This window comes from Dinoroseobacter sp. S76, from assembly GCF_049801095.1.
Lineage (GTDB): Bacteria > Pseudomonadota > Alphaproteobacteria > Rhodobacterales > Rhodobacteraceae > Dinoroseobacter.
The window spans coordinates 230166-284039 of the sequence record NZ_JBNAGH010000005.1; the positions used below are offsets into that span (position 1 = coordinate 230166).

Here is a 53874-nt window from a genome sequence, read left to right on the forward strand (position 1 = left end):
GGCGGCGGGATGGAGGATGTGATCTTTGCCGGGGCCGCCAGCCGTCCGGCCCGGAACTTCGCCGAAGTGGCGCTGATCATGGACAATTCCGACCGCCGCGCGCCTGCGGGGTTCAACGACACGGACCAGCTCGAGATCATCCGCCGGATCACCCGGGATGTGGGCTCGGCCTACAAGACCAATGGCAAGGATGTGCGGGCGCGCGATGTGCAGATGCTCTTTGCCGATGCCTCCACCGGGGCTCATTCTCCGGCACTGGTGCGGCAGGGCCAGATCTCCGAGCTGATCAACGCCAAGCCCAAGGCGCGCCGCCGGATTCTCGAGGAGGCAGCTGGGATCTCCGGCCTTTACCAGCGACGGCATGAGGCCGAGCTGAAGCTCAAGGGCGCGGAGACCAATCTCGACCGGGTCGATGACGTGCTGGAGGCGCTCGCGGCGCAGCTCTCGACCCTCGCGCGGCAAGCCAAGCAGGCCGCGCGGTATCGCGAGATCGGCACGCAACTGCGGCAGGCCGAAGGGCTACTGCTCTATCGGCGCTGGCGCGAGGCGGATGAGGCGCGGCTCATCGCGGTGCAGGCCCTGACCACCCGCACCACCGAGGCGGGTGCAGCCGAGACCGCCGCGCGGCAGGCGGGACAGGCCCGCGTCAAGGCCGATGAAGCCCTGCCGCCTCTGCGCGAGGAGGAGGCAATTGCCGGGGCCGTGGTCCAGCGCCTCCATGTGCAGCGGGACACGCTGGCGGATCAGGAGACGCGCGCCCGGGACGCGATCGACACCCTGACCGGGCGGATCACCACGCTCGAGGCGGATATTGCCCGGGAGGCGGAGCTCAACAAGGATGCGGGCGAGACCATCGACAAGCTCGAATGGGAGCAGGGCCAGATCGCCAAGGCCACCGAGGGTCATGACGAGAAGCTTGCCGAGGCGGCGGAGGCTGCGCGGGCGGCGGGCGAGGTCCTGACCGATCGCGAGACGACGCAGTCGGAGATGACCGAGGATGTGGCGCGTCTTGCGGCCCGGCACCAATCGACCCAGCGCCTCTTGCAGGAGGCGACGCGCACCGAGGCCCGCGCGCAGGAGCAGGCTGCCAAGGCCGACACGGCCCTTTCGGAGGCGCAGGCGGGTCTGACCCAGGCAGAGGCCCGGTTTGCCGAGGCTGGTACGGCGCAGACGGCGGCCCAGTCCGAAACCGAGGCGGCCGAGGCGGCTCTCACCGAGGCCGAGGCGCGTCGTAGTGCTGTGCAGGGCGAGGAAGCCGATGCCCGCGCCGCCCGCTCCGAGGCCGAGGGCGAAGCGACCGCTCTGCGGGCCGAGGTGGGTGCCTTGGAGAAACTCGTGGCGCGCGACCGGGCCGAGGGCGGACAGGTGCTGGATGCGGTGACCGCCGCGCCGGGCTTTGAGGCCGCACTCGGGGCCGCATTGGCCGATGATCTGAAAGCACCTGAGGTCGAGGGCGACCGCTCGGGCTGGCACCTCCTGCCGGGCTATGACAGCGCGGCCACTTTGCCCGATGGCGCGACGCCTCTGGCCGAGCATGTCACGGTCCCGGGCGTTTTGGCGCGCCGCATGGCGCAGGTGGGGCTCGTGGATCGGTCCGAGGGCGCGCGGTTGCAGCCCGCTTTGCGCCCGGGTCAGCGCCTCGTGTCGCGGGAGGGCGATCTCTGGCGCTGGGACGGTCTGGCGGCCCGCGCCGAGGACGCGCCCTCGGCCGCCGCAGCCCGGTTGCAGCAGATCAACCGTCTGTCCGCGCTGAAGTCTGATCTTGAACGGGCGGAGGCGCAGGCGAGCACCGCGCGGGCCAGCCATGAGGCCCTGCAAGCGGATCTGCGCGCTGCTGCCGACGCCGACCGGACGGCCCGCGAAGCGCGCAAAGCGGCCGAGCGCAGCTTGGGCGAGGCGAGCCGTGCCCTGAGCCGGGCCGAGGCCGACAAGAATATCATGGCGGGCAAGCTCGAGACGCTCTCGGGTTCGGTCGCGCGCTACCGCGACGAGGTGCTCGAGGCACGCAAGGCCCTGTCCGAGGCGCAGGCCGCGCAAGCCGGGCTCGGCGATCTGGAAGCCGCGCGCGCGCAGGTCGAGGCGATCCGCGTCACCGTGGACGCAGCGCGGATGACCATGCTCGCCAAACGCTCCGCCCATGACGAGCTGCGCCGTGAAGGTGAGGCGCGCACCCGCCGCAGTCAGGAAATCACCCAGCAGATCAGTGGCTGGCGCCACCGGCTGGAGACCGCCGAGGCCCATAAGGCCGAACTGGAGGGGCGGCTTGAGAACAGCCGTGCGGAGTTGAAAACAGCCACCGCCGCCCCGGGGGAGATCGCCGCCAAGCGCGAGGCGCTGGCCCATGAGATCTCGCGGGCCGAGGCGCGCAAAGCCGCCGCCGCCGATGCCCTGAGCACCGCCGAGGGTGCTGCCCGCAAGGCCGAGCAGGCGGAGCGGGATGCGGAGCGTGCCGCCTCCGAGGCGCGGGAGGCCCGGGCGGCCTCCGAGGCCCGGGCGGAGGCCGCTGCCGAGACCGTGGCCCTGGCTGCCGAACGGATCCAGGAGGCGCTGGAGGTCACGCCGCAACAGCTCCTCGATACGCTCAAGGTCGATGCCGATGGCATGCCCGCTGCCGAGGCCATTGAAGCCGAGGTCAACCGTCTCAAGCGTCAGCGCGACGCCATGGGGGCCGTGAACCTGCGGGCTGAGGAAGACGCCAAAGCCGTCGACGAGGAATACCAGACGCTGATCTCGGAGAAGGGCGATCTGGAAGGCGCGATCGGCAAGCTGCGCACGGGCATCTCCAGCCTGAACAAGGAGGGGCGCGAGCGGCTTCTGACGGCGTTCGAACAGGTGAACGAGAACTTCTCAATGCTCTTCACCCACCTCTTTGGCGGCGGGGAGGCCAAGCTGGTGCTGGTGGAATCCGACGACCCGCTTGAAGCCGGGCTCGAGATCATGTGCCAGCCCCCGGGCAAACGCCTGAGCACGCTCAGCCTGCTCTCGGGCGGGGAGCAGACCCTCACGGCGCTCGCGCTGATCTTTGCGGTCTTCCTCGCCAACCCGGCGCCGATTTGCGTGCTCGACGAGGTCGACGCGCCGCTCGACGACGCAAATGTCACGCGCTTCTGCGACCTGCTGGACGAGATGACCCGGCGCACGGAAACGCGCTTCCTGATCATCACCCACCACGCGGTGACCATGGCGCGGATGGATCGGCTCTTTGGGGTGACCATGGGCGAGCAGGGGGTCAGCCAGCTCGTCTCAGTGGACCTGCGCAAGGCGGAAACGCTGGTCGCATAGCATGTGCGCGTCGGGGTCAGCCCGGGCTTGAACTCTGCCGGTCAGTTTGGCCGGTAGTCTGGACCGGAGCACGGAAGAAGAAAAACACCGCTGTTTGGACGGAGTGCGTAGTCCGGTTTACACTCGAACGCATGGTTCAGTTCCACCGCCGCGCCGGGTTTGTCCGGGAACACACCAGAGATGTCGTAGGCAAAGCTGCTTTGCGGATCATAGGCTCCATGCGGCCATGTCTTGTAGGACGCGATGTAGATCCGGTGATAATAGGCGGCCTTGCTGGGCACGCGCGCCGGTTCCGTAAAGAAGTGCCGCCACGCTCCGGAGACATGGTCAGACAGGCCGTCTCCGAATTCGGAATTCGGGCGGGCGTCATGGGCGTTCACCCAGATCTCTGCCAATTGCGCAGACTGGCTCGGGGTCATGCTCTCGAGGCCGACATAACACGTCCCCGATTGGTAGAGCACGGACACGGCGGGATCTGGTGCTGAAACATCAATGCGCGTTGCTGTTCCTCCGAATCTCGAGGCAACCGGGTATTGGGAGACGGTGAACCCGGCGCGTTGAAAGTTTTTGAGGACGCGCTCTTTGTTGAGGGGCTCAGAACACGCCCTGACCGCCTTTTGCGCAACCGCAAAGCTTTGCGGGTCCGCGGGGACGGAGCTGATGAATGTGGGGTCGACCGGGGGGACCGTGCATCCGACCAAGGTGAGAAAGGCGATCAAGGATCGCGCCGCGTGCCATCGCATCCTGCACTCCAATCAAAACAAACCCGGCAACCAAAGATGGTCTTTGGGTATCACGCCCGTGCGGTTGCAATCGATGTGACGTAAGCGCTTCTGTCCACTTTGGGAGCTGTCAGCCGGGTTGTGGCCGGGGGAGGTCCTTAACGGGCCCGCAGGCTCGCCCAGAAAAACCCGCCCTCGGGTTCGAGGCGGATGACCGTCCATCCTGACAGCGCAGCGAGCTCCTCGATCTCGTGGGGTTCGGGGTGGAACCAGCCGAATTCGGGGCCGATCTCGCCCTCATAGGAGAGGCGGAGTTTCAGCTCACCGCGCCGTCGACCCTCGTCCAGGTTGCGCGCATGATAGGCGAGGTGACGGGGATTGTCGGTCCCCCGCACATTGATGCCGGTCAGCAGGAGCTGGCCGTCCTCTGCGCAGATCTCCCGCAAGCGGTGCAAGAGGGTTGCGCTGCCCTCGAAGGAGCCTCCGATCCCGATATTGTTCCCAAAGAGCGTGATATGTGCCGGCACAAACGGCAGCTCCGGCGATTGGTCCGACAGGGCATCGAAGGCGCCGACTCCGGTCAGCCCCTGCGCCCGGCACACCGCCAAAGCGCCGTCCGAGCTGTCCAGACCGAAGGCCGCGTGGCCATGCGCGCCGAGCCATCTCAGGTGGCGGCCCGCGCCACAGCCGAGATCCAGAGTCGGCCCGTCGATCAGCCGCAGGGCGGGGGCTTCGAACGCGAAGGGCTCCTCCTGAAAATAGAGGGCCGGGCTGTGCTCATCCGTCCAGCCATCGTCCCGCAGCACCTTGAGCGGCGTGTCCGTTTGCCCGTTGTAATACCCCAGAAGGGCCTTGCCGAAGATATCCATGGCCGCAGGCTATCGAGGGGCTGATCCCGGAACAACATCGGGCGCGGCTTGGCCGGGCAAATCGCGGGATGACACCTCCGGAGGCGGTCCTGCGCACGGCCCTGACCGAATTGTGACGGGAGACTTCGCCAAGACCGGGCTACCATCCAGGCACAGCACTCGGAGGCCCCATGCGATACCTGACACTTGGACTGATTTTCCTCGCCCTTCCGGCGACCGCCCAAGAATGGGCTGTGCGCGACGGGGACGAGGCCTTGGCGCAAGCAGCCCTGACCGAGCGGCTCGTAGGCCAGCAAATCCAGTTTTACGACAACGGGATTTCCCGGTTCGAGACCGATGGGCGCTACTCTTATACCTATGATCAGGGCGGCACGGCCTATGGCCAATTCGAGATCGCCGAGGACGGGCTCGTCTGCATCGATTTTATCAACGGGTTCTCTCGCTGCGACCGCTACGTCCAGAATGGCGAGCGCTTCATCCTGCTGACCACGGACGGGCTGCGTTTCCCGATCCGGCCCTAGAGCTTCGACAGAAGCGCCGCAGTCGGCCAGGCATCGGCGGGCAGGCCCAGACGCTGCTGCTCGGCCTGCACGGCGGCGCGGGTGCGGGCCCCGAGGATCCCGTCGATCTTGCCGACGTCATGGCCCCTGGCCTGCAGCCGGGTCTGCAGCTGCTTCATTTGCGCGTCATTGAGGCCGGGCTCCGGGGCGCCCGCGTCAAAGACCGGTGCCCCGGAGAGGCGTGTGGCGAAATAGGCCGCCGTGGTGACATAGACGAAGCTCTGGTTCCATTCGAAGAACACATCGAAATTCGGATAAGCGAGAAAGGCCGGGCCTTTGCGCCCCTGGGGCAGGATCAGCGCGGCCTTGAGCCCACTCTGGATCTCGCCCCAGCGCGGGGTCACCCCCATCCGCGCCCAGTCGCGCCCGGATTTGCGGTGGGTGAGGCCCGTTTCTGCCCAGTTCAGGGTATCGGGGACCGAAACCTCCTGCAGCCAAGGCTCGCCCTTGCGCCAACCCAGCCCGCTCAGCATGTTCGACCCGCTCAGCAGCGCATCGGGGGCCGAGGTCTTGAGGTAGACATGGCCGTCGCCATCGCCGTCGATCCCCTTGGTGAGGATATCCTCGGGCAGCATCTGGACCATGCCGATCTCTCCGGCCCAGGCGCCTGTGGTGCGGGCCGGGTCGAAATCGCCCGCCTCATAGAGCTCCAGCGCGGCGAAGACCTGCGGGCGGAAAAGCTCGGGACGGCGGCAGTCATGGGCGAGGGTGACCAGCGAGTTCAGCGTGTTGAAATCGCCCTGCACCGCGCCGTAATCGGTCTCCAGCGCCCAGAGGGCCAGAAGAACCCCGCGCTGGACGCCGAAGCGCGCTTCGGCCTGATCGAAGACCGCGTCGAAGCGCTCGGCATTGCGGCGGCCATTATCCATGCGGTTCTGGCTGATCACCCGCCGGGCGAACTCGGTGAAGGGCATCTTGAACACGCCCTGGGCCCGGTCCGCGCGCAGGGTCCGGCTGTCCTGGGCGGCGGTGCGAAAGAAGGCGTCGACGGTGGCTTTGCTGTGGCCCTTTGCCTGCGCCTCGGCCTTCAGCCCGGAGACAAAGCTCGAAAAGCTGCCACCGCATTGGGCTGCGGCGGTTCCCGTTAGAGCGAGCGAGATCAGGATCGGCAGGATGGTCTGGCGCATGGGGCTCCCCTCAGGCTGGTCGCGGCGACGGTAGCAGGCTCGTGCCCGACCGCAAGCGCCCAAGGGTTAACGCAGAGCGCGGATCAGACCACGGCGAGGATCGCCACCAGCGCCATGGTCAGGCCCCAGGCTCGCCAGAGCGCGCGGCATGCGGCCTCGATGGTCTCGGGGCCCGGGCTGCGGCTGCCCTCGGGATGGACGAAAGGGAAATCGCGCATCTCGCCCTCATAGCTGCGCGGCCCGGCCAGCGCGGTGCCGAGGGCAACGGCCATGGCCGCTTCGGGCCAGCCGGCATTGGGCGAGCGGTGCAAGGGGGCGTCCCGGGCGATCAGCGGCCAGTCCTGCGGGCGGCCTGCGGCCACGAGGATGACGAGCGCGCTTAGCCGCGCAGGCACCCAGTTCAGCAGGTCGTCAAAGCGCGCGGCGGCCCAGCCGAATTCCGCGTGGCGTGGGGTGCGGTAGCCGATCATGCTGTCGGCGGTGTTGGTGATCTTGTAGAGCATCAGCCCCGGGAGCCCGCCGACCAGGAACCAGAAGGCCGGGGCCAGCACCCCGTCCGAGAAGTTCTCGGCCCCGGATTCGATGGCGGCGCGGGCCACCCCGGGCGCGTCGAGCGTGGCGGTGTCCCGCCCTACGATCATCGCGACGGCGGTGCGGCCCTGGGGCAGGCCCGCCTGCAGGCCCGTGGCGACGGCGCGCACGTGCTCCACGAGGCTGCGATGGGCCAGCAGGATCGCGGCGAGTATCGCCTCGACGATCCAGCCGAGGCTGGCCAGCGCGAGCCCGAGCGCCAGCGCGCCGAGGCCCAGGGTCACCATCACCAGCACGCCCCGGAACCGGCCGTCCTTGCCGGTGTTCAGCCGTGCATCCGCCCCGCCGATGAGCCGCCCCATGAGCACCGCCGGATGCGGCAGTCGCGACCAGAGCCAATCCGGCTCGCCGAACGCCGCATCGAGCAGGAGCGCCACCAGCAGGATCGCGGCATGTTCCGTCATGACAGGGCCTTCTCCAACCGCACCCAACCCTCTGAGCTGCCGGGCAGGCCGAGCCGCAGCCATGTGTCGGAATAGGGGAAGCGGCGGGCGAGGATGTGACAGGCGCCGAGCCGGTCCTGCGCAGCCTCCGCCGAGGGCGTGTCATAGAGCCGAAAGAGCGGCGTGCCCCCCAGAACGCGCCAGCCCGCGCCCATGGTCAGCCGGTCGAGCCGGTTCGCGTCCTGGGATAGGCGAGCGCGGGTCGCATCGGCCCAGCCATGGTCCGAGAGCGCCGTCTCACCAATCCGCAGGGCCGGGCCAGAGACCGCCCAGGGTCCGATCCGCTCGCGCAGCGGGGCCAGTGTGTCGGGATGGCCGATCGCAAAGCCCAGCCGCAGCCCGGCGAGCCCCCAGAACTTGCCAAAGCTCTTGAGCACAAGGGTCCCGGGCCGCACGGCCCGGGCGATCAGGCTCGCCTCGGGCATCACGTCGCAAAAGCTCTCATCGATCACCGTGAGCGCGTCATCCGCGGGGATCTCGTCCCCGCGCCATGCCCGCCCATCGGGATTGTTGGGATGCACGACCACGCGCGCCTGCAGGCCGGTCGTATCAAGCGGATCCTGCGTGACCTCCCAGCCATGGGCGGCGAAGGCGGCCCCATGCTCGTTATAGGTCGGGCCCGGGATGGCGACGCGACCCGGGCTGTGCAGCCCGGGCAGGCTCGCGATCAGGGCCGAGGCGCCGGGGGCGGGCAGGATCTCGGCCCCGTCGGGGACCTGCCAGAAGGTGCGGGCCGCCGCGATCAGGGCCTCAAAGGCGGGCCGGTCGGGCAGGGCGGTCCAGTCGGATGGAGAGAACGCGCCCACAGGATAGGGCACCGGGTTGATCCCGGTCGACAGATCCAGCCAGGCATCCGGCGCGCCGCCCCAGCGGGCGCGCGCCGCTTCGATCCCGCCGCCATGGTCGCGGGGCGGGGGCCGGGTCATGGGGTCTGATCCTCGGCCTCATCCGCGGGCAGGGGCAGGTGGCGGGTCACGAAATGCCCCTTCACCCCTTGCGGCCAGGTCCGGTAGGGCACCTGTCCGGTCTCCGACGCCGCATGGAGCGCGGCATAGTCCACGATGGCCTCTGCCGCTTCGGCTCCCGCCTCGAAATCCCCCAGCGTATAGGCCAGCTTGCCGGCTCCCTGGATCGTCACATTGCATCCAGCCTTGCAGCCCATGAGGCAGGAATGCCGCCGGGTCCGGACCTCAGCGGTGCCTTTCGCTGCAGCCTCGATCAGGTCGGCGAGCACTTCGCCATCCGTGGTTTCGATCCCGCGATCTTCCCAATCGGCGCGTTTGCAAGTGTCGCAGATAGTGATCCAGCTGGTCATGGCTCGTCCTTGGTCCGTGGCGATGGCGCGTTCCCCGTCATGTCCCGCATTTCGCGCCGGGGTTCAATCGGCGATGCGATCTGGGGTGACCCAACCCCGACCTGCAAAGCAAGACGGCAGATTGGTTTCCCCAGTGGTAAACCATGAGTGAAAAACCGCCGATCCATTCAAATTTTGAAGATGGGGTCAAAAAGTATTACCGATCCGGCAGACTTATCGGCTAGCTTGCCCGCAGTGCGAGCCCGGCGGCCCTGCCGTCCAGAATCGCCAAGGGGGTAAAATGCGCGTTTTGATCGTCCATGGCCAGGCGGGTCTTGCCGGTATTTGGGCTTCACATCTCAAGCGCGGCGGCGCCCGTGTCGACTGTGTGTCGGCGCAGGAAGACGCTGTGCGGCATCTGAGCGAACATCCGGTGGATGTGGTTTTGCTCTCGCTGACCCTTGCGGAGGGCAGCGCTTTGGCCATTGCCGATTACGCCAGCTATCGCCGCCCTGATACCCAGGTGATCTTCGTCAACAACTCGCAATTTTTCAGCGACGGGTCGATTTTCAACCACGTTTCAAACGCCCGGGCGATGATGCCCGAAGACACCCCGCCCGAAGACCTGACGGCGATGGTGGAGCACTACGCCACCCACTGATCCTTGCTGAAAAGCAGCCGAACGCGCGGCCTCAGGCAGCGAGCAGACGCTCGCGCCCATGGGGGGCCATCCAGTCGATCTCGGGATTGATCGGGATGATCCGGTGCGGATTGATGCTCTCGTGGCTGTAATGATAGTGGCGCACGATATGGGCGAAATTCACCGTCTCGGCGACGCCCGGCCACTGGTAGAGCTCGCGCGTATAGGCCCAGAGATGGGGGTAATCGATGATCCGGCGGCGATTGCATTTGAAATGCAGGTGATAGACCGGATCGAACCGCACCAGCGTCGTGAAGAGCCGCCAATCGGCCTCGGTGATCTGGTCCCCGGCCAGATAGCGCCGGTGGCTCAGCCGCTCTTCGACCCAATCGAGCGCATCGAACAACGTGGTGACCGCCTCGTCATAGGCCGCTTGGCTCGTGGCGAAGCCGGATTTGTAGACGCCATTATTGATGTCTGAATAGATCCGGTCATTCACCGCATCGATCTCCGATCGCAGGGCCTCGGGATAGAAATCCTGCGTATCGCCGGTCAGCCCGTTGAAGGCTGTGTTGAACATCCGGATGATCTCGGAGCTTTCATTGGAGACGATGGTCTTGCTCGCCTTGTCCCAGAGGATCGGCACCGTCACGCGGCCCGAGACCTGCGGGTCGGCCTTGACATAGAGGTCACGCGCAAAGGGCAGACCATAGAGCTTGTCGCCCGTGGCCCCGTCATTATCGGTCTCGAAGGTCCAGCCATCGGAGAGCATATCAGGATGCACGACCGAGACGTCGATATGCGGCGCGAGCCCTTTGAGTTCGCGGAAAATCAGCGTGCGATGGGCCCAGGGACAGGCGAGTGAGACATAGAGATGATAGCGCCCGCTTTCGGCCGGAAAGCCGCCCTTGCCCGAGGGGCCCGCGCTGCCATCGGCGGTGATCCAGTTGCGAAAGCCTGCCGTGGAGCGGACGAATTTGCCGCCCGTGCTCTTGGTGTCATACCAGACGTCGTGCCATTTGCCGTCGACAAGCTGTCCCATTGCGCCTTCCCTTTGCTTTGCTCGACCAAAACCTAGCGGGCCGGGCACTCTGCGAAAATACGCAGAGCCGCAGAGCCTCTCCCGCATGGGCGCACAGGTCCCCGGCGGGTGCGCGGCGCTTTGGCCCGTGCTGCAGCGCCGAAAGCAATTGCGCGTTTGTGGGGCGACAGCTATGACCCGAGGAGACGACGCCCGTTTCGGGCCAGAATGGTTGCCTTGCCTGCGGCTGACCCAACTCGGGAGCGCGCGACAGGGATCGTCAGGGCGCTTCGCTGATCTGTGGCGGGGCGCGCGGGGCCAGGTCTGGACGGGCATGTTGAAGGACAAGGACCGCGCCAATGACCCGCTTCTGCTTCCGTTTTCTCTTGGCTTGTCTGGCTTTGAGCGCTGGCCCGCTCTGGGCCCATCCCGGGCATTTGTCGGGCCTGGCGGGGCATGACCACTGGGTGGCGGGTGCGGCGATCGGGCTGGCCATCGCGCTGGGGATCTACGGAGCGCTGAAGGGGCGGAAGTCCGAAGGCGCATCCGAGGAGACCGAGAGTGAAGAGGCCGTCGAGGATGATAGCGCCGAGGCCCCCGCATGAGCGCGCCGACCCCGCCCGAAGGCAAGATCGGCGTCATGATCTGCGGCCATGGCTCGCGCAGTCAGGCGGCCGTGGATGAATTCGCCCTGCTGGCCGAGAAGCTGCCGGTTTACCTGCCCGCCGGGTGGGAGATGGAATACGGCTATCTCGAATTTGCCAATCCGGTCATCCGCGACGGGCTCGACAAGCTGCGCGAGAAGGGGTGCGACCGGATCCTGGCTGTTCCGGGCATGCTCTTTGCTGCGATGCACTCCAAGAACGACATCCCCACGGTGCTGAACACCTATGCGGCCAAGCATGGGCTGTCGGTCTCTTATGGCCGCGAGCTCGGCGTGGATCCCAAGATGATCGCCGCCGCCGGGGCCCGCGCCATGGAGGCTGTGGCCGAGGCCAATGCTGCCCATGGCGAGGTCCCGCTGCACGAAACCTGCCTCGTGGTGATCGGGCGCGGCGCGTCGGATCCGGATGCCAATGGCAACGTCGCCAAGATCGCGCGGATGCTGCAGGAAGGCCTGGGCTTTGGCTGGTGCGAGGTCGGCTATTCCGGCGTGACCTTCCCGCTGGTGGAGCCTTGCCTGCAACACGCCGCCAAGCTCGGCTACAAACGCATCCTCGTGCTGCCCTATTTCCTCTTCACCGGGATCCTGATCGACCGGATCTATGGTTTCACAGATCAGGTCGCCGCCGAGCATCCGGAGATCCAGTTCGTCAAAGCGCTTTATCTGCGGGACCACGAGGCCGTGCTGCAGACCTTTGCCGAGCGCGTGCAGGAGCAGATGTCCGACACCCCGCCGCCCAATTGCGGGCAATGCGGGTATCGCGCGCAGATCCTGTCGCTAGAGGATGGCGCGTCCCATGTGATCAGCGCCGAAGAGCGGACCCATCCGGCCTTTGGCGCCGTGCCACCGGCCACTTGCGTGCTCTGCAAGTACCGGACGCAGGTTCTGGGCTTCGAGGCCGAGGTTGGCGCGGTACAGGAAAGCCATCACCACCATGTGGAAGGGCAGGGCGCCTCGGCCCCCGGCTCCAATGTGGCTGACTGCACGCTCTGCGATACGTTCTGCACCGGACTCTGTCGGCTCGAAATGCAGGGCGATCACGGGCATCACCACCATCACCATGGGCATGATCATCACCACGATCACGACCATTCCCATAGCCACGACCATGATCACAGTCACGGACATGATCACGGGCACCACCATCATCACCACGCGCCTTACCCCCATGCGAAACACCCGCACGGGCCTGAAAGCGCGCGCAAGACGGCGAAGCCGACGGGCTGATGACGCGGATCTTCGGTTCTTATCTCGTTGTCGATTGGTCGGCCAATGGCACGCCCAAGACCGGCAAGGACAGTATCTGGCTCGCCCTCGCGCGACCGGGTGAGCCTGCCCTTGTGGAAAACCCGGCGACGCGGGCCGAAGCCGTCGCGCGCCTTGCTGCCCTGATCGAGACCGAACAGGCCGCCGGGCGCCGCGTGCTGGCGGGGTTCGATTTTCCCTTCGGCTATCCGGCGGGTTTTGCCGCGCAACTGGGCGGCACCGGCGATTGGCAGGCGGTCTGGGCGCGGATCGCCGAGGAGGTGGTCGAGGGCGACAGCAACGCCAATAACCGCTTCGACGCGGCGGCGGCGCTGAATGCGCTTTTCCCCGGTGACGGGCCCTTCTGGGGCAATGGTCTGAAGCGGGACATCCCCGGCCTGCCGCGCAAACTGCCCGAGGGCTATGGCGAGGCGCTGCCTGTGCGGCTGCGTCACGCCGAGGGTCAGGCGAGCGCGGCGCAGGAGGTCTGGAAGCTTTCGGGTGTGGGCTCCGTTGGCGGGCAGGCCCTGACCGGGATCGCTGCCCTCGAAGGGCTGCGCCATGCGCTGGGCGCGCGGGTCTGGCCGTTCGAGCCCTGGGCCGACGGGACCGCGCCGGTGCTGGCCGAAGTGTTTCCCTCGCTTGTGGAGGTCCCGCACCTGCCCGGCAAAGTGCGCGACGCGGTACAGGTGGAAAGTCTCGCCCGAGCGCTCTGCGCGCTGGACGGTGCGGGTCGGTTGGCAGGGATGCTGGATGCACCCAAGGCGCAGCCCGACGATGTGATGCGCCACGAGGCGACGATCCTCGGGCTCGGCTATGAGGCCCTGTTGGGCCGTGCGGTCACCGAGGCCGCCGCCGAGATCACGGCCCCACCGAAAGCGTCGCGCCCGCCCATGCGCCCCTATGAGAAAGACCCCGCCGCGATCTACGCCCAGAGCTTTGCCACCGTGCAGGCGGAGGCCAATCTCGCGCGGTTTCCCCAGGGTCTCGACCGCCTGGCGACGCGCCTGATCCATGCCTGCGGGATGGTCGAGGTGGCAGACCGGCTGGTCTTTTCGCCGGAGGCCTTCACGGCGGGGCATGACGCGCTCCGGGCCGGAAAGCCTGTGCTTTGTGATTGCGAGATGGTCGGGGCCGGGATCATTCGGCGCTATCTGCCCGCCGAAAACCCGGTGGTTGTCACCCTGAATGACCCGTCTGTGCCCGGGCGCGCCCAAGACATCGGCAACACACGCTCTGCGGCGGCGGTGGAACTTTGGGCGGACCATCTGGACGGCGCCGTGGTGGCCATCGGCAATGCGCCCACGGCCCTCTTCCATCTGCTGGAACTGATTGATGCCGGCGCCCCGCGCCCCGCAGTCATCCTTGGCTTCCCTGTGGGCTTTGTCGGTGCCGCGGAATCCAAGGCGGAACTGGCGCGCGACCCGCGCGGCTGCGATTTCGTGGCCCTGCGCGGGCGTCGCGGCGGCTCGGCCATGGCCTCGGCCGCGGTGAACGCCCTGGCCGCAGGACTTCCGGAGATCGCTTCATGAGCACGACCCCCTGGCTCCATATTGTTGGCATTGGCGAGGACGGGCTGGCCGGGCTCATGCCCGCGACCCGCGCCGTGGTTGAGGCTGCCGAAGTGATCGTCGGCGGCGAGCGGCATCATCAGCTTTCCGCCTCGGTCACCGCCGAGCGTCTGGCCTGGCCCCATCCCTTTGATGCGCTCGTGGATACGCTGAAATCCCTGGCCGGGCGGCGGGTCGTGGTGCTGGCGACGGGCGACCCCCTGTGGTTCTCGGTCGGCGCGCGGATCGGACGGGCCATCCCGCCCGGCGAGATCACCTATCACCCGCAGCTGTCCGCGTTTCAACTGGCCTCCGCCCGGATGGGCTGGAGCCTCGCGGATGTGGAGACGCTCACCGTGCATGGTCGCCCGGTGGAGCAGATGATCGCCTTCATCCAGCCTGACCAGCGGCTCCTGATCCTGACGACGGGGGCCGAGACCCCGGCTCAGATCGCGAGGTTCCTGTCCGAGCGGGGCTTTGGTCAGTCGAAGATGACTGTGCTCGCGGCCATGGGCGGGCCGGATGAGGCGCGGTTTGACGGTGTCGCCGAGAGCTGGGATCACGAGGTGCCTCCCTTCAACACCTTGGCGGTGGAGTGCATCGCGGCGCCGGATTGCGCGCTTCTGCCCCGGGTGCCGGGGCTGGCGGATGGCCTCTTTGTCCATGATGGGACCATGACCAAGCGCGAGGTGCGGGCAGTGACGCTCGCCAAGCTCATGCCCATGCGCGGGGCGCTTTTGTGGGATATCGGCACGGGCTGCGGGTCGGTGGCGGTCGAGTGGATGCGCGGCGCGCGCTATGCCCGCGCCATCGGGATCGAGCCGCGCGCGGACCGGCGGGCTATGGCGGCGGCCAATGCGCTGGCGCTCGGGGTGCCGAAGCTCGAGGTGATCGAGGGCACCGCGCCCGGCGCGCTGGAGGGGCTGGAGGCCCCGGATGCGATCTTCGTCGGGGGTGGGCTGAGCCCGGAGGTGTTTGAGGCGGCCTGGGGCGCGTTGCGCCCCCTCGGGCGGCTTGTGGCGAACGCCGTGACGCTGGAGAGTGAGCAGGAGCTGATCGGGCTGCACGCGGCCCATGGCGGTGAGCTGACCAAGCTTTCGGTGCACCGGGCCGAGCCCGTCGGGCCGCGCACCGGCTGGCGGCCATTCATGCCTGTGACCCAGTGGAGCCTGATCAAGCGATGAGCGGGACGCTTTATGGAATTGGCCTCGGCCCCGGGGATCCGGAGCTGATGACGCTGAAGGCCGATCGGTTGATCCGGGGCGCGCGTGTGGTGGCCTATCCGGCGTTGGTCGCGGGAGAGAGCTTCGCGCGCGGGATCGCGGCGAGCGCGATCCCGGAGGACGCGCGCGAGATCCGGATCGAGGTCCCGATGACCCCCGAGCGGGCCCCGGCGCAGGCGGCCTATGATCGCGCCTCTGTCGAGATCGCCGAGGCGCTCTCGTCCGGGGAGGATGTGGTCTGTCTCTGCGAAGGGGATCCGTTTTTCTATGGCTCCTTCATGTATCTCCATGCCCGGTTGTCGGAGGAGTTCCCGGTGGAAGTTGTGCCCGGAGTTACCTCCATGACCGCTTGCGCGGCGCTGGCAGCCCGACCTCTGGTGGCGCGGAATGAGCGGCTCACGGTCTTGCCGGGGCCCTTGCCCGAGGCCGAGTTGACGGCGCGTCTGGCGGAGTGTGAGACGGCGGTGATCATGAAGGTCGGCCGACATCTGGGGAAGATCCGGCAGGTGCTGGAGGCGGTCGGGCTGGCGGAGAACGCGGTCTATCTGGAGCGCGCGACCCTGCCCGCCGAGAAGGCCCTGCCGCTGGCCGAGGCGCCGGATCCCGCCCCCTATTTTTCGATGATTCTGGTGACGAAAGGAGCCGATCCATGGCTGTGACGCCGGTTGTTGTGGCGATTTCAGCCGCGGGTGAAGAGATGGCGCATCGGATCGCCGGCGCACAGGGCTGGGTGGTTCATGGCCGTGCCGGGCGCGTGGCCGAAGCGGATGCCCATTTTGACAATGCGCTGACCCATGTGCGCGACCTCTTTGCTGCCGGTGTGCCCGTGGTCGGGGTCTGTGCGGCGGGGATCCTGATCCGCGCGGTTGCACCCCTTTTGGCCGACAAGACCACGGAGCCACCCGTGGTGGCCGTGGCCGAGGATGGTTCGGTTGTGGTGCCGCTTTTGGGTGGGCATCGCGGGGCGAACCGGATTGCGGCGGATCTTTCCGCGCTGCTCGGGAGTGTCTCGGCAGTGACGACGGCGGGGGATGTGGCGCTGGGCGTGGCCCTGGATGCGCCGCCTGCGGGCTACCGTCTGGCCAATCCGGGCGATGCGAAACCGGTCATGGCGGGGCTCCTGTCCGGGGGCGGGGCACGTCTGGTTGGCGAGCCGCTTTTTGATCTGCCTGAGGGCGAGGGCGCCGAGATCGCGGTGACCGAGGCGCGGCTGGCGGGCGGGCCGGCGCGCCTAGTCTACCATCCGCAACGCTTTGCGCTCGGCGTTGGCTGCGCGCGCGACGCGGCCCCCGAAGTGCTGCGCACGCAGGTCTTCGAGATGCTGGCAGAGGCTGGGATTGCGCCCGGGGCAGTGGCTTCGGTGAACACGCTGGATCTCAAGGCAGATGAGCCGGCCATGCATGCGCTGGCAGCAGAGCTGGACGTGCCCTTGCGGGTCTTCACAGCGGCGGAGCTGGAGGCCGAAGCGCCGCGTCTCGCCAATCCGTCCGAGGTGGTCTTTGCTGAGGTTGGGTGTCACGGGGTGGCCGAAGGGGCCGCGCTGGCCGCCGCCGGGGGTGAGGCCGTGCTGGTAGAGACCAAGCGCAAGACCGCGACCACGACCTGTGCCCTGGCGCGTGCGCCGGAGCCGATCACCGAGTTGCGGGGCCGGGCGCGGGGGCGGGTCTCGGTCGTCGGGATTGGGCCGGGCCAATCGGCCTGGCGCACGCCGGAAGTGAGCCGGCTCGTGGCCGAGGCCGAGGAGCTTGTGGGCTATGGCCTCTATATCGATCTGCTGGGGCCGCTCGCGGCGGGCAAGACGCGGTCGGATTTCCCCCTGGGTGGGGAAGAGGATCGCTGCCGCTACGCGCTGGAGCGCGCGGGCGAGGGGCGCAATGTGGCACTGGTCTGCTCGGGGGATGCGGGGATCTATGCCATGGGTGCGCTGGTCTTTGAGCTCTTGGATCGGGGGCCGGAGGCGCAGGGTGTCTCTGATGCGGCGCGGCGGGTTGAGGTCGTCTGCTCGCCGGGGGTGAGCGCATTGCAAGCTGCGGCAGCCCGGGCGGGCGCGCCTTTGGGCCATGATTTCTGTGCGATTTCGCTGTCGGACTTACTGACTCCGCGGGCGGATATCTTGCGGCGCTTGCAGGCGGCGGCGGAGGGCGATTTCGTGATTGCGTTCTACAACCCGGTGTCGAAGACGCGGCGGACCTTGCTGGCCGAGGCGCGCGAGATCCTGTTGCGGCATCGCCCGGCGGATACGCCTGTTCTGCTCGCGAGTTCGCTGGGTCGACCCGAGGAGGAGATCCGCTACCGGCGGCTCGATGCGCTGGAGGTGGATGAGGTGGATATGCTGACGGTTGTGCTTGTGGGCTCGTCGAACTCGCAGCTGGCCCAGCTCGGCGCCGGGCCGCGCATGTACACGCCACGCGGCTATGCGCGCAAGATCGACGGGGATCTCTCGAATGTGGGGTGATCCAATTGAGCAGGCTGCGCCTGCACGCGATTTTTTGTCCGCCTGTGGCGACGGGGGGCGCGTGACTTTGGGGGCTGCGGCGGCTGCGGGCGGTGGGAGGTCTGCGGAGAGGCCGTTTGCGGGCAGGTCTGCCGCAAACAGGCCAGCTCGAGTTTGTGTCCGGTCCGTCGCGCGTCAAGGCCAAGCGGGCTTTGCCCGGCGCTGCGCGCGCCTTGACCCACGCCTGACCTCAAGGAGAGGCTGACATGACAGTGTATTTCATTGGCGCGGGGCCGGGGGATCCGGAGCTTTTGACGCTGAAGGCGCAGCGGGTGATCGGGGCGTGTCCGGTTTGCCTTTATGCGGGCTCGCTTGTACCGGCGGAGGTTGTGGCCTGTGCGCCCGAGGGGGCGCGGGTCTTGGATACGGCCCCGATGACGCTGGAAGACACCCATGCGGAGATCGTCGCGGCCCATGGGCGCGGCGAGGATGTGGCCCGGGTGCATTCCGGGGATCCCTCGCTTTACGGGGCGATTGCGGAGCAGATCCGGCGCCTGCGCGCCGATGGCATTCCCTATGAGATCATCCCGGGGGTTCCGGCCTATGCGGCGGCGGCGGCGGCCCTGGGACAGGAGCTGACCATTCCGGAGATTGCGCAATCCATCGTGCTGACCCGGGTGTCGATGAAGTCGACCTCCATGCCCGAGCACGAGACGCTGGAGAACTTCGCGCGCACCCGGGCCACCCTGGCCATTCATCTGGGCGTGCGGAACCTGCGCGAGATCGAGCGGGTGCTGTCGCCCTATTATGGGGCCGAGTGTCCGGTGGTCGTGGCCTACCGGGTAGGCTGGCCGGACCAGATGTTCCTGCGCGGTACGCTCAGCGATATTCACGCCAAGGTCCGGGCCGAGAAGATCACGCGCACGGCGCTGATTCTCGTGGGGCCTGCCCTGGGCGAGGTCGGGGATTTCAAGGACAGCGCCCTCTACGACCCCGAAATGCCCCATGTCCTGCGCCCCCATGCGCGCAAATCGGCAACAGCTGGCTGAGCCGCGGCCGGGGCCGACGGGCTTAACTTGATCTTCGTGCAGGGCAGCGCATCTTGTCTCCTGAGGGATACGAAAGGCTGCCGCCATGTCGAGTTATCTGCCCAAGGAGGTCCGGGAGGGTCTGGACCAAGCGCGCGAACGCGCCGCCCGCAAGTCGAAGACGCGGCTGCGTGTTCATGTGGGGCCCGAGGCCTATTCCATCCGCAAGTTTGGGGCCGAGGCCTTTACACTCAAGGCCGAAGGCGCGCCGCATCTGCGCGGGCTCGTCGATATCTTCCGCGGCTCCGAGCATCTTTATCAGGCGCTGATCGTGACCGCGGCCCAGGATGGGCCGGAGATGCGCTATGAGTTCAAGCGCATGACCAAAGCGCGGGATCAGGTCCCGCTGGATTACGCGCGGGACCGCACTGCGCCCGCCGCGCTGATCACCAAGCAATAGGCCTTACTGCAGGTCCTTGAACGCATCCGCGAGGCGGGAAACCGCCTCGTCGATCCGCGCGCGGTTGGTGCCGATATTGAACCGCAGGAAGCTTTCTCCGCCTTGGCCCAGCGTATGGCCCGGGGTGGTGGCGATTTTGGCGTCCCCATAGACCCGGGCGCTGAAAGCGTCGCGCTCCATCCCGGTGCCTGCGAAATCCACCCAGGCCAGATAGGTGCCCTGCATGGGCATCGCGCGCAGGCCCGGAATCGCGTCCACGCCTTCGGAGAAGACCCGAGCATTTTCCTCAAGATAGGCGCGGAGCGCATCGGTCCAGGCCGCCCCCTCGGGGGTATAGGCCGCCCGGGTCAGGGCCACGCCCATGAGGTTGGGTTGCATGTCGAGCGCGTTGACGAACTTGAAGAACCGCGCGCGCAGATCCGGGTCTGGCACCGTGATGCAGCCCGTACGCCCGCCCGCGATGTTGAAGGTCTTGGACGCCGAGGTCGCCATTACGAGCCGGTCGGTGATCTCGGGCGCGGCTACGGCCATGGGGATATGGGTGTGGCCGGAAAAGGTCAGATCCGCATGGATCTCGTCGGAGATCAGCAGCAGGTCGTGGCGCTGACAGAAGGCGGCGAGCCCGTTCAGCTCCGCCTGGGTCCAGACCCGACCCGCCGGGTTATGGGGCGAGCAGGCGATGATCATCTTCTCACGCCCGGACATCATCCCGTCATAGGCGTCAAAATCCATCCGATAGATCCCGTCCTCGATCACCAGAGGCAGCTCGCGCACCACGCGGCCCGTCTTGCGGATCTTGGCAGCGAACTCGTGATAGACCGGCGAGAAGATCGCGACCTCATCGCCCGGCTCGGTCAAGGCGTTCAGCGTGATCGCGATCCCGTTGCCGAGCCCATAGGTGGTGAACATCCAGTCCCGCTCGACCGTCCAGCCATGGCGGTCCTGCATCCAGCCGATGATCGCGTCCTGATAGCTCTCAAGTCCGCAGAAATACCCGTAATCCGCCCGCTCCAAGAGGCCCTTCATGGCGTCCTGCAGGAAGGGGCCAGGCGCGAAATCCATATCCGCGATCCACATGGCAAGCCCGTCCTCGGCAGGGACGCCAAAGGCGCGCTCCATCAGGTCCCATTTGGAGCAGTCCGTGCCGCGCCGGTCGATCTGGGTGTCAAAGGTCATGAAGGTCTCCGTGAGTACCGGGCGAAGCTAGCGGGATCCGGCGCAGGCGCAAGCCCTGCGGGGGCGGGACGCCATGTTGCGCTGATCCTAAGGGTCCATTACATCAGCGTTATGACCATTCGCCCGATCCTGATCCACCCCGACCCGCGTCTGAAGAAAACCGTCGATCCGGTGGCCGAGATCACCGACGAGATCCGTGCTCTGGCCGAGGATATGTTGGTGACCATGTATGACGCGCCGGGCATCGGGCTGGCCGGGCCGCAGGTTGCTGCCATGACCCGGATCATCACCATGGATTGCGCGCCCAAGGATGGGGATCCGGACCCGATGGTCCTGATCAATCCCGAGATCACCTGGTCCTCGGAGGAGATGAACACCTACGAAGAGGGGTGCCTCTCGATCCCCGAGATGTACGCGGATGTTGAGCGTCCCGCCGAGGTGGAGGTCCGCTGGACCACCCTTGATGGCGGTGAGGCGAGCGCCAAGATGGACGGGCTTTATGCCACGTGTGTGCAGCACGAGATCGACCATCTCGATGGCAAGCTCTTCATCGACTACCTCAAGCCCCTGAAGCGGCAGCTCATCACCCGCAAGATGGTCAAGCTCAAGCGTGAGCGGGCCCGCGCGAGCAGCTGACGCGCCCCGGCGCGGTGAGGCACTGAAATGATTCGACCTTTCATCCCCTGGCCTGACAAGCGTCTGCGCAGTGCGGCGGAGCCCGTGACCGAGATCACTGATGAGATCCGCGGGATCTGGGACGATATGATCGACACGATGGAGGCGATGCCCGGTGTTGGCCTCGCCGCGCCGCAGATCGGCGTGATGCAGGCGCTGGCTGTGGTCGATGCCTCCGAGGATCGCGGACGTGCAGTGCGGATGGCCAATCCCGAAGTGCTGCATTCCAGTGCCAAACTGCGCAGCCATGAGGAGGCCTCACCGAACCTGCCCGGAGTGTTCGCCAAGATCGAGCGTCCGCGTGCGGTGACCGTCCGGTTTCTCGATGCGACGGGCGCGGTGAAGGAGCAGGATTTCGTCGGCCTCTGGGCCACCAGCGTGCAGCATCAGATCGACCATCTGGCGGGGAGGATGTATTTCGACCGGCTGAGCAAGACCAAGCGCGACATGCTGCTGCGCAAGGCACGAAAGCAGGGCAAATGAGACTGGTTTTCATGGGTACGCCGGTGTTTTCCGTGCCGGTTCTGGATGCTCTGGTCGCGGCTGGTCACGAGGTGGCTGCCGTTTATTGCCAGCCGCCGCGCCCGGCAGGCCGAGGCAAGAAGCCCCGCCCGAGTCCGGTGCAGGCCCGTGCCGAGGCGCTGGGCCTGCCGGTGCGCTACCCAGTGTCCTTGAAAGGGGCCGAGGCGCAGGCGGAATTTGCCGCGCTCGATGCCGAGATCGCCGTGGTCGTCGCCTATGGTTTGATCCTGCCACAAGCGGTGCTCGATGCTCCGGAGCATGGATGCTGGAACATCCACGCCTCGCTCCTGCCCCGCTGGCGCGGGGCGGCGCCGATCCATCGGGCGATCCTCGCCGGGGACAGGGAAACCGGGGTTTGCATCATGCAGATGGAGGCAGGTCTCGACACCGGCCCCGTGCTGCTGCGCGATGCGCTGGAGATTGGGCCTGAAGAGACGACCGGGGCTCTCCATGACCGCCTCTCCGAGATGGGCGCGCGGTTGATTGTCGAGGCTTTGGCACAGCGCACGGAACTCGCGCCCGAGACCCAGCCGGAGGCGGGCGTGACCTATGCGGCAAAGATCGACAAAGCAGAGGCGCGCGTGGATTGGAGCCGCCCGGCGGCAGAGGTCGACCGGCAGATCCGTGGGCTCTCCCCCTTCCCGGGTGCCTGGTGCGAGATCGCGGGGGAACGGGTGAAGCTTCTGGGAGCGCGGCTGGCCGCAGGCGCGGGAACACCGGGTCAGGTTTTGGGTGGCTTCACGGTGGCCTGCGGCAGCGGTGCGGTGGAGATCACCCGCGCGCAACGGGCCGGCAAGAAGGCGGCGGAGGCTGCGGTCATCCTGCGCGGGCTCAGCTTGCCCGATCACCTCTCCTGATCAGCAGTCTCGCTGGTTCTGAGGAACGGGAGCCTCCGGCGGGGATATTTGGAGACTTAAGAAGACAGGCGGGTCGCCTGGCAGATCAACCTTGGTTTGACCTCGCTTTTCCTGGGTATTTCTTAAGTCCGGAAATATCCCCGCCGGAGGCATAGAATCTTTTTTGCTGCGACCTCAGCCTTTGCTTTTGCCGGGCTTGAAGGGCGCCATGCCGGCACGGGCAAGCTCATCCGCGCGCTCGTTCTCCGGGTGACCCGCATGTCCCTTGACCCATTCCCATTGCACGTCGTGGCGGGCTTGGGCGGCATCGAGGCGACGCCAGAGATCTTCGTTCTTCACCGGTTTCTTGGTTGAGGTTTTCCACCCGTTGCGCTTCCAGCCATGGATCCAGCCGGTCACGCCACCTTTTACATAGGCGCTGTCCGTCACCACGGTCAGCCGCGCGGGGCGTTCAAGTGCCTCCAGCGCGTTGATCGCGGCCAGAAGCTCCATCCGGTTGTTCGTCGTGTGGGCCTCTCCTCCTTTGAGGGTGCGTTCCTTTACGACTTCCTCGCCGTCCCGCGCGATCAGCAACGCGCCCCAGCCGCCGGGACCGGGGTTCCCCGAACAGGCCCCATCCGTATAGGCAAACAGATCAGCCATGGGCGGGCCTCCGGGCAGTCAAAATGATGAACGGGTCCGTGCGGCCCGAGAGGCCTTCGCCCCGACCTTCGCGGGTCTTTGAGACCGTAAGGCCCATCTCAGTCAGGAGTGATCGCAAGGCATCCTCGGTGTAATAGGTGTAAAAGCGCCCCAGCGCATCACGCTCTTCCCCGTCGCCCAGCTTGAGGCCGAGATGGAACACACCACCCGGTCTCAGGGCACGGGCGATGGCCGCCAGATGGAGGGGCATCTCGTTGCGCGGCGCGTGGAGCAAGCTGAAGTTGGCCCAGATCCCATCGAAGGCCTCCACGTCGGTCAGATCCTCGAACCGCGCGAGCCGTGCATCGACGCCGAGCGCCTGGGCTTGGGCCACGAATTCCGGCGTCGCGTCATAGGCGATCACCCGGTGTCCCGCGGCCTTCATGAGGGAAGCCGCGCGCCCGGGGCCACAGCCGAGATCGAGCACATCTGCCGCCTCGGGCAGGGCGTCCAGAAACGCCTGCAGGTCACCATCGGCCCCCTTGTCGGCAAACCGGGCTCGGTAGCGCTCGGCCTCGCGTCCATAGGCGGCTAAGGTTTGCGGATCGCTCATAGCAGAACCCCGACCGCGAGGCAGGCCACCACGATGCTGGTCAGGAGCACCCGCAGATGCATCCACCAGGCCGGGGCGAGCCCTTGCCGCCAGAAGAGGTAGTCGAGCCCCAAAAGCCCAACGAAGCCTGCGATCAGGTTGATCTGGGCAGAGACCGGTCCGCCGCCGACCATGAAAAACGCCCAGAGCGCCGGCACCACGCTCAGCCCGTAGCCGGTGGTCGCCACCGTCCCCTCCGCCTTGGTCGCAAAGCCCCAAAGCACGCCGGACATGAAAGCCAGTATGATCGTACCGTAGAAGATCTGCACATAGGGCCCGATGAAGCGCGGGCCGAACTGCGCCATGCCGAAGTTGGCCAGCGCCTCGGAGAGAAGCGTGCCTGCGCCGAAGAGGAACGGGATCAGACCGGCCAGGCCGAGGATCAGGGCGGAACGGGGGATCTGTGTCATGGGGTCTTTGTGCCGCCCGCGCCGGGGCGCTGCAAGGGGCAGCAGGCGGTGCGGCGCAGATTGCGCCTCAGGCGCTCGCGTCGAAGAAGAAGCGCACTGCATGAAAGAAGATCGGCGCCGCGAAGAGCACGGAATCAAGTCGGTCGATGAAGCCGCCATGGCCCGCGAACATCGGCCCCCAATCCTTGACCCCGCGATCGCGCTTGATCGCGTTCATTACCAGAGCGCCGAACATACCGACCGTGGACGCCAAAAGCGCCAGAAGGAAGGCCTGCCACGGGGCGAAAGGCGTGATCCACCAGAGCGCGCCGCCGATCACACTCGCCAGCAGAACCCCGGCCATGGTCCCCTCCCAAGTGCGGGAGCGCGACAGGGAGGGGGCGATCTTGCGCCGCCCGATCAGCTTGGTCCCGGCATATTGCAGCACATCCGCGATTTGGACCACGATCACCAGCCAGGCAACCAGCAGGATCAGCCGCCCGCCATAGCCCGGGATCTCCAGCGTCAGGAGGGCAGGCACATGGCTCATGCAATAGACGCAGATCATCAGTGCCCATTGGGTTTCGGCCACGCGCTCGAGGAAGTTCGTCCGGTCCCCCTCCAGCGCCGAGAGGATCGGCAAGAGCAGGAAGGCATAGACCGGGATGAACATGGAGGACATCCCGTACCAGCCCAGCCCGACCAGAATGTACTGCACCGGCAGGACGACAAAGAAAGATGCGGCAATCGCCCAGTGATCCGCCACCCGCTTGTTGGTCAGGGTCATGAACTCGCGCAGGGCCGAGAAAGAGCAGATCGCAAAAAGCACCACGATCCCTGTGCTGCCGCCCAGCGAGAACAGCGCGACCAGCGCCGTCATTGCCCACCAGGCCATGATCCGCGCGTTCAGGTTCTCGATCGTTGTGTTCACCTCATGGGGCGGGAGGCGCCAGCGCAAGGTCTCGGCGAGGATGGTCGCAAGGATCAGGAGCGTGCCGACGCCCAGGATCTCCCAGGCAAAGGGATGCGGTTCGATCGGGATCTCGGTCATGGGCGCTGCCCCCCGTTCTGCGGGCGCAGGGCGACCATCGCCTCGGAGGCGCGGGCGAGAAAGGCGTCGATGCTCTCGCCCGGCTCGACGCGCACCGGCGCGCCAAAGCTCACGGTGCAGAGCAGCGGCACCGGGATCACATGGCCCTTGGGCATGACGCTGTTGAGGTTCTCGATCCAGACCGGCACGAGATCGAGCTCCGGCCGTGCCTTGGAGACGTTGTAGATCCCCGATTTGAAGCGCAGGACCGGCTTGTCGGTCATGTTGCGTTTGCCTTCGGGAAAGATGATCAGCGAGTCGCCCTGATCCACCGCCTCGAGGATCTTGGCCACCGGGTCTTCGTCCCCGCGATGCTCCGGGCGGCGCTCGATCATCACGGCGCGTACGACCTCATGGCCGACAAAGGCGCGGAGCTTGGATTTCAGCCAATAATCGCTGCCCGCGACCGCGCGAGTCTGCTTGCGCAGGCGCGGGGGCAGCACGGTCCAGATCAGGATCAGGTCCGCATTGCTCGTGTGGTTGGCGAAATAGAGGCGCTGTTTCGGGACCGGTTCGATCCCGTGCCAGATCGCCCGCGGCGCGGTCAGAAGCCGTGCCAGCAGGATCAGGCCCGAGCCCAGCAGCCAGGCGGCAAAGGAGGTGACCAGCCGCTTCATGGGCCGAGGCGGCCGCCCGTCACGCGCGCTCCATCGCGAGGCGCCCGGCCAGCAGGGCAAAGACCGCCGCGAAGGAGCGGTTCAGCCAGGTCATCACCCGCGCCGAGCCGAGCACCCAGTCCCGCGCCTTGGCCGCGAACGCGCCATAGCCGAGAAAGACCACGAAGGTCATCGCCATGAAGACCGCGCCCAAGAGGGCCATCTCCGCCGTGGCGGTGGCTGCGTTCCCGCTCAGGAACGGGGGCAAGAGTGCGAGAAAGAAGATCGACAGCTTGGGGTTCAGGATATTGATCAGCGCGCCGCGCCGGGCGATGCGCCAGCCAGGTTCTGCCGTGGTTTCGGCCCGCACCTGCAGCGCGCCGCCCTCGCGCAAGGCGCCCCAGGCAAGCCAGAGCAGATAGGCGACCCCGGCGAACTTCACCACGTTGAAGAGGAGCGCCGAGGTGTGAAGCACCGCGGCCAGCCCCAGCGTCGCCGCCAGAAGGTGAGGCACAATCCCGAAGGTGCAGCCAAGCGCGGCCCAAGCCGCCGCCCGGCGCCCGCGGCCCAGCCCAAGTGCCAGCGTATAGACCACCCCGGTCCCCGGAGAGAGCACGACCACAAGGGCGGTGAGCAGGAAGGAGGTGGTGATCATGGCGCGCCCTTTCGCAGAAACTTGCAAGCGCCCCAGCGTAAGGCGAAATCAGCGGGCTTGGCCAGTGTCTTGGCGTCTATGCGGATCTGGGGTCCGCCGTTCAGGCGAGTGAGGGGCAGGCCACGCATCCGGGGCGTGTTTCCATGGCGAAGTGCTGGGGAATTGCCGGTGATTCCACAGGTTTACACCGGCGCGACTCGCGACATTTCCAAGCGTTTCAGCCGAGACTTTGTCCCGTGCGGCCTCAGGCCCCGGCGGGCTCGCGGAGGATTCGGGGCACCTTGAACTCGACGTTCTCCTGTGCGGTCTCGACCTGCGCGACCGTCACGTCGAACCGGGCGCGGAAGGCGTCGATCACCTCATTGACCAGCACTTCCGGTGCTGAGGCGCCAGCGGTGATCCCGATGGACCCGATCCCCTCGAGCGCGCGCCAGTCGATATCCTCGGCCCGCTGCACCAGTTGGGCATATTGGCACCCGGCCGCGCGACCGACCTCGACCAGACGCTTGGAGTTCGAGGAATTCGGCGCGCCGATCACAAGCATGGCATCCGCCTTGGGCGCCATGGCCTTCACCGCGCCCTGTCGGTTCGTGGTGGCGTAGCAGATGTCTTCCTTATGGGGCCCGACAATGGCCGGGAAACGCGCTTGCAGGGCCGCCACGATATCAGCGGTGTCATCCACCGAGAGCGTTGTCTGGGTGATGAAGGCCAGCTGATCCGGGTCGCGCGGGGTGAGCGTCGCCACATCCGCCACCGTCTCCACCAGCAGGACCTCGCCTTCAGGAAGTTGGCCCATGGTGCCCACGGTTTCGGGATGGCCGTCATGGCCGATCATCACCATCTGCAGCCCGTTGCCGTGGTGGCGCTCCGCCTCGATATGCACCTTGCTCACCAGCGGACAGGTGGCGTCCACATAGACCATCTCGCGCCGGGCGGCCTCGGCGGGTACGGCCTTGGGCACCCCATGGGCCGAGAAGATCACCGGGCGGTCATCGGGGCAGTCCTCAAGCTCCTTGACGAAGACCGCCCCTTTCGCGCGCAGCCCGTCGACCACGTATTTGTTGTGGACGATCTCGTGGCGCACATAGACCGGCGCGCCCCATTTCTCGAGCGCCATCTCAACGATCTTGATCGCCCGGTCCACGCCAGCGCAGAACCCGCGCGGGGCGGCGAGGTAGAGTGTCAGCTGGGGCAGGGACATGGCGCGGTCCTCGATCTGTCAGAGTTTCTTTACGAATAGGTGTCCAGAACGCGTTTGACCAGTCCCGAGACGCGCGCGTAGGCGCGGCGCGGCATGGGGCTTGACCTTCCAGCGGGGGAAGCGGCTTGGCTCTGTCCCGAGGAGGAAAGCGATGTTTGCACGAACGATGATCGCGGCGGCACTGCTTTGCGGTGCGGCGCAGGCGCAATCCCTGCTGCCCTGGCAGGATCCGGAGGCGGTGGCGCGCGGCGCCGAGATCTATGACGGCTATTGCGCGGCCTGCCACGGGGCCAATCTGGAGGGGCAGGTGCCCGATTGGCGCAGTCCGGGGGAGGATGGTCTCCTGCCCGCGCCGCCCCATGATGCGAGCGGCCATACCTGGCACCATGCGGATTTGCTGCTCTTCCGGATCACCAAATACGGAACCGAGGCGCTGATCGGCGGCGATTATCGCAGCAACATGGCCGGGTTCGGCGATGTGCTCAGCGATGCGGAGATCCTCGCGGTGCTGGGCTATATCAAGAGCACATGGCCCGACCGGGTGCGGGCTGCCCATGACCGGGTGAATGCAGCTGCGCAATAGGCGGGGTCAGGAGAGCAGCTCGCCCCCTCCGGCCACGGCGGCAGCGAGCACAAGATAGCGCGCGGTTTTGGCAAAGCCGACCAGCAGAACGAACAGGATCAGGGGTGTGCGCATCACGCCCGCGGCCACGGTGATCGCATCGCCCAGGGGGGCCCAGCTCAGCAGGAGGCTCCATTTGCCGTATTTCGCGAACCAGGTTTGCGCCTTCTCCAGCTGCTCCTCGGTCACGGGAAACCAGCGCTTGTCGCGAAAGCGCGGGATCTGCCAGCCGAGGGCGTAGTTCAGCACCGAGCCCAGCGTGTTGCCCACCGACGCCACGACCAGCAACGCCCAGAGCGGGACCGCCGCCTGGATCTGGAACGCGGTGAAGACGATCTCCGACTGCAAGGGCAGCAAGGTCGCCGCCCCAAAGGCCACGGCGAACATGGTGACGAGCACGCCCGCCATGGTGTCCCAGATGCCCATGAAAGTCCCCCAGCATGAAAAAGACCCGCCGGAGCGGGTCCATTCCTGAGCGGTGATGGCGCTCTTATTCGGCGGTTTCGCTCACCGTTTCCCGGGGCTCGCGCGGCTCGCGCGGCGGACGCCCGATGATCTCCTTGAGCTCGTCGAGCTCAATGAAGTTGTCGGCCTGACGGCGCAGCTCGTCCGAGATCATCGGCGGATGCGACCGGATGGTCGAGACCACCGAAACCCGCACGCCACGGCGCTGGAGGGCCTCGATCAGCGGACGGAAGTCTCCATCGCCAGAAAAGAGAACGGCATGGTCCATGTGGGGCGCGAGTTCCATTGCGTCCACGGCCAGCTCGATGTCCATGTTCCCTTTCACCTTCCGGCGACCCTGGCTGTCGGTGTACTCCTTGGCCGGCTTAGTCACCATGCTGAACCCATTGTAGTGGAGCCAGTCCACAAGCGGGCGGATCGGTGAGTATTCATCGTTCTCCAAGAGCGCAGTGTAATAGAACGCACGCAGCAGTTTTCCGCGACGCATGAACTCTTGCCTGAGCAACTTGTAATCGATGTCAAACCCCAGCGCTTTGGCTGCGGCGTAGAGGTTGGAGCCATCAATAAACAGCGCCAACCTGTCGTCTTTATAAAACATTACTGGTCCTTCCAAGTAATGCGCTTCATCGAATTCCGTGAGTGCGAATTATTTTAAATTGATGAAACGCGTCATGGAAAGTAAGCCATTTCACGGCCATCGCAACTGGAAAGGCGCTCAAAATTTCGTCTGTAGGCATAATAGCGCTGGGCGCAAATCAACCTCTCGGGGATTTTGCGCCGGAGCTTACTTTACGTCAAGCTTACGAAGCTCTGGAAGAGGCTTCGATCGAGATTGTTGCGCGCAGCCGTTTCTATGCGACGCCTGCATTCCCGGATCCGTCTGAACCAGAGTATGTTAACAGCTGTGTGACAGTGGATACGGACCTGTCTCCCAAAGCGCTTTTAGAGGTTCTGCACGGGATCGAGCGCCGTCTTGGTCGGGCGCGGGTGCAGCGTTGGGGGGCGCGGACGCTGGATCTCGATCTGCTCACACTCGGGATCACGATCTTACCGGATCTTGAAACATATCAGCGTTGGGCGGACCTTCCGGTCGCGGACCAGATCGCCCGAACACCCGATCACCTGATTCTCCCCCATCCCCGCATCGCCGATCGCCCCTTCGTTCTGGTGCCTCTGCGGGACGTGGCCCCCCTCTGGCGGCACCCGGTGACGGGCAAAACCGCCGATGAGATGCTCGCAACCCTCCCAAAAGAGGATATTGCCGCCATCCGGCCCCTCGACTGAGTGCATTTTACTTGTCAAGGGTTTTCCGAGGCCTTACATGCTGGCCACTGCCCCTTTTCGTGAAACGGAGACATCCATGGCCCGCGTGACGGTTGAAGATTGCGTTGACAAGGTTCCCAACCGGTTCGAGCTGGTGATGCTGGCGGCCCACCGCGCCCGCGAGATTTCCGCCGGGGCCGAGCTGACCATTGATCGCGACAACGACAAGAACCCGGTCGTGTCCCTGCGTGAGATCGCCGAAGAGACCCAGTCGGCGGATGCCCTGCGTGAGCGCCTGATCGAGTCGAACCAGACCCAGATCGAAGTGGACGAGCCCGAAGAGGACACCATGGCGATGCTCATGGGTGGCCAGCCGGATAAGCCTGCCGAGGACGACATGTCCGAGGAGAAGCTTCTGCGCGCGCTGATGGAAGCGCAAGGTCAGCCCTGATCCCATGCCTCGGGATCAGCCGGAGTCTATGCTCGAAGCACGCGACCTCGTCGCCCTGATCCAGACCTACAACCCGAAAACGAACGCGGCCTTGATCGAGGCCGCCTATGCCTATGGGCGCGAGATGCACCAGGGCCAGATGCGCCATTCCGGGGAGGAGTATTTTACCCACCCGGTGGCCGTGGCGGCGATCCTCGCCGAGCAGCGGCTCGATGACAGCACGATCATCACCGCACTTCTGCATGACACGATCGAGGACACCCGATCGACCTTTGCCGAGCTCGAACGCCGCTTTGGGCGCGAGATTGCCGAGCTGGTCAACGGGGTGACGAACCTCACCAACCTGCAGCTTACCAGTCGCGAGAACAAGCAGGCCGAGAATTTCCGCAAGCTCTTCATGGCCATGTCCAAGGATCTGCGCGTGATCCTCGTGAAGCTGGGCGACCGGCTCCACAATATGCGCACGATCAAGCACATGCCCCAGGCCAAGCAGGTCAAGAAGGCGCAGGAGACCATGGATATCTATGCGCCCCTCGCCGGGCGGATGGGGATGCAGTGGATGCGCGACGAACTGGAGGATCTGTCCTTCCGCGTGCTCAACCCCGATGGCCGCCAGTCCATCATGCGCCGTTTCATCAAGCTGCAGAACGAGACCGGCGACATGGTGCAGAAGATCACCAGCGACATCCGCACCGAGCTCGACCGCCACGGGATCCAGGCCGAGGTCTATGGCCGCGCGAAGAAACCCTATTCGATCTGGCGCAAGATGGAGACGAAGAAGCTCGGCTTCTCGCGCCTGTCGGATATCTACGGGTTTCGCGTCATCACCCAGAGCGAGGATGACTGCTACGGCGTGCTGGGCGCGATCCACCAGCGGTGGCGCGCGGTGCCGGGGCGGTTCAAGGACTATATCAGTCAGCCCAAGTCCAACGGCTACCGCTCGATCCACACCACGGTCTCGGGTCGGGATGGCAAGCGCGTCGAGGTGCAGATCCGCACCCGCCAGATGCACGAGGTCGCCGAGGCGGGCGTGGCGGCCCATTGGTCCTATCGCGACGGGATTCAGGTGGAGAACCCGTTTGCCGTGGACCCGGCGGAGTGGATCTCGACCCTGAGCGAACGGTTCGAACAGTCCGAGGACCATGGCGAGTTCCTCGAGCATGTGAAGCTCGAGATGTATTCGGATCAGGTCTTCTGCTTCACGCCCAAGGGCGAGGTGGTCAAGCTGCCCAAGGGCGCGACGCCGCTCGACTATGCCTACGGGATCCACACGCGGATCGGCGACAGCTGCGTGGGCGCCAAGGTGGATGGCATTCGCGTGCCCCTCTGGACCCGGCTGAAAAATGGTCAATCGGTGGAGATTATCACCGCCGATGGTCAGCGCCCCCAGGCGACCTGGATCGATATCGTGGTCACGGGCCGCGCCAAGCAGGCGATCCGCCGGTCGCTCCGCGAGGAGGATCGCGCGCGCTTTGTGAAACTCGGGCAGGAGCTGGCCCGCGTGGCATTTGAGCATGTGGGCAAGCGCGTCACCGACAAGGCGCTGAAGACCGCCGCTCATCAGCTGGGCTATGGCGGTCAGCAGGATCTGCTCTCGGCTCTGGGCAGCACGGATATCTCCGCTCGCGAAGTCGTCGAGGTGCTCTATCCCGAACTGCAGGGCAGTACCGGAGACGAGGTCGATGCGGAACGGGCCGTGGTCGGCCTCAACCCCGATCAGAGCTTCGAGCGGTCGCGCTGCTGCCAACCGGTCCCGGGCGAGCGAATCGTCGGGATCGCCTATCGGGGGCGCGGCGTGCGGATCCACGCCATCGACTGCCCCGCGCTCGAGGAGTTCGAGGATGAAATGCGGCGCTGGATTGACCTGCAATGGCATTCCGGGCGCCACGCCGCCGCCCATGCGGTCCGTCTCGATGTCACGATCGGTAACGATCAGGGCGTTCTGGGACGAATCTGCACATTGATTGGTGAACAGAGGGCCAATATTTCAGACTTGCACTTTGTTGACCGGAAACCTGACTTTTACCGCCTACTTCTAGAAGTAGAGGTACGTGACCTGGAGCATTTGCACCGCGTCATGACGGCCGTTCAGGCCGATAGCGACGTGGCCGGGCTCGACCGGCACAGAGATTTAAGCCGCAAGCCCTGATCCCCAGGGGCGGGCGGGCCAGATGGAAAGAGGACCCGCTTGGTATTCAAGCGCCGCGATAAACGTCCGGTCTGGAAGATCGTGGCAGAGGCCCTTTGGCCTCGTGGCGGGTGGACTCGGGCCTTCCATTATATCGCGCGCAGGTTGCAGCGGCTGCCCGATCCTCCCGAAAGGATTGCGCGCGGGATCGCGGCGGGGGTCTTCACGACCTTCACGCCCTTCTACACGGTGCATTTCGTCATCGCCGCACTTCTGGCCAAGACCATGCGCGGCAACATCCTCGCCTCTTTGCTGGCCACCTTCTTTGGCAACCCGCTGACCTATATCCCGATCGGGGTGATCTCGCTCAAGACGGGTCACTTCATTCTCGGCACCGAGTTCGACCCGGAGGATGAGACCTCCTTCGTGGGCAAGTTCACCGAGGCCGGGGCGGATCTGGGCAACAATATCGTCGCGCTCTTCACCGATCGCGATGCGGAGTGGGACCATCTGGAGCGGTTCTTTGACGAGGTGTTCTTCCCCTATCTGGTGGGGGGAATCATCCCGGGGATTATCGCGGCCTCGGTGATGTACTATCTCAGCCTGCCGGTGCTGCGCGCCTATCAGAAACGCCGCAAGGGCCAGCTGAAGAAAAAGATCCAGGCTTTGCGCGTCAAAGCGAAGTCGAGGGCTGACGAAGCCCATTGAGCGCCCTAGGTTCGCGGTCAGGAGGCCCTGACCATGACTGTTTCTGACGCGACCCCGAATGTGCTGCGCCTTGGGGTGAATATCGACCATGTGGCGACCGTGCGGAATGCGCGCGGCGGGGCGACCCCGGACCCGGTGCGGGCCGCCGTACTGGCGCAGGAGGCCGGGGCCGATGGCATCACCGCCCATCTGCGCGAGGATCGCCGCCATATTGCGGATCGCGATATCGAGGCGCTGATGGAGGCGCTGACCGTGCCGCTGAATTTCGAGATGGCCGCGACGGACGAGATGCAGCAGATCGCCCTGCGTCACACGCCCCACGCGGTCTGCATCGTGCCGGAAAAGCGCGAGGAGCGGACGACCGAGGGCGGGCTCGAAGTGGCGCGCGAAGAAAACCGTCTGGCGCATTTCATCGCGCCCCTGGCCGAGGCAGGCTGCCGGGTGTCGATCTTCATCGCCGCCGAGCGGGCGCAGATCGAGGCTGCCCACCGCATTGGTGCGCCGGTGATCGAGCTCCATACCGGGGCCTATTGCGAGGCCCATGCGGAGGGCGATTTTGCCACCCGGGACGCCGAGCTTGCGCGCCTGACCGAGATGGCGGCCTTTGCCCATGACCTCGGGCTCGAGGTCCATGCGGGGCACGGGCTGACCTATGGCTGCGTGTCGCCAATTGCCGCCTTGCCCCAGATCCGCGAGTTGAATATCGGTCACTTCCTGATTGGCGAGGCGATCTTCCGGGGCCTGCCCGATGCCATGGCCGAGATGCGTCGTTTGATGGAGGCGGCCCGCGCAAGCTAGGCGCCCGGGCACGCCAAGCCTTGCAATTCGTGTGGTATTCCCGCAGAGGGAAATGGTGTTTCTGAGACTCAGGATTGTTGTGAGCGGCCCATGATCATCGGAATCGGTACGGATCTTGCGAATATCGAGCGGATCGAACGCACGCTGGAGCGGTTTGGTGACCGGTTCCGCAACCGTGTCTTCACCGAGCAGGAGCAGCGCAAGGCCGATAGCCGGGCGCAGACCGCTGCCACCTATGCCAAGCGCTGGGCCGCGAAAGAGGCCTGCTCCAAGGCGCTGGGAACGGGGCTGCGCATGGGGATCTCCTGGCGGGATATGGCCGTGCAGAACCTGCCCACGGGCCAGCCGACAATGTATGTCACCGGCTGGGCGGCGGAGCGGCTCAAGGATCTGACCCCCGAGGGCCATGAGGCGGTGATCCATGTCTCGCTCACCGATGATCATCCCTGGGCACAGGCTTATGTGGTGATCTCGGCGGTCGCGATTGATCCCGGCGCGCCCTCCGCTTGACTCCCCGCCCCCGCACGCCCATGAAGCGGGCCAAACCCGGGTAGAGGCGTGATATGGCAAGCACTGAAAAGGCCGAAGGCGGCATTATGGAAACGGTCAAGACCGTGGTCTATGCGCTGCTGATTGCGGGGGTCTTCCGCACCCTGTTTTTCCAGCCCTTCTGGATCCCCTCGGGCTCCATGAAGGACACGCTGCTGGTCGGTGATTTCCTCTTCGTGAATAAGATGGCCTATGGCTACAGCCAGGTTTCCTGCCCGTTCTCGATCTGCCCAATCCCGGGGCGGATCCTCGCCTCCGATCCCGAGCGGGGCGATATCGTCGTCTTCCGCCATCCGGTGAACGGGTCGGACTTCATCAAGCGGCTGATCGGCCTGCCCGGCGACCGGGTGCAGTTCCGCGAGGGCGCGCTCTATCTGAATGGCGAGGCGGTCCCGACCGAGCGCAACGGAACCTTTGACGAGGTGTTTGGTCGTCAGGGCCCGATCGGGTCTTACCCGCGCTGTTCGAACCAGCCCGTGGGCGAGGGTGGCATCTGCGAGAAAGAGAAATTCGTCGAGACCCTGCCCGGCGGTGTCAGCCATTCGATCCTGAATATCGATCGCAGCTTTGGTGACAACACGCCCGAGTTCACGGTGCCCGAGGGGCATTTCTTCTTCGTGGGCGACAACCGCGACAACAGTCAGGACAGCCGCTACGCGCAATCCGTGGGTGGCGTTGGCTTTGTGCCCTTTGAGAACCTGATCGGGCGCGCGGATCGCGTGATCTTCAGCTCTGCCGGCTCCCGGATGCTCTATTTCTGGACCTGGCGCGGGGATCGCTTCTTCAAGGCGCTCGATTGAAGCTGTCCAAGGAGCTTGCCGCCTTCAGCGCGCGGATCGGCCATACGTTCGCGCGCCCGGAAGTGCTCGTCCGGGCTGTGACCCATGCCTCGCGCAGTGCGGCGGTGCGGTCCGACAATCAGCGGCTCGAGTTCCTCGGCGACCGGGTGCTGGGGCTGGTGATGGCCGAAGCCCTGCTGGAGGCGGATCCAGACGCGCGGGAGGGCCAGTTGGCGCCGCGGTTCAACGCGCTGGTGCGCAAGGAAACCTGCGCCGAGGTGGCGCGCGAGATCGGGTTGGGCGATGTGCTGCGGCTCGGGCGGTCCGAGATGCTGACCGGGGGGCGCCGCAAGGAGGCCTTGCTCGGCGACGGGATGGAGGCGGTGATCGCCGCGGTCTACCGCGATGCGGGGTTCGAGGCCGCCAAGGCGCTGGTACTGCGGCTCTGGGGCAAGCGGATCCGCTCGGTCGAGGCCGATGCGCGGGATCCCAAAACCGCCCTGCAAGAATGGGCGCAGGCGCGCAAATTGCCGCCGCCGCGCTATGAGGAAATGGGCCGCAGCGGCCCGGATCACGCGCCGGTCTTCACCATCCTGGCCCGGCTTGAGACCGGAGCCGAGGCCAAGGCGAGCGCGGGCAACAAGAGACAGGCGGAGCAGGCCGCAGCCAAGGCCCTGCTGAGCCAGGTAGAGAGCAAGCATGACTGACGAAACGACGACCACCCGCGCCGGGTTCGTGGCGCTGATCGGCGAGCCGAATGCCGGGAAATCGACCCTGACCAATGCCATGGTGGGCGCCAAGGTCTCGATCGTGACCCACAAGGTGCAGACCACCCGGGCGCGGATCCGCGGTGTGGCGATCGAGGGCGCCGCGCAGCTGGTCTTTGTGGACACGCCGGGTCTCTTCCGTCCGCGGCGCCGGCTGGACCGCGCCATGGTGGCCGCGGCCTGGGGCGGGGCGGCGGATGCGGATATCGTCGTGCTTTTGGTCGAGGCCCATCGCGGGATGACCGACGGGGTCAAGGCGATCCTTGAGGCGCTCGCCGAGCGTACCAATCCCGGCCAATCCGTGGCGCTGGCGATCAACAAGATCGACCGGGTGAAGGCGGAGGTGCTGCTGAAGCTGACCGAGGATCTGAACACGGCCTATCCCTTTGTGGAGACCTTCATGATCTCCGCCGAGAAGGGTTATGGCGTGGGCGATCTGCGGACCTGGCTTGCCGAGACGCTGCCCGAGGGGCCGTGGCTCTATCCGGAGGATCAGATCGCCGATGTGCCCATGCGCATGATCGCCGCCGAGATCACCCGGGAGAAGCTTACCCTGCGCCTGCATCAGGAGCTGCCCTATCAGCTGACGGTGGAGACCGAGAGCTGGCAGGAGCGGAAGGACGGTTCCGTGCGGATTGATCAGGTGATCTATGTGGCCCGCGACGGTCACAAGGGGATCGTGCTCGGCAACAAGGGCGAGACGGTGAAGGCCGTGTCCAAGGCAGCGCGGGAAGAGCTGATCGAGTTTCTCGGACGGCCCGCGCATCTTTTCGTGCAGGTGAAGGTCCGTCCGGGCTGGCTCGAGGAGAAAGAGCGCTTCGACGAGATGGGGCTCGACTTCAAGGACGGGAACGCCTGAGCCATGGCGCGTCTGGCCGCCGGTCTCTGGGTGCAGGCCTATATGATGCGCTGCCAGATCGAAGGGATCCCGGTCTATGTGGAGGCACGCGGCGATGGCACGGCGGGGGCTGTGATCATCAAGCTCTGCACGCTGGACGGGCAGGCCTGCGCCTATGAGCGGCGCTATGATCTGATGCGCGACACGCGGTCCTGGGACGTTCTGGTCGAGGGGCCGGAGGCGGAGGTGGACGCCACCCTGGCCCGTGCCCGGGCGCGCGACCCGGATCTGTGGATCGTCGCGGTCGAGGATCGCGCAGGGCGGCATCTGCTGGATGCGCCCGGATTGGAGAGCTAGCCGCTTCTTGTGCCCGTGGGAGCCTTCGGCGAGAGTATTTTTCAGAACAATGAAGGAGGGAGCGCCCGGGTGATCGAGTGGCGCGAAGAGGGCGTGCTCTTGTCCGTGCGGCCCCACGGGGAGACCTCGGTCATTGTCGAGGCCTTCACCGAGGGGCATGGGCGGCATCTGGGCGTTGTGCGCGGGGGGATCTCGCGCAAGCTGGCCCCTGTCTTGCAGCCCGGCGCGCAGCTTGATCTGCATTGGAAGGCGCGGTTGGAGGATCATCTGGGCGCGTTTTCCGTGGAGCCGATCAAGGGGCGCGCGGCGGCGGTGCTGGGGGATCGGCTGGCGCTGTCGGCCATGAGTGCCGCGCTCGCACTGGCCGGGTTCGCTCTGCCTGAACGGGCTGCTTATCCAGTGTTTTACGCCCAAACGGTGGCGCTTTTGGACGCCATGGCGGCCGGGACCGGCTGGTTGCCCGCTTACCTCGATTGGGAAATGGCTTTGTTGGAGCAGATGGGCTTTGGGCTCGACCTGTCGGCCTGCGCTGTGCGCGGGGTGAACGAGGATCTGGCCTATGTCTCCCCGCGCACGGGTCGGGCGGTGTCGCGGCAGGCGGCCGGGGCCTGGGTCGATCGCTTGCTGCCCTTGCCGGAGGTGATGCTGGGCGGACCGGCAGGGCTCGTGGGTGTGCAGGCGGGTTTGCGCACCACCGGGCATTTCCTGGAAGAGAAGCTCGCCCCCGCCCTCGGCAATCGGCCTTTGCCCCCGGCGCGCGCACGTTTCGTGGACCTTTTGGTCAAGTCGGGCTGAGGATTTGGGCCCGCGCGGGGGGCTATGCTAGACTGCCGCAACCCATTTGCAGTCTTGGACGCGCCATGGATTTCGAGGCGATCTGGTCGTTTCTGACCGAGAAGAACAATCGGGAGACGCTGGCCTGGCTGGGCGCTGCGCTGGTCGCGACGGCCACGACGCTGTGGAAGCTGTGGGGGCGGTTGCGTGGCAAGCGAGGGGGCAAGCCCGAGCCGCGCATCGATGCCAGCGCGCCGGGCGGGATCGCCGGGCAGGGCACACAGATCCATGGCGCGGTGACGATCGACAATTCGCGCAAAGGGGGGCTTTGGCCGCTCGTGATCCTCGCGCTTTTTGCGGCCTTTGCCTTGAAGATGGCGGTGGATGCGGGCGGGTCCGCTGGCACGCAGGTGGGGGCCTGTGCCCCGGGTGTCACCCTGTCCGAAGATCCGAAACTGGCGGCACAGACCTTGAACGCCAGAGGGATCCGCGCGGGTCAGGATCGGGATTTCCGCCGGGCAGTGGCCTGTTTCGAAGCGGCGCTGTCCTTTGATGCGCTCAATTGGGGCTATGGGGAGAACCTTGTGATGGCCTTGGCACGGGGGCCTTCGGCAGATCCTGCGGCGGCTCTCGCGGCCTCCGAGCGTTTGGCACAGCGCCAGCTCCTATCCATGCAGCGCTTTCAGCGGGATCCGAACCCGGCGCTTAATGGGCTTTCTTGTCCAGAGCGGATCCGGTTCACGGGCGAGGCGTTTGATCTTGATATCTGGTGGGAGCGGCAGCGGATCTTCTTTCTCGATCAGGCGTGGGGTGACGCGGTCGCGGACCTGACCCGGCCCATCGAAGCCTATCCGCAGGAGAGCTGCAATTGGGCCGTCGGGATCGGCGATCTGCTCTTGGCGCGGGGGATCAGCCAGTGCCTAGCAGGGCGGCACGAGGGGGCGATTGCCGATATGCTGCACCCTCTCGCGATGCAGGATCTGCCGCCGGAGGTGGCGCGTCTCTATCAGGAGCGGATGGCGCGGGCCGGGGCCTATTCCGGCCCGATCGATGGGATTTTCGGGGCGGGCTCGCAGGCGGCGTTCCGCGATTGGGCGGCGGACGGGTGCCCCGGGCTTGCCGAGGATCTCGCCACCCGCCTGTAGGATGCCTCAGGTCTGGCCCTCGGCCTTGAACACCATCTCGCGCCCGAGATCGGAGTTCCGCAGGATCAGGACGGGACCACTGACCTCGGCCTCGGTCATTGCGCCAAGCGCCTCTAACACTGCGCGCTCCGCCTCGAGATCCGGGCAAGCCATGAGCGTCGCCGCCAGAGGGCTGGTGCCGAACCACGGGTAGGGCACGGTCAGCGCGCCGGAAAACCGGTTGCAGGGCGCCTGGCCCGCGATCCGCCCCGGTTCGGGGAATTGCAGACTCATGCGTTCGGCGAAGGCTGCGCCGTCCAATTCGGTCAGGGTCCAGACTGTCTCCGGATCGGTGAAGCCCGAGAGGGTCTCATCCGAGGTGGAACAGGCAGCAAGGAGGGTGGCGAGCGCCGCGGCGGCGAGGGGCAATTTGGTCATAGCCTTCAGATGGGACCGCGCCGCCTGCCGCGCAAGCGGATCCTTGTCCCGAACCTGCGGGACAAAAAAACACCCCGCGCAGCGCCCGGGGTGTTTTTCAACTCTGTTCGAAGGGGTTAGCCCAGAAGGCGACGGGCAATCACCTGGGCCTGGATCTCGGCTGCACCTTCGAAGATGTTCAGGATCCGCGCATCGCAAAGGATGCGGCTGATCGAGTATTCCAGCGCAAAGCCGTTGCCGCCATGGATCTGCAGCCCGTTATCTGCAGCAGCCCAGGCCACGCGCGCGCCGAGAAGTTTAGCCATGCCAGCCTCCACATCGCAGCGCCGGCCCTCATCCTTCTCGAAGGCCGAGAAGTAAGTGAGCTGGCGCGCGACCATCAGTTCCACCGCCATCATCGCGAGCTTGCCGGAGACGCGGGGGAAGTTGATCAGGGACTTGCCGAACTGTTTGCGGTCGATCGCGTATTGCATGGACACGTCCAGCGCCGACTGGGCCACGCCGATGGCGCGGGCGGCGGTCTGGATCCGGGCGCTCTCGAAGGTTTCCATGAGCTGTTTGAAGCCCTTGCCTTCCTCACCGCCGAGCAGGTTCTCGCCCTTCACGTGGAAGTTGTCGAAGCCGAGCTCGTATTCCTTCATGCCACGATAGCCGAGCACTTCGATCTCGCCACCGGTCATGCCCTCGGTCGGGAAGGGGGCCTCATCGGTGCCGGGGGTCTTCTCGGCCAGGAACATGGACAGACCCTTGTGGTTGTCCGTGCTCGGATCGGTCCGCGCCAGCAGGGTCATGATATGGGTCCGGGCGGCGTGGGTGATCCAGGTTTTGTTGCCGGTGATCTTGTAATCGCCGTTTTCGTCCTTGACCGCACGGGTCCGGAGCGAGCCCAGATCCGACCCGGTATTCGGCTCGGTGAAGACGGCCGTGGGCAGGGTTTCTGCCGAAGCCAACTGCGGCAGCCATTTCTGCTTCTGCTCCTCGGTGCCACCGCAAAGGATCAGCTCCGCCGCGATTTCGGAGCGGGTGCCCAGCGAGCCGACACCGATATAGCCGCGGGACAGCTCTTCGGAGACCACGCACATGGAGGCCTTGGAGAGGCCGAACCCGCCATATTCCTCGGGGATGGTCAGGCCGAAGACGCCCATTTCGGCGAGCTCTTCGATGATCTCCATCGGGATCAGCTCGTCCTTGAGGTGCCATTCATGGGCGTTGGGCTCGACCCGGTCCACGGCGAAGCGGCGGAACTGCTCGCGGATCATCTCGAGTTCGTCATCGAGGCCGGAGGCGCCGACGGTGATCTCGGCGGAGCGCTCCTGCATCAGCTCCACAAGGCGCGAGCGGGCGGCCTGGGTGTTGCCGGATTGGGTCAGCGTCATGATCTCGGGGATCATCATGCCGCGCTGGTCTTCCTGGCTGAGGCCGATGTCCTGCAGGCGCAGGATCTCGCCCTGGGACATGGGGATGCCGCCGTAGAGCTGCCAGAGGTATTCGCCAAAGGCGATCTGGTGGATCAGCTGCTCGACCTCACCAAACTTGCCGTCGGTATTCAGCGCCTCGGCCCATTTCTGCATCTGGCGCAGGGACTGGGCGTAGGTCGCGAGCCAGGCCAGCCCATGAGAGGCGGTCTGGTTCTCTTCGACCAGCGCGCCGGAGATCCGACCCTCCACAGACAGGGCGTCCTTCAGCGTCGCAACGGCTTTCTCGACCAGCGCCTCCACCGGGGGTACGGCAGCGGCTGTCAGGGTCAAGAGATCGGGGAGGATCACTTGTTGGGCTTCGCTCAGGGCAAGATCCTGTCCGTCATGGGGCATCGTCATTCTCCAGCAGATTCCGGTTTGCTCCGGGATAAGGACTTCGCAACCGCAGCGCAAGAAAAATTCGCAAACGCGGCAATTTGCGAAGCATTATGACCCTCGCTAGGGCAGCCTAAGGCGCGGACAAGGCGAGAATGCACGAAAAACGTGAGCTTCCCATGTGGCGTATCGGAGCGTCCGCGCGTGCTGCACTGCAACAGGTTGGGCGCGAATCGCGATCCCTTGCGGCGGCGCGGCTGGAGGGCTATGGCGCTGGGGAAGGAGCCTGACATGGACCTGTTTCTCTCGCTGCCCGGCGCTGTGATGATCTTTCTCATGGGGGTCGCCCTTTTTGCCGGGGTGGTCAAAGGGGCTGTGGGCTTTGCCATGCCGCTGATCATGATGTCGGGGCTCTCGGCGGTGCTGCCGGTGCCGGTTGCCCTGGCCGGGCTGATCTTGCCGACGCTGGTCATGAACCTCTGGCAGGCTGTGCGCGGCGGGTTGCCCGCCCTCTGGAGCGCCGCGCAACGCCACTGGCGGCTGCTGGCGCTGGTTCTGGTCTTCATTGTCTTGTCGGGGCAATTGGTGCTCGCGCTCTCCGACCGTCTCCTGTCGCTGATGATCGGAGTGCCCATTGTTCTTTATGCGGCGAGCCAGCTCGCGGGGTGGCGGCTGCGGGTCGCGCCGCAGCACCATCGCCGGGCCGAGCTTGCGACCGGGGTCGTGGCCGGATTTTTCGGCGGGTTCAGTGGGATCTGGGGGCCGCCCATCGTGGCCTATCTGACGGCGCTCGACACCCCCAAGGCGGAACAGGTCCGCGCTCAGGGCATGCTGTATGGCGTGGGCAGCGTGATGTTTCTCGTCACGCATCTGAAAACGGGGGTCGTGACAGGTCCCAGCCTGCAGTTTTCGGCCATCCTGCTGGCGCCGGCCGCGATCGGGATGCTGATCGGTTTCTGGTTGCAGGACCGTATGGATCAGGCGCGGTTCCGGCAGGCGACCATGGTGCTCTTGCTGATCGCGGGGCTGAACCTGATCCGGCGCGGGATTATGTAGAGCCTAGTCCAGCTCGAGCGTGCGGGTGCGCAGCCATTCCATGAAGCCGCGCGGGTTGCTCTTGCGGGCGTCGATCTCGCTCTGCGGGAGCGGCTCACCCACGATCGGCGCCTGAGGCTTGTTGAGCGCGTGGACGACCTCATGGAGCAAGAGCCCCTGCCGCAAGGCCGGATGGATCTGGTTCGCGACCTGATAGCAGCGCGAGTTTTGCCCCGGGAAGCGGATGGGCACGACCGTCGCGCCGCTGCGCGCGATCATCTTGGCCGTGAAGGGGTTCCACTCCCGCTCGATCGCCGGTCCGAACATGGTGTCGGAACTCGCCACCACGCCGGACGGGAAGACCACGATCACCCCGCCGCCGGCCAGATGGGCCATGGCTTGCTTGCGCATCTCGAGGTTCTTTTGCAGCGCGTCCTCGTCATGGGGGAAGGGCACCGGGATCATGAATTGCTGGATTTCTTCCACATCCGTCAGAAGCGAGCGGGTCAGGATCTTGTAATCCGTCCGCACGCGCCCGATCAGATCCGCGAGGATCATGCCGTCGACCAGCCCGTGCGGGTGGTTTGCGACAATGATCACCGGACCCTCGGCAGGGATCCGGGCGAGCTGCTCCTCCGGCGTGGCCAGATCAATCCCCATGATGTCCAGCGCCGGGCGCCAGAAGCCCTGACCCTCGGGCACGCCTTGGGCCTCGAATTTGCGGATCAGGCGAAGCAGGCGGATCTTGCCCGTACACCATTCCAGGGTTCGGATCACTGCGGAGGCCCAGGGATTCGTAAAGGTCTTGGCGTAAGACAGGTTCTTTACGTCATACGGCTGTTCATCCCGGTCCGGGATGTCGGTTGAGGTCGGTTGCGCAGAGCTTTCAGTCACAATCTGGGTCCTCTGCACATCGTGTCACTCATGGACATTCCCGACCGGGCTGGTCGGCTCACCGCGCGCCGGGGCGCGCCCTAATACTTTTCACCGAAACGGTTGGCGACCAGGTTTTCGAGGGCTGCGGCAAGCTCTTGCGCAGCCGGGCCCTTGGTCTCGACCTGAATGGACGTGCCCTTGGAGGCCGCCAGCATCAGCAATCCCATGATCGAATCCCCCGCGGCCGACAGGCCGTCCTTCTCCACCTCTGCGCTGGCGTCATGCGCCTCGACACATTCCACGAATTTGGCTGATGCCCGGGCGTGAAGGCCCTTTTCGTTCACGATCTTCAGTTCCTGGCGGATCATCTGACCTCCCTTCAGACAGTTCCGTCAAAGCTATTTATATACTTCCGACCGGCGTCGAGCGAAAGCTTTACTGCATCATCCACCGAGGCGCGCCGCGATTTTGCCAATTTGATAAGCATCGGCAGGTTCGCGCCATAGACGATGCGGCGGTTCCCCGGAGAGCAGGCGCTGAGCGCGAGATTGGAGGGCGATCCGCCAAACATATCGGTGACCACCACGACGCCATTGCCGGTATCAACCTCGTTGGCGGCGGCGCAGATCTCGGCCTGCTTGGCCTCCCGGTCGCAATCGGCGGCAATGGAAATCGCGCGCATCCCGACCTGCTTGCCGACCACGTGTTCGACAGCATGCAAGTATTCCCCGGCAAGGCCTCCGTGGGCGACGATCACGATTCCAATCAAGCGGCCTCCTCGGGGCTGACCTGTGGGGGAAAGGACCTCAACCGCGTCGCGTTGCATGGCGCTGCTCCAACCCCAGATGTCTTATAGATACCTGCCAACCGTCTTCGACAAGGGCCGCCGCCAGCTTTTCTGTGACCGTGACGCTGCGATGCTGCCCGCCCGTGCAGCCGAAGCCAATAGCGAGATGCGATTTCCCTTCAGCCCGGTAGGCTGGCAGCAACAATCGGGTCAGGGACAGAACATTGTCGAAGAATGCATCAAAGCGCGGGTCGCTGGCCACATAGGCCGCGACAGCCTTGGAGCGCCCGTCCAGCTTGCGCAGGTCTTCGCACCAATAGGGGTTCTGCAGGAATCGCACGTCGAAGACCATATCCGTGCTCTGGGGGGTGCCGCGCTTGTATGAAAAAGAGCGCACCGATACGGCGAGTCGCAAGCTGTCGCGATTGCCGAACCAGCGCAGCATGTCGGCGCGCAGGTCGTGGGGGGACATGTCCGAGGTGTCGATCAGGATATCCGCCCGCGCCCGGATTGGCGCGAGAAGGTCGGCCTCGCGCTCGATCCCTTCCGAAGGGCTCTCGGCTGGGGCCATTGGGTGCCGGCGCCGGGTTTCCGAAAAGCGCCGCGCAAGAACCGGGGCGGAGGCGTCGAGATACAAGAGCTGCGCATCCGCGCGCGGATCGGCTTCGAGCGTGCTGAGCAGGTCTGCGATGGCGGGTAGGCTGAAATCCCGCGTCCGCACATCAAGCCCAAGCGCCAGAGGGCGTCGCAAAGGCGGGCCATCCAGAAGACGCGGCACCAGTGAGAGCGGCAGGTTGTCGATGGCTTCAAACCCGAGGTCCTCGAGGCCATGGATCGCCGTTGTCCGGCCCGCACCGGACGGGCCGGTCACCAGAACGATCTTCTGGGGCGGATCTGTGGGGCTGGGCGCGGCGTCTTGCATGTTGGTCTCTCGTGGGTCGGGCTGCCGCTATGGCGCAGCCCGTCCCTGCCGAAGATAGAGGATCAGGGCGGCGGGAAAAGAGGGGCTCGTCACCTTGTGAAGCAGGGGAACACTCCGTCCCAGCAGGCTCCGGCTTCGTGCCGGGGGGAGGCGCTCCGTCTCAAGCTGCGAAAGGTCGAGGATCGCCGCGACCGGCGCAGGTGCGGCCGCAGGGGCAGGGAGGAGGCCTAGCCCCCGCGCTTCGATCAACCCGGTCGCGTTGGGGGCCGGATGAGCCCAGAGTGCATCCCCTTGCCCAAGGATCCGTGTGCGATCGTCGCAGATCAACCCGGCGCCCAGGGCGACCATCCAAAGGGCAAGGTCAGACTTCCCCGCGCCGCTCGGCCCGGTGATCACGAGGGCGCGCCCCTCGAAGGCGACACTGGTCGCGTGGAGGATCACCTCCTCGGCCATCGCTCAGAGCGGCAGGCCGACGATGAACCGCGCGCCCAGAGGCTCAGACGTGATGTCGAGATCGGTCGGGCGGATGTTTTCGGCCCAGATCACGCCTCCATGGGCTTCGACAATCTGTTTTGAGATGGCGAGCCCGAGGCCGGAATGGTTGCCAAACTGCCGCTCCGGCCGTTCGGAGTAGAAGCGCGTAAAGATCTTGTTCAGCGCCTCCTCGGGGATGCCGGGGCCGGTATCCTCAACCACGATGAGAACGCGATTGTCGCGCTGGCGCACCCAGAGACGCACCGCGTCACCCTGTTCGCAGAACGAGATCGCGTTGCCCAGGAGATTCACGAAAACCTGAGCGAGACGCGGCTCAAGCCCCTGGATCGGCAGCGGGCGCGGCGGCAGGTCGGTGATGAAATCGATCCCGCGTTTGGCGACTTCCTCGGCGTGGAAATCCGTGAGCGTGCGGAGCATCTTGATTAGGTCGAAGGTCTCTTCTTCTTCCTTCACCAGCTCGCTGTCGAGGCGCGAGGCGTTCGAGATATCCGAAACCAGACGGTCGAGCCGCCGCACATCATGTTCGATCACGTTCAGCAATTTCTGTCTTTGATCCTCGCGCTTGGCGACCCGCAGCGTACCCGTCGCCGAGCGAAGGGAAGCCAAGGGGTTCTTGATCTCATGGGCGACGTCGGCGGCGAACTGTTCATTCGCGTCGATCCGGTCGTAAAGCGCGGAGACCATGCCCCGCAACGCGCCGCTCAGCCGTCCGATCTCGTCCGGGCGTGTGGTCAGATCCGGGATCCGCACGCGGCCCGGGCTCATCTTGCGCGCATTGCGGTCGCGACCAAGCTCGGCGGCGGCGGCCAGATCCGAGAGCGGGTTGGCGATGGTCCCCGCCAGCACAAGGCTCAGCCCGATCGAGACCAGGAGCGCGACCATGAACATCTGCAGGAATTGTTCCCGCTCGTTCTGGACCAGCGTATCGATCTCGCCCGAGGCGGTGGTGAGGGCCACGACCCCCGCGACTTCGCCCCTGATCAGGATCGGGGTCCCCACGGCGAAGATCTGATTGCCCGCGGGATCGATGCTGTTCTCGATGGTCGTGCGCCCGGTGAGCGCGCCGGGTAAAAGGCTGCGGGCCTGATCCTCACTGGCGAGCAGAACGGGCAGTTTTTCGCGCCCGAGCAGGCGGGCGATCCCCTCCCAGAGAGTGATGAACATGTCCGTGATAAAGGTCGGCGGCGGCGCGTCGGTCTCCGTCAGGGCCACCCATTCAGACCGTTTGGCGCCCTCGCCGCGGGCCAGAACTTCCCCGTCCGGGGCAAAGACAAAGAGCTCGAGCGATGGCGCGAGATCAAGCGACGCCACCAGCCGGGGCACATTCATCGCGCCAAGATCGCTGGCGGCCTCCTCGGTCGTGGCGACGGCCTCGAACACATCGGCGATCAGATGGGCCTCGAAGACGAGGCCCTGTTCGCGCTGGAACACGAGACTGTCGCGAAACGGATTGAGGTAAAGCACCCCGGCCACAAGGATCAGCAGGGCCAGCAGGTTGAAGCTGATGATCTTGCGCGCGAGCGGGGAGCTGTTGATGGCCAGCACCCTGCGCGACCGGCGCGGGGCCTTTCCAGGCTCCGGGTCCGGAGCAGCCTGCGCATCGGCCCCCACATCTCCGCGTTCCGACCCGTCGGGGCGGCGCGCAGGAGATCCGTCAGGAGCCGATACGAATGTCATTCTTCGTTATACTTGTATCCGATGCCATAGAGGGTCTCGATGGCGGTGAAGCTTTCATCGACCGAGCGCATCTTCTTGCGCAGGCGCTTGATATGGCTGTCGATGGTCCGGTCGTCCACATAGACCTGATCATCATAGGCCACATCCATCAGCTGATCCCGACTTTTGACAAAGCCCGGGCGCTGGGCCAGGGCCTGCAACAGAAGGAACTCGGTCACGGTCAGGGCGACATCCTTGCCTTTCCACAGAACCGCATGGCGCAGCGGGTCCATGGTCAGGTTGCCGCGCACGATCGTCTTGCTCTCGTCCAGGTCGCCCGCCTCGTGGCTCGCGACCGCGTCCTGGCGGCGCAGGAGCGCCCGGATCCGCTCAACCAGCAGCCGCTGGGAGAAGGGCTTCTTGACGTAGTCATCCGCCCCCATACGCAGCCCGAGCACCTCATCGATCTCGTCATCCTTCGACGTGAGGAAGATCACGGGCATCTTGCTCTTCATGCGAACACGCTGCAGCAGATCCATCCCGTCCATCCGGGGCATCTTGATATCGAACACACCCAGCTCGGGCATGCGGCGGCTGAAGGCGTCCAGCGCCGACTGGCCGTCATTATAGGTTTCGACCTGGAACCCCTCGGCCTCAAGCGTGATGGCCACCGAGGTCAGGATATTGCGGTCATCATCGACCAAAGCGATCCGCGACATAAGCGAGGTCCTTTTCCTGCGTCCTGCCTCTTTTTTGCGACGAGGATGAGTCCTCGACTCCCGAGAATCAACGGTTTTCTCGCCTTGGCAGGGTTTCGACGCCGCCAAAACACACCAGTTCGGATAACAAAGAGCTAATATTGCAGCTTTTCCGAAATTTGGTTGCGCTAACTTGCACTTGGTGGCGCTAACTGTGCGGAACGGTCCTGTTCTCCCGTCCTAGGCCCATGATATACAGACCTTCATGCGCCAAGAGGGCGCTATGCGAACAAGTGGTTCACATCTTTTTTCGGGTCCCGGCCGCGACTGGCGGTGCGTAACGAAGCAGGAGCTCACACATGGCAAATGGACGGGTGAATCCAACATTCACGTTGGAGGATCAGGGTATCACGGGGCTCGGAGCGGCCCATTACAACCTGATCGAGCCTGCGCTGATCCAGGAAGCGCTCAAACGCGAAGAAGGCACCCTCGGCAAGGGTGGTACCTTCCTAGTGACCACCGGCAAGTACACGGGCCGCTCGCCCCAGGACAAGCACGTGGTCAAGACTGCCTCCGTGGCCGACACGATCTGGTGGGAGAACAACGCCGAGATGTCGCCCGAAGGCTTCGATGCGCTCTATGCCGACATGCTTGAGCATATGAAGGGCAAGGAATACTTCGTTCAGGATCTCTTTGGTGGCGCCGACCCGGCCCATCGTCTGGATGTGCGCGTCGTGACCGAGCTGGCTTGGCATGGCCTCTTCATCCGTCACATGCTGCGCCGCCCCGAGCGGTCCGAGCTCGACACCTTCACCGCTGATTTCACGATCATCAACTGCCCGAGCTTCAAGGCCGACCCGGCCAAGCATGACTGCCGCTCGGACACCGTGATCGCGCTGAACTTCGACAAGAAGCTCATCCTGATCGGCGGCACCGAATACGCCGGTGAGAACAAGAAATCCGTCTTCACCCTGCTCAACTACCTGCTGCCCGAAAAGAACATCATGCCGATGCACTGCTCGGCCAACCATGCGGTGGGCAATCCGGTCGACACGGCCGTGTTCTTCGGCCTGTCCGGTACCGGCAAGACGACCCTGTCTGCCGATCCCGAGCGGGTCCTGATCGGCGATGACGAGCATGGCTGGTCCGAGCGCGGCACCTTCAACTTCGAAGGCGGCTGCTACGCCAAGACCATCAATCTGAGCGCCGAGGCTGAGCCCGAGATCTTTGCCACGACCGAGATGTTCGGCACCGTGATCGAGAACATGGTGTTTGACGAGGAAACCCTCGATCTCGACTTTGAGGATGACAGCCTGACGCCGAACATGCGCTGCGCCTACCCGCTGAACTACATCTCCAACGCGTCGGACTCGGCGCTGGGCGGGCATCCCAAGAACATCATCATGCTGACCTGCGACGCCTTCGGTGTCCTGCCGCCGATCTCGCGGCTGACCCCGGCCCAGGCGATGTATCACTTCCTGTCGGGCTTCACCTCCAAGGTGGCGGGCACCGAGCGGGGCGTGACCGAGCCGCAGCCGACCTTCTCGACCTGTTTTGGTGCGCCTTTCATGCCGCGTCGCCCCGAGGTCTATGGCAAGCTCCTGCAGGAGAAGATCGCCAAGCATGGGGCGACCTGCTGGCTGGTCAATACCGGCTGGACCGGTGGCGCTTATGGCACCGGTTCGCGGATGCCGATCAAGGCGACCCGCGCTCTGCTGACCGCCGCACTCGACGGCTCGCTGGCCGATGCCACCTTCCGCAAGGATGCGAATTTCGGCTTCGACGTGCCGGTGACCGTGCATGACGTGGATGCCGCGCTGCTCGACCCGCGCAGCACCTGGGAAGACAGCGCCGCCTATGACGCGCAGGCCCAGAAGCTCGTGGACATGTTCGCCGAGAACTTCGAGCAATACGTGCCCTATATCGACGAGGACGTGAAAGCCGTCGCTATCGGCTGAGCCCGCCTCGCAGACAAAGAAAAACCCCGGTCCATTGGGCCGGGGTTTTTTCGTTGTACGGGATGTTCGGTCTAACGCGTGGGGACCGGCGTCTCGCCGCGATAATCGTAGAAACCGCGCTGGGTCTTGCGCCCCAGCCAGCCTGCCTCGACATATTTCGTGAGCAGAGGGCAAGGGCGGTACTTGGTGTCCGCCAGCCCGTCATGGAGCACGTTCATGATCGCAAGGCAGGTGTCGAGCCCGATGAAATCCGCCAGCTCCAGTGGCCCCATCGGGTGGTTCGCCCCGAGCTTCATGGACTCGTCGATCGACTTTACCGACCCGACCCCTTCATAGAGCGTATAGACCGCCTCGTTGATCATCGGCATCAGGATCCGGTTCACGATGAAGGCGGGGAAATCCTCGGCGCTTGCGGCAGTTTTGCCGAGCTTCTCGACCACGCCCAGCAGGGTCTTGTAGGTCGCCTCATCCGTGGCGATCCCGCGGATCAGCTCGACCAGCTGCATCACGGGCACCGGGTTCATGAAGTGGAACCCCATGAAGCGCTCGGGCCGGTCCGTGCGGCTCGCCAGCCGGGTGATCGAGATCGAGGAGGTGTTCGAGGTCAGGATCGTCTCGGGCTTCAGATGGGGCTGGAGATCCTCGAAAATCGCCGATTTCACGGTCTCGCGTTCGGTCGCGGCCTCGATCACCAGATCGGTCTGGCCCAGCTCCGGCAGCTTGAGGGTCGTCTTGATCCGGGCCATGGCCGCATCCATGGTCTCAGCCGAGATCTTGTCCCGGCTCACCTGCCGTTCGAGATTGCGGCGAATGAGGCCCGTGCCCTTGTCCAGCGCCTCTTGCGAGATGTCGTTGATCACCACGTCAAATCCCGCGACCGCGAAAACATGGGCGATCCCGTTGCCCATTTGCCCGGCGCCGATCACGCCCACGGATTTGATGTCCATCTTTGCCCTCACTGACTTGTGCCGCCGCAGCATACGCGGCGCATCCCGTGCTCTCAAGGGAAAGGGAAAGATAAAAATGTCGTCGAATTAGAGGGTTAGGGCTTCGCTAAAGCTTTGGGCGCAATGTGGTCTTGGGTGAGTCGAAATTGAGGTGGCGAAATGACGTATGTGCGTCACGGCGCGCCAGCGCTGAATTATTCGGCATGTCATTATCCGGGGTTGGAAATGGCATTCCGTGGACCGAAACGGTCCCTCTCTGATCCATATATCACGTTCCTCGGGGGAACGGCGTTTTATGGGCGATATGTAACGCAAGCGATCCCGGACCGGGTCGAGGCCGCGATCGGTCTCGGATGCGTCAATCTTGGATTGATGAATGGCGGTGTCGGGGTCATGGGGGCCGAGGCGATGCTGTCTTTGGCCAATGGCGGTGTCGCGACCGTGGTCGAGGTGGTCGGGGCCCATAACCTGAGCAATCAGTTCTACCGCGTCCATCCTCGGCGCAATGACCGTCTGGTGGCGCCGACGCGGCTCTTCCGACAGGTGTTTCCCGAGTTGGATCTTTGCGATGTGCATTTCACGCGCCATTTGCTGGCGATGATGAAACGCGATGCGCCGAACCGGTATGACACGGTGGTCGAAGAGCTGCGCAGCGCCTGGGTGGAGCATATGGCGAGGCTGCTGGAGGGGCTGAAAGGGCCAGCCGTGCTGCTTTGGATTGTGCCCGCGCCCGTCCCCGGGGCGGAGCCGGGGCTGGATCAGGACCCGCTGCTGGTCGACCGGGCCTCCGTCCAGGCGGTGTCCGGTCTTGTGGATCGGGTGGTCGAGGTCCGGGAGACCCCGGCGATCCTCGCCCAGGGGCACCTTGGCATGCAGGTTCCCGAAACGGACAACCAAATCGCCTCTGCCTTGCCTCGCGGCGCTTTGCTGCGCGAAGGGGCGATGGCGTTGCTGGACCCCTTGCAGGAGTTGGGCTTTGGCCGGGGGCGGGCCTTTGTCGAGGCGGGGTCCGGGCTGACGGCTTGAACGCGTTCTATGCTGGTGGACGCGACGGGTGTCAGGTCTCGAACCGAGAGCCTTTTGGCGGGGACTGCGTTGGTTCGGCGTTTGCGGGATAAGGCGGTGTCCAAAGGCTGTGGAAGTGGGCTTGGGACCTAGAACGAAGGGTAAAAAGAGGGCTCCCAAACTGGGGCAAAAAGTCAAAAGGCCGGAGGTTTTGTTTCCTCCGGCCTTTTGGGTTCGGTTGTGTTTTGCTGGGTGCGGGTTTGACCAGCCTCTGGCCAAACCGGACCGGCCCCGGGGCAACCTTGGGTCACGCCCTAACCCGCCTCGGCCCGCCCCTGTCCCTTCGGGTGTTCAGCCGAGTTTTTCGGTGAGTTCGGGCACGGCGGCGAAGAGGTCGGCGACCAGGCCGTAATCGGCGACCTGGAAGATCGGCGCTTCTTCGTCCTTGTTGATCGCCACGATCACCTTGCTGTCCTTCATCCCGGCCAGGTGCTGGATCGCCCCCGAGATCCCCACGGCCACGTAGAGATCCGGGGCCACGACCTTGCCGGTCTGCCCGACCTGCCAGTCATTCGGCGCATAGCCCGAATCCACCGCGGCCCGGGAGGCGCCCACGGCGGCACCCAGGGTATCGGCGAGCTTCTCGATCATGGCGAAGTCCTCTTCGGAGCCCACGCCGCGCCCGCCGGAGACCACCACGCCCGCGGAGGTCAGCTCGGGCCGGTCGCTCTCGGCGACCTTGTCCTCGACCCAAGCGCTCAGGCCCGGATTATCGCCCGCGGCGATCTCTTCAACCGGTGCGCTGCCCCCGGTCTCGGCCGCGTCAAAGGTCGAGGTCCGGAAGGTGATCACCTTGGTCGCATCGGCGGATTTCACGGTCTGGATCGCGTTGCCCGCATAGATCGGACGGTCGAACGTGTCCGCATCCACCACGGCCACCACATCCGACAGCACCATCACATCCAGGAGCGCCGCCACCCGGGGCATGATGTTCTTGGCATCGGTCGTCGCGGGCGCCACCACATGGGAATAGCCCCCCGCCAGGGACGCGATCAGCGCCGCCACCGGCTCGGCCAGGCGATGCCCGTAAAGCGCATCTTCGGCCACCAGCACCTTGGCCACGCCCGAGATCGTCGCCGCCTCGGCCGCAGCCTCCTTGGCGGAGGCCCCCACGCAGAGCAGGGTCACCTCCCCCAGAGCCGCGCTCGCGGTCACAGCCTTGGCGGTGGCATCCATCGCCAGCGCCCCATCGGTTACTTCTGCCAGACACAAAACAGCCATCAGACAGCTCCTGCTTCCTTGAGTTTCGACACCAGCTCCTCGACAGAGCCGACCTTGATCCCGGCGGCGCGCTCGGCCGGCTCGGAGGTCTTGACCACGCTCAGGCGCGGGGTCACATCGACGCCGTAATCCGCCGGCGTCTTCTCATCCAGAGGCTTCTTCTTGGCCTTCATGATGTTGGGCAGCGAGGCGTAGCGCGGCTCGTTGAGGCGCAGATCCACGCTGACAATCGCCGGCAGGGAGACCTTGATCGTCTGCAGACCGCCATCGACCTCGCGGGTCACGCTGGCACTGTCGCCCTCGACAGCCAGCTCCGAGGCAAAGGTCGCCTGGGACCAGCCCAGAAGCGCGCTGAGCATCTGGCCCGTGGCGTTCATGTCATTGTCGATCGCCTGCTTGCCGCAGAGCACGAGCCCCGGCTCTTCGTCCTTGACCACCGCCGCCAGCAGCTTGGCCACGGCCAGAGGCTCGATATCCGTGTGCACGTCCTCGGCCGCATTGATCAGGATCGCCCGATCCGCGCCCATGGCCAGCGCCGTGCGCAGGGTCTCCTGGGATTGCTTGACGCCGATCGACACCGCCACAACTTCCGTGGCCGTCCCCGCCTCCTTCAAACGGATCGCCTCTTCCACGGCAATCTCGTCAAACGGGTTCATCGACATCTTCACATTCGCAAGATCAACACCACTCCCATCCGCCTTAACACGGACCTTCACGTTATAATCAATAACGCGCTTCACAGGCACCAATACCTTCATAAGACCATGTCTCCT

59 protein-coding genes (1 of these 59 cut by a window edge) are annotated in these 53874 nt (G+C 65.4%); 30 read left to right on the forward strand and 29 right to left on the reverse strand.

Annotated features, from left to right (window positions below):
* Window positions 1-3282 carry the 3' portion of a chromosome segregation protein SMC gene (gene smc, locus ACP153_RS15920; protein ID WP_424972001.1) on the forward strand. It extends 171 nt beyond the left edge of the window, so only the last 3282 of its 3453 coding nucleotides appear in the window; its start codon lies beyond the left edge, outside the window; the stop codon is at window positions 3280-3282.
* A gap of 41 nt (window positions 3283-3323) precedes the next feature.
* On the opposite strand, the gene ACP153_RS15925 is transcribed toward smc, so the two are convergent.
* Together ACP153_RS15925 and ACP153_RS15930 are read right to left on the reverse strand one after the other, a co-directional pair.
* The gene (locus tag ACP153_RS15925) at window positions 3324-4001 is read right to left on the reverse strand and encodes a hypothetical protein (RefSeq protein ID WP_424972002.1); all 678 of its coding nucleotides are present in this window, start codon (window positions 3999-4001) and stop codon (window positions 3324-3326) included.
* A gap of 161 nt (window positions 4002-4162) precedes the next feature.
* Entirely contained in the window at window positions 4163-4873 is a 711-nt protein-coding gene (locus ACP153_RS15930) for a methyltransferase domain-containing protein (RefSeq protein WP_424972003.1), read from the reverse strand.
* A gap of 170 nt (window positions 4874-5043) precedes the next feature.
* Between ACP153_RS15930 and ACP153_RS15935 the strand changes: the two genes are divergently transcribed.
* The gene (locus ACP153_RS15935; protein WP_424972004.1) at window positions 5044-5394 is read left to right on the forward strand and encodes a hypothetical protein; all 351 of its coding nucleotides are present in this window, start codon (window positions 5044-5046) and stop codon (window positions 5392-5394) included.
* Here ACP153_RS15935 and ACP153_RS15940 read toward each other — a convergent pair.
* From ACP153_RS15940 to ACP153_RS15955, 4 genes are all read right to left on the reverse strand, one after another.
* Window positions 5391-6560, reverse strand: coding sequence for a lytic murein transglycosylase (locus ACP153_RS15940; protein WP_424972005.1), 1170 nt, complete (start codon window positions 6558-6560; stop codon window positions 5391-5393). The genes ACP153_RS15935 and ACP153_RS15940 overlap by 4 nt on opposite strands.
* 83 nt (window positions 6561-6643) lie before the next feature.
* Window positions 6644-7555, reverse strand: coding sequence for an adenosylcobinamide-phosphate synthase CbiB (gene cbiB / locus ACP153_RS15945; protein ID WP_424972006.1), 912 nt, complete (start codon window positions 7553-7555; stop codon window positions 6644-6646).
* The gene (locus tag ACP153_RS15950; protein ID WP_424972007.1) at window positions 7552-8520 is read right to left on the reverse strand and encodes a threonine-phosphate decarboxylase; all 969 of its coding nucleotides are present in this window, start codon (window positions 8518-8520) and stop codon (window positions 7552-7554) included. The genes cbiB and ACP153_RS15950 overlap by 4 nt, the downstream gene beginning before the upstream one ends.
* Window positions 8517-8909, reverse strand: coding sequence for a DUF1636 family protein (locus tag ACP153_RS15955; RefSeq protein ID WP_424972008.1), 393 nt, complete (start codon window positions 8907-8909; stop codon window positions 8517-8519). Before ACP153_RS15955 ends, ACP153_RS15950 begins: the two co-directional genes overlap by 4 nt.
* Before the next feature lie 280 nt (window positions 8910-9189).
* On the opposite strand from ACP153_RS15955, the gene ACP153_RS15960 reads away from it, so the two are divergent.
* Window positions 9190-9549, forward strand: a complete 360-nt coding sequence (locus ACP153_RS15960) for a hypothetical protein (protein WP_424972009.1) — start codon at window positions 9190-9192, stop codon at window positions 9547-9549.
* Window positions 9550-9580: 31 nt separating this feature from the next.
* On the opposite strand, the gene ACP153_RS15965 is transcribed toward ACP153_RS15960, so the two are convergent.
* Window positions 9581-10570, reverse strand: a complete 990-nt coding sequence (locus ACP153_RS15965; protein WP_424972010.1) for a glutathione S-transferase family protein — start codon at window positions 10568-10570, stop codon at window positions 9581-9583.
* A gap of 338 nt (window positions 10571-10908) precedes the next feature.
* Here ACP153_RS15965 and ACP153_RS15970 point away from each other — a divergent pair, with 338 nt between their 5' ends.
* From ACP153_RS15970 to ACP153_RS16005, 8 genes are all read left to right on the forward strand, one after another.
* On the forward strand, window positions 10909-11154 hold the full coding sequence (locus tag ACP153_RS15970; RefSeq protein ID WP_424972011.1) for a DUF6732 family protein: 246 nt from the start codon (window positions 10909-10911) through the stop codon (window positions 11152-11154).
* On the forward strand, window positions 11151-12440 hold the full coding sequence (locus ACP153_RS15975) for a sirohydrochlorin chelatase (protein ID WP_424972012.1): 1290 nt from the start codon (window positions 11151-11153) through the stop codon (window positions 12438-12440). Before ACP153_RS15970 ends, ACP153_RS15975 begins: the two co-directional genes overlap by 4 nt.
* A 911-nt stretch (window positions 12441-13351) precedes the next feature.
* Complete coding sequence (locus ACP153_RS15980) at window positions 13352-13990, forward strand: precorrin-8X methylmutase (protein WP_424972057.1); 639 nt, start codon at window positions 13352-13354, stop codon at window positions 13988-13990.
* Window positions 13987-15192 carry a precorrin-6y C5,15-methyltransferase (decarboxylating) subunit CbiE gene (gene cbiE, locus ACP153_RS15985; RefSeq protein WP_424972013.1) on the forward strand — a complete coding sequence of 402 codons (1206 nt, stop codon included), beginning with the start codon at window positions 13987-13989 and terminating at the stop codon, window positions 15190-15192. Before ACP153_RS15980 ends, cbiE begins: the two co-directional genes overlap by 4 nt.
* Window positions 15189-15890, forward strand: a complete 702-nt coding sequence (gene cobI / locus ACP153_RS15990; RefSeq protein WP_424972014.1) for a precorrin-2 C(20)-methyltransferase — start codon at window positions 15189-15191, stop codon at window positions 15888-15890. Before cbiE ends, cobI begins: the two co-directional genes overlap by 4 nt.
* Window positions 15881-17686: a precorrin-3B C(17)-methyltransferase gene (gene cobJ / locus ACP153_RS15995; protein ID WP_424972015.1), complete on the forward strand. Its 1806-nt coding sequence runs from the start codon at window positions 15881-15883 to the stop codon at window positions 17684-17686. Before cobI ends, cobJ begins: the two co-directional genes overlap by 10 nt.
* Before the next feature lie 245 nt (window positions 17687-17931).
* The gene (gene cobM, locus ACP153_RS16000; protein ID WP_424972016.1) at window positions 17932-18714 is read left to right on the forward strand and encodes a precorrin-4 C(11)-methyltransferase; all 783 of its coding nucleotides are present in this window, start codon (window positions 17932-17934) and stop codon (window positions 18712-18714) included.
* Window positions 18715-18799: 85 nt separating this feature from the next.
* Complete coding sequence (locus tag ACP153_RS16005; RefSeq protein WP_424972017.1) at window positions 18800-19153, forward strand: hypothetical protein; 354 nt, start codon at window positions 18800-18802, stop codon at window positions 19151-19153.
* 3 nt (window positions 19154-19156) lie between these two features.
* Here the strand turns inward: ACP153_RS16005 and ACP153_RS16010 are convergent, their stop codons facing one another.
* Window positions 19157-20329, reverse strand: coding sequence for a MalY/PatB family protein (locus ACP153_RS16010; protein WP_424972018.1), 1173 nt, complete (start codon window positions 20327-20329; stop codon window positions 19157-19159).
* A 111-nt stretch (window positions 20330-20440) separates the two neighbouring features.
* On the opposite strand from ACP153_RS16010, the gene def (ACP153_RS16015) reads away from it, so the two are divergent.
* From def (ACP153_RS16015) to fmt, 3 genes are read left to right on the forward strand one after another with little or no spacing between them, the layout of a single operon-like run.
* A complete protein-coding gene (gene def, locus ACP153_RS16015) occupies window positions 20441-20965 on the forward strand; it encodes a peptide deformylase (protein WP_424972019.1) in 525 nt (174 codons plus the stop codon).
* 27 nt (window positions 20966-20992) lie between these two features.
* On the forward strand, window positions 20993-21487 hold the full coding sequence (def, locus tag ACP153_RS16020; protein WP_424972020.1) for a peptide deformylase: 495 nt from the start codon (window positions 20993-20995) through the stop codon (window positions 21485-21487).
* Window positions 21484-22383 carry a methionyl-tRNA formyltransferase gene (gene fmt / locus ACP153_RS16025; RefSeq protein WP_424972021.1) on the forward strand — a complete coding sequence of 300 codons (900 nt, stop codon included), beginning with the start codon at window positions 21484-21486 and terminating at the stop codon, window positions 22381-22383. Before def (ACP153_RS16020) ends, fmt begins: the two co-directional genes overlap by 4 nt.
* 174 nt (window positions 22384-22557) lie before the next feature.
* Here the strand turns inward: fmt and rnhA are convergent, their stop codons facing one another.
* The 7 genes from rnhA to ispH all read right to left on the reverse strand — a co-directional run bounded on the left by rnhA (window position 22558) and on the right by ispH (window position 27587).
* Entirely contained in the window at window positions 22558-23025 is a 468-nt protein-coding gene (gene rnhA, locus ACP153_RS16030; protein ID WP_424972022.1) for a ribonuclease HI, read from the reverse strand.
* The gene (locus ACP153_RS16035; RefSeq protein WP_424972023.1) at window positions 23018-23617 is read right to left on the reverse strand and encodes a class I SAM-dependent methyltransferase; all 600 of its coding nucleotides are present in this window, start codon (window positions 23615-23617) and stop codon (window positions 23018-23020) included. Before ACP153_RS16035 ends, rnhA begins: the two co-directional genes overlap by 8 nt.
* Window positions 23614-24066 carry a DUF3429 domain-containing protein gene (locus ACP153_RS16040; protein WP_424972024.1) on the reverse strand — a complete coding sequence of 151 codons (453 nt, stop codon included), beginning with the start codon at window positions 24064-24066 and terminating at the stop codon, window positions 23614-23616. Before ACP153_RS16040 ends, ACP153_RS16035 begins: the two co-directional genes overlap by 4 nt.
* A gap of 67 nt (window positions 24067-24133) precedes the next feature.
* A complete protein-coding gene (locus ACP153_RS16045; protein WP_424972025.1) occupies window positions 24134-25096 on the reverse strand; it encodes a phosphatidate cytidylyltransferase in 963 nt (320 codons plus the stop codon).
* The gene (locus ACP153_RS16050) at window positions 25093-25752 is read right to left on the reverse strand and encodes a lysophospholipid acyltransferase family protein (protein WP_424972026.1); all 660 of its coding nucleotides are present in this window, start codon (window positions 25750-25752) and stop codon (window positions 25093-25095) included. Before ACP153_RS16050 ends, ACP153_RS16045 begins: the two co-directional genes overlap by 4 nt.
* Before the next feature lie 19 nt (window positions 25753-25771).
* Window positions 25772-26386, reverse strand: coding sequence for a LysE family translocator (locus tag ACP153_RS16055; protein ID WP_424972027.1), 615 nt, complete (start codon window positions 26384-26386; stop codon window positions 25772-25774).
* A gap of 244 nt (window positions 26387-26630) precedes the next feature.
* The gene (ispH, locus tag ACP153_RS16060) at window positions 26631-27587 is read right to left on the reverse strand and encodes a 4-hydroxy-3-methylbut-2-enyl diphosphate reductase (protein ID WP_424972028.1); all 957 of its coding nucleotides are present in this window, start codon (window positions 27585-27587) and stop codon (window positions 26631-26633) included.
* A gap of 151 nt (window positions 27588-27738) precedes the next feature.
* Here ispH and ACP153_RS16065 point away from each other — a divergent pair, with 151 nt between their 5' ends.
* Window positions 27739-28170: a c-type cytochrome gene (locus tag ACP153_RS16065; RefSeq protein ID WP_424972029.1), complete on the forward strand. Its 432-nt coding sequence runs from the start codon at window positions 27739-27741 to the stop codon at window positions 28168-28170.
* Between the two features lie 6 nt (window positions 28171-28176).
* On the opposite strand, the gene ACP153_RS16070 is transcribed toward ACP153_RS16065, so the two are convergent.
* Together ACP153_RS16070 and ACP153_RS16075 are read right to left on the reverse strand one after the other, a co-directional pair.
* Entirely contained in the window at window positions 28177-28635 is a 459-nt protein-coding gene (locus ACP153_RS16070) for a YqaA family protein (RefSeq protein WP_424972030.1), read from the reverse strand.
* 64 nt (window positions 28636-28699) lie between these two features.
* Window positions 28700-29272 (reverse strand): NYN domain-containing protein, encoded by a 573-nt coding sequence (locus ACP153_RS16075; RefSeq protein WP_424972031.1) that lies wholly within the window; start codon window positions 29270-29272, stop codon window positions 28700-28702.
* Between the two features lie 146 nt (window positions 29273-29418).
* Between ACP153_RS16075 and folK the strand changes: the two genes are divergently transcribed.
* From folK to ACP153_RS16135, 12 genes are all read left to right on the forward strand, one after another.
* A complete protein-coding gene (folK, locus tag ACP153_RS16080; RefSeq protein WP_424972058.1) occupies window positions 29419-29958 on the forward strand; it encodes a 2-amino-4-hydroxy-6-hydroxymethyldihydropteridine diphosphokinase in 540 nt (179 codons plus the stop codon).
* Window positions 29959-30034: 76 nt separating this feature from the next.
* A complete protein-coding gene (rpoZ, locus tag ACP153_RS16085; protein WP_424966995.1) occupies window positions 30035-30388 on the forward strand; it encodes a DNA-directed RNA polymerase subunit omega in 354 nt (117 codons plus the stop codon).
* A 28-nt stretch (window positions 30389-30416) separates the two neighbouring features.
* Complete coding sequence (locus tag ACP153_RS16090) at window positions 30417-32537, forward strand: RelA/SpoT family protein (protein WP_424972032.1); 2121 nt, start codon at window positions 30417-30419, stop codon at window positions 32535-32537.
* A gap of 39 nt (window positions 32538-32576) precedes the next feature.
* On the forward strand, window positions 32577-33224 hold the full coding sequence (locus ACP153_RS16095) for a DUF2062 domain-containing protein (protein ID WP_424972033.1): 648 nt from the start codon (window positions 32577-32579) through the stop codon (window positions 33222-33224).
* Between the two features lie 33 nt (window positions 33225-33257).
* Window positions 33258-34022, forward strand: coding sequence for a pyridoxine 5'-phosphate synthase (locus ACP153_RS16100; protein ID WP_424972034.1), 765 nt, complete (start codon window positions 33258-33260; stop codon window positions 34020-34022).
* 90 nt (window positions 34023-34112) lie between these two features.
* Entirely contained in the window at window positions 34113-34532 is a 420-nt protein-coding gene (gene acpS / locus ACP153_RS16105; RefSeq protein ID WP_424972035.1) for a holo-ACP synthase, read from the forward strand.
* Window positions 34533-34585: 53 nt separating this feature from the next.
* On the forward strand, window positions 34586-35371 hold the full coding sequence (gene lepB, locus ACP153_RS16110; RefSeq protein ID WP_424972036.1) for a signal peptidase I: 786 nt from the start codon (window positions 34586-34588) through the stop codon (window positions 35369-35371).
* Entirely contained in the window at window positions 35368-36057 is a 690-nt protein-coding gene (gene rnc, locus ACP153_RS16115; RefSeq protein ID WP_424972037.1) for a ribonuclease III, read from the forward strand. Before lepB ends, rnc begins: the two co-directional genes overlap by 4 nt.
* On the forward strand, window positions 36050-36976 hold the full coding sequence (era, locus tag ACP153_RS16120) for a GTPase Era (RefSeq protein WP_424972038.1): 927 nt from the start codon (window positions 36050-36052) through the stop codon (window positions 36974-36976). Before rnc ends, era begins: the two co-directional genes overlap by 8 nt.
* Window positions 36977-36979: 3 nt before the next feature.
* Window positions 36980-37312 carry a DUF1491 family protein gene (locus tag ACP153_RS16125; RefSeq protein WP_424972039.1) on the forward strand — a complete coding sequence of 111 codons (333 nt, stop codon included), beginning with the start codon at window positions 36980-36982 and terminating at the stop codon, window positions 37310-37312.
* A gap of 69 nt (window positions 37313-37381) precedes the next feature.
* Window positions 37382-38107 carry a DNA repair protein RecO gene (recO, locus tag ACP153_RS16130; protein WP_424972040.1) on the forward strand — a complete coding sequence of 242 codons (726 nt, stop codon included), beginning with the start codon at window positions 37382-37384 and terminating at the stop codon, window positions 38105-38107.
* A 65-nt stretch (window positions 38108-38172) separates the two neighbouring features.
* Window positions 38173-39231: a peptidoglycan-binding domain-containing protein gene (locus ACP153_RS16135; protein ID WP_424972041.1), complete on the forward strand. Its 1059-nt coding sequence runs from the start codon at window positions 38173-38175 to the stop codon at window positions 39229-39231.
* 6 nt (window positions 39232-39237) lie between these two features.
* Here the strand turns inward: ACP153_RS16135 and ACP153_RS16140 are convergent, their stop codons facing one another.
* Window positions 39238-39648, reverse strand: coding sequence for an META domain-containing protein (locus ACP153_RS16140; protein ID WP_424972042.1), 411 nt, complete (start codon window positions 39646-39648; stop codon window positions 39238-39240).
* A gap of 116 nt (window positions 39649-39764) precedes the next feature.
* A complete protein-coding gene (locus ACP153_RS16145) occupies window positions 39765-41459 on the reverse strand; it encodes an acyl-CoA dehydrogenase family protein (protein ID WP_424972043.1) in 1695 nt (564 codons plus the stop codon).
* 273 nt (window positions 41460-41732) lie between these two features.
* Here ACP153_RS16145 and ACP153_RS16150 point away from each other — a divergent pair, with 273 nt between their 5' ends.
* Window positions 41733-42497: a sulfite exporter TauE/SafE family protein gene (locus tag ACP153_RS16150; protein WP_424972044.1), complete on the forward strand. Its 765-nt coding sequence runs from the start codon at window positions 41733-41735 to the stop codon at window positions 42495-42497.
* Window positions 42498-42500: 3 nt separating this feature from the next.
* On the opposite strand, the gene ACP153_RS16155 is transcribed toward ACP153_RS16150, so the two are convergent.
* The 7 genes from ACP153_RS16155 to ACP153_RS16185 form a co-directional block, all read right to left on the reverse strand.
* Entirely contained in the window at window positions 42501-43370 is an 870-nt protein-coding gene (locus ACP153_RS16155; protein WP_424972045.1) for a lysophospholipid acyltransferase family protein, read from the reverse strand.
* 80 nt (window positions 43371-43450) lie between these two features.
* Window positions 43451-43720, reverse strand: a complete 270-nt coding sequence (locus ACP153_RS16160; RefSeq protein ID WP_424972046.1) for an HPr family phosphocarrier protein — start codon at window positions 43718-43720, stop codon at window positions 43451-43453.
* An 11-nt stretch (window positions 43721-43731) separates the two neighbouring features.
* Window positions 43732-44121 carry a PTS sugar transporter subunit IIA gene (locus tag ACP153_RS16165; protein WP_424972059.1) on the reverse strand — a complete coding sequence of 130 codons (390 nt, stop codon included), beginning with the start codon at window positions 44119-44121 and terminating at the stop codon, window positions 43732-43734.
* A 37-nt stretch (window positions 44122-44158) separates the two neighbouring features.
* Window positions 44159-45061, reverse strand: coding sequence for an RNase adapter RapZ (rapZ, locus tag ACP153_RS16170; RefSeq protein WP_424972047.1), 903 nt, complete (start codon window positions 45059-45061; stop codon window positions 44159-44161).
* A 27-nt stretch (window positions 45062-45088) separates the two neighbouring features.
* Window positions 45089-45514, reverse strand: coding sequence for an HPr kinase/phosphorylase (locus tag ACP153_RS16175; RefSeq protein WP_424972048.1), 426 nt, complete (start codon window positions 45512-45514; stop codon window positions 45089-45091).
* A 3-nt stretch (window positions 45515-45517) separates the two neighbouring features.
* Window positions 45518-47233: a sensor N-terminal transmembrane domain-containing protein gene (locus ACP153_RS16180; RefSeq protein WP_424972049.1), complete on the reverse strand. Its 1716-nt coding sequence runs from the start codon at window positions 47231-47233 to the stop codon at window positions 45518-45520.
* On the reverse strand, window positions 47230-47931 hold the full coding sequence (locus ACP153_RS16185; RefSeq protein ID WP_424966976.1) for a response regulator transcription factor: 702 nt from the start codon (window positions 47929-47931) through the stop codon (window positions 47230-47232). The genes ACP153_RS16180 and ACP153_RS16185 overlap by 4 nt, the downstream gene beginning before the upstream one ends.
* A gap of 338 nt (window positions 47932-48269) precedes the next feature.
* Here ACP153_RS16185 and ACP153_RS16190 point away from each other — a divergent pair, with 338 nt between their 5' ends.
* Window positions 48270-49868: a phosphoenolpyruvate carboxykinase gene (locus ACP153_RS16190; protein ID WP_424972050.1), complete on the forward strand. Its 1599-nt coding sequence runs from the start codon at window positions 48270-48272 to the stop codon at window positions 49866-49868.
* Between the two features lie 71 nt (window positions 49869-49939).
* On the opposite strand, the gene ACP153_RS16195 is transcribed toward ACP153_RS16190, so the two are convergent.
* Window positions 49940-50815 carry a 3-hydroxybutyryl-CoA dehydrogenase gene (locus ACP153_RS16195; protein WP_424972051.1) on the reverse strand — a complete coding sequence of 292 codons (876 nt, stop codon included), beginning with the start codon at window positions 50813-50815 and terminating at the stop codon, window positions 49940-49942.
* 159 nt (window positions 50816-50974) lie between these two features.
* On the opposite strand from ACP153_RS16195, the gene ACP153_RS16200 reads away from it, so the two are divergent.
* Window positions 50975-51841 (forward strand): DUF6473 family protein, encoded by an 867-nt coding sequence (locus ACP153_RS16200; protein WP_424972052.1) that lies wholly within the window; start codon window positions 50975-50977, stop codon window positions 51839-51841.
* Window positions 51842-52171: 330 nt separating this feature from the next.
* Here the strand turns inward: ACP153_RS16200 and ACP153_RS16205 are convergent, their stop codons facing one another.
* Entirely contained in the window at window positions 52172-53101 is a 930-nt protein-coding gene (locus ACP153_RS16205; protein WP_424972053.1) for an electron transfer flavoprotein subunit alpha/FixB family protein, read from the reverse strand.
* A complete protein-coding gene (locus tag ACP153_RS16210) occupies window positions 53101-53859 on the reverse strand; it encodes an electron transfer flavoprotein subunit beta/FixA family protein (RefSeq protein WP_424972060.1) in 759 nt (252 codons plus the stop codon). Before ACP153_RS16210 ends, ACP153_RS16205 begins: the two co-directional genes overlap by 1 nt.
* Between the last annotated feature and the right edge of the window lie 15 nt (window positions 53860-53874).

What these genes read in the sequence shown, in the direction of transcription:
- ACP153_RS15930 (WP_424972003.1), bottom strand. Translation starts at nt 4,873, where the DNA reads ATGGATATCTTCGGCAAGGCCCTTCTGGGGTATTACAACGGGCAAACG.
- ACP153_RS15935 (WP_424972004.1), top strand. Translation starts at nt 5,044, where the DNA reads ATGCGATACCTGACACTTGGACTGATTTTCCTCGCCCTTCCGGCGACC.
- ACP153_RS15940 (WP_424972005.1), bottom strand. Translation starts at nt 6,560, where the DNA reads ATGCGCCAGACCATCCTGCCGATCCTGATCTCGCTCGCTCTAACGGGA.
- cbiB (WP_424972006.1), bottom strand. Translation starts at nt 7,555, where the DNA reads ATGACGGAACATGCCGCGATCCTGCTGGTGGCGCTCCTGCTCGATGCG.
- ACP153_RS15950 (WP_424972007.1), bottom strand. Translation starts at nt 8,520, where the DNA reads ATGACCCGGCCCCCGCCCCGCGACCATGGCGGCGGGATCGAAGCGGCG.
- ACP153_RS15955 (WP_424972008.1), bottom strand. Translation starts at nt 8,909, where the DNA reads ATGACCAGCTGGATCACTATCTGCGACACTTGCAAACGCGCCGATTGG.
- ACP153_RS15960 (WP_424972009.1), top strand. Translation starts at nt 9,190, where the DNA reads ATGCGCGTTTTGATCGTCCATGGCCAGGCGGGTCTTGCCGGTATTTGG.
- ACP153_RS15965 (WP_424972010.1), bottom strand. Translation starts at nt 10,570, where the DNA reads ATGGGACAGCTTGTCGACGGCAAATGGCACGACGTCTGGTATGACACC.
- ACP153_RS15970 (WP_424972011.1), top strand. Translation starts at nt 10,909, where the DNA reads ATGACCCGCTTCTGCTTCCGTTTTCTCTTGGCTTGTCTGGCTTTGAGC.
- ACP153_RS15975 (WP_424972012.1), top strand. Translation starts at nt 11,151, where the DNA reads ATGAGCGCGCCGACCCCGCCCGAAGGCAAGATCGGCGTCATGATCTGC.
- ACP153_RS15980 (WP_424972057.1), top strand. Translation starts at nt 13,352, where the DNA reads ATGCGCCCCTATGAGAAAGACCCCGCCGCGATCTACGCCCAGAGCTTT.
- cbiE (WP_424972013.1), top strand. Translation starts at nt 13,987, where the DNA reads ATGAGCACGACCCCCTGGCTCCATATTGTTGGCATTGGCGAGGACGGG.
- cobI (WP_424972014.1), top strand. Translation starts at nt 15,189, where the DNA reads ATGAGCGGGACGCTTTATGGAATTGGCCTCGGCCCCGGGGATCCGGAG.
- cobJ (WP_424972015.1), top strand. Translation starts at nt 15,881, where the DNA reads ATGGCTGTGACGCCGGTTGTTGTGGCGATTTCAGCCGCGGGTGAAGAG.
- cobM (WP_424972016.1), top strand. Translation starts at nt 17,932, where the DNA reads ATGACAGTGTATTTCATTGGCGCGGGGCCGGGGGATCCGGAGCTTTTG.
- ACP153_RS16005 (WP_424972017.1), top strand. Translation starts at nt 18,800, where the DNA reads ATGTCGAGTTATCTGCCCAAGGAGGTCCGGGAGGGTCTGGACCAAGCG.
- ACP153_RS16010 (WP_424972018.1), bottom strand. Translation starts at nt 20,329, where the DNA reads ATGACCTTTGACACCCAGATCGACCGGCGCGGCACGGACTGCTCCAAA.
- def (WP_424972019.1), top strand. Translation starts at nt 20,441, where the DNA reads ATGACCATTCGCCCGATCCTGATCCACCCCGACCCGCGTCTGAAGAAA.
- def (WP_424972020.1), top strand. Translation starts at nt 20,993, where the DNA reads ATGATTCGACCTTTCATCCCCTGGCCTGACAAGCGTCTGCGCAGTGCG.
- fmt (WP_424972021.1), top strand. Translation starts at nt 21,484, where the DNA reads ATGAGACTGGTTTTCATGGGTACGCCGGTGTTTTCCGTGCCGGTTCTG.
- rnhA (WP_424972022.1), bottom strand. Translation starts at nt 23,025, where the DNA reads ATGGCTGATCTGTTTGCCTATACGGATGGGGCCTGTTCGGGGAACCCC.
- ACP153_RS16035 (WP_424972023.1), bottom strand. Translation starts at nt 23,617, where the DNA reads ATGAGCGATCCGCAAACCTTAGCCGCCTATGGACGCGAGGCCGAGCGC.
- ACP153_RS16040 (WP_424972024.1), bottom strand. Translation starts at nt 24,066, where the DNA reads ATGACACAGATCCCCCGTTCCGCCCTGATCCTCGGCCTGGCCGGTCTG.
- ACP153_RS16045 (WP_424972025.1), bottom strand. Translation starts at nt 25,096, where the DNA reads ATGACCGAGATCCCGATCGAACCGCATCCCTTTGCCTGGGAGATCCTG.
- ACP153_RS16050 (WP_424972026.1), bottom strand. Translation starts at nt 25,752, where the DNA reads ATGAAGCGGCTGGTCACCTCCTTTGCCGCCTGGCTGCTGGGCTCGGGC.
- ACP153_RS16055 (WP_424972027.1), bottom strand. Translation starts at nt 26,386, where the DNA reads ATGATCACCACCTCCTTCCTGCTCACCGCCCTTGTGGTCGTGCTCTCT.
- ispH (WP_424972028.1), bottom strand. Translation starts at nt 27,587, where the DNA reads ATGTCCCTGCCCCAGCTGACACTCTACCTCGCCGCCCCGCGCGGGTTC.
- ACP153_RS16065 (WP_424972029.1), top strand. Translation starts at nt 27,739, where the DNA reads ATGTTTGCACGAACGATGATCGCGGCGGCACTGCTTTGCGGTGCGGCG.
- ACP153_RS16070 (WP_424972030.1), bottom strand. Translation starts at nt 28,635, where the DNA reads ATGGGCATCTGGGACACCATGGCGGGCGTGCTCGTCACCATGTTCGCC.
- ACP153_RS16075 (WP_424972031.1), bottom strand. Translation starts at nt 29,272, where the DNA reads ATGTTTTATAAAGACGACAGGTTGGCGCTGTTTATTGATGGCTCCAAC.
- rpoZ (WP_424966995.1), top strand. Translation starts at nt 30,035, where the DNA reads ATGGCCCGCGTGACGGTTGAAGATTGCGTTGACAAGGTTCCCAACCGG.
- ACP153_RS16090 (WP_424972032.1), top strand. Translation starts at nt 30,417, where the DNA reads ATGCTCGAAGCACGCGACCTCGTCGCCCTGATCCAGACCTACAACCCG.
- ACP153_RS16100 (WP_424972034.1), top strand. Translation starts at nt 33,258, where the DNA reads ATGACTGTTTCTGACGCGACCCCGAATGTGCTGCGCCTTGGGGTGAAT.
- acpS (WP_424972035.1), top strand. Translation starts at nt 34,113, where the DNA reads ATGATCATCGGAATCGGTACGGATCTTGCGAATATCGAGCGGATCGAA.
- lepB (WP_424972036.1), top strand. Translation starts at nt 34,586, where the DNA reads ATGGCAAGCACTGAAAAGGCCGAAGGCGGCATTATGGAAACGGTCAAG.
- era (WP_424972038.1), top strand. Translation starts at nt 36,050, where the DNA reads ATGACTGACGAAACGACGACCACCCGCGCCGGGTTCGTGGCGCTGATC.
- ACP153_RS16125 (WP_424972039.1), top strand. Translation starts at nt 36,980, where the DNA reads ATGGCGCGTCTGGCCGCCGGTCTCTGGGTGCAGGCCTATATGATGCGC.
- ACP153_RS16135 (WP_424972041.1), top strand. Translation starts at nt 38,173, where the DNA reads ATGGATTTCGAGGCGATCTGGTCGTTTCTGACCGAGAAGAACAATCGG.
- ACP153_RS16140 (WP_424972042.1), bottom strand. Translation starts at nt 39,648, where the DNA reads ATGACCAAATTGCCCCTCGCCGCCGCGGCGCTCGCCACCCTCCTTGCT.
- ACP153_RS16145 (WP_424972043.1), bottom strand. Translation starts at nt 41,459, where the DNA reads ATGCCCCATGACGGACAGGATCTTGCCCTGAGCGAAGCCCAACAAGTG.
- ACP153_RS16150 (WP_424972044.1), top strand. Translation starts at nt 41,733, where the DNA reads ATGGACCTGTTTCTCTCGCTGCCCGGCGCTGTGATGATCTTTCTCATG.
- ACP153_RS16160 (WP_424972046.1), bottom strand. Translation starts at nt 43,720, where the DNA reads ATGATCCGCCAGGAACTGAAGATCGTGAACGAAAAGGGCCTTCACGCC.
- rapZ (WP_424972047.1), bottom strand. Translation starts at nt 45,061, where the DNA reads ATGCAAGACGCCGCGCCCAGCCCCACAGATCCGCCCCAGAAGATCGTT.
- ACP153_RS16175 (WP_424972048.1), bottom strand. Translation starts at nt 45,514, where the DNA reads ATGGCCGAGGAGGTGATCCTCCACGCGACCAGTGTCGCCTTCGAGGGG.
- ACP153_RS16180 (WP_424972049.1), bottom strand. Translation starts at nt 47,233, where the DNA reads ATGACATTCGTATCGGCTCCTGACGGATCTCCTGCGCGCCGCCCCGAC.
- ACP153_RS16185 (WP_424966976.1), bottom strand. Translation starts at nt 47,931, where the DNA reads ATGTCGCGGATCGCTTTGGTCGATGATGACCGCAATATCCTGACCTCG.
- ACP153_RS16190 (WP_424972050.1), top strand. Translation starts at nt 48,270, where the DNA reads ATGGCAAATGGACGGGTGAATCCAACATTCACGTTGGAGGATCAGGGT.
- ACP153_RS16195 (WP_424972051.1), bottom strand. Translation starts at nt 50,815, where the DNA reads ATGGACATCAAATCCGTGGGCGTGATCGGCGCCGGGCAAATGGGCAAC.
- ACP153_RS16200 (WP_424972052.1), top strand. Translation starts at nt 50,975, where the DNA reads ATGACGTATGTGCGTCACGGCGCGCCAGCGCTGAATTATTCGGCATGT.
- ACP153_RS16205 (WP_424972053.1), bottom strand. Translation starts at nt 53,101, where the DNA reads ATGGCTGTTTTGTGTCTGGCAGAAGTAACCGATGGGGCGCTGGCGATG.
- ACP153_RS16210 (WP_424972060.1), bottom strand. Translation starts at nt 53,859, where the DNA reads ATGAAGGTATTGGTGCCTGTGAAGCGCGTTATTGATTATAACGTGAAG.